We start from the raw sequence: 57,671 nt of genomic DNA, 5'->3' as shown, positions 1-57,671 counted from the left end.
TATGTCACAAACTCTATCTCTAACTCTTTTGCCACCTTAGCCAAATTCTCTACAGCAAAAGCGTTAACAGCGTTAGCAATCTCTGGCTCCTCCTCAGCTTTATCTACAAAGTTATAAGCAGCACAGTTTATAATTAAAGTCACACCATTACTCTTTACAAACTCTCTCACCTTTTCAAAATCCCTTATATCCAACTCAGCTCTTTTAGGAGCTGTAAATTCTATACTATTCTCTTTAAAAAACCTAGAGAACTCTTGAGCCAGTTGCCCTGCTCCACCAGTTATCAATATCATCTCATCACCTCTTTCAAGTTCTCACAGAACTCTTTAAAACTAGGTAGATTTTTATCCTTAGAAGATATTATCAAGTCCTCAGAAGATAACCCATATTTTTCCAACTCCCAATCGATACTTAAATCCGAATCAAATGGAAATATCCCCGATTCATATTGAGGTGCATAGTAATCACTACAAAGATACTCTATTTCTGTGTTTTCCTTTAAACTCAAAAACCCATGAGCAAACCCCTCTGGTATATAAAGCTGTTTTCTATTTTCCTCACTCAAAATAACTTTATAAATTTCACCAAAAGTTTCACTGCCATCCCTCAAATCCACAACAACATCTAAAATCTCACCTTTTAAAACCCTTATAAGTTTTGCTTGAGGTTGAACTTTTTGAAGGTGTAAGCCCCTCAAAACACCAAACTCACTCTTCGAGTGATTTCCCTGCACAAAATTTACATCTATATTATATTTTTCCAAAGTTTTACAATTGAAAAACTCATAGAAAAAACCCCTTTCATCACTATATATCTTAGGCTCTATCAACACCAATCCTTTTATCATGACCTACTCCTTGTTTCATTTACTAAAATTCTCATAAAAAATATCTGCTACTATATACAACTCAGAAGATACTCTCCATAAGCAGTTTTGGAAAGTTCAGCTCCTCTTTTTAGCAGAGTCTCTCTACCTATCCACCCCTTTAGATAAGCTATCTCCTCTAAACATGCTATCATTATCCCTTGCCGACTCTGAATCGTCTTCACGAAGTTACTCGCCTCTAAAAGCCCATCGAAAGTCCCTGTATCAAGCCACGCCATTCCACGCCCCAAATTGATAACGTTCAATCGCCCCTCTTCTAAATACATCCTATTTATAGAGGTAATCTCTAACTCACCACGCTCTGAAGGTAGCACTCTTTTAGCTTTCTCTATCACACTGTTATCATAGAAGTATATCCCTGGAACAGCGTAGTTTGATTTTGGTATCTCCGGCTTCTCCTCTAACGACAGCACCTTCCCATCACTAGAAAACTCCACCACCCCAAACTCCTTTGGATTCTTCACAAAATATCCAAATATATTGGCCTCATTCTCCAAAGAGCTAGCACGTTCTAGCATCCCAGTGAATCCATGCCCATAGAAAAGGTTGTCCCCGAGAATAAGAGCCACAGAGTCATCACCTATGAAATTCTCTCCAATTATAAAAGCCTCGGCTAATCCTTTCGGTGAGTCTTGAATTTCATAGCTTATACTTATCCCAAGACTGCTTCCATCACCTAGTAGCTCACGAAACATCGGCAAATCCCTTGCCGTACTTATAAGCAGTATCTCTTTTATATTAGCCAACATCAGCACAGAGAGAGGGTAATATATCATCGGTTTATCATATATAGGAACTACCTGCTTACTGATAACTGCCGTCACCGGATACAACCTACTTCCTGTGCCACCTGCTAAAATTATACCTTTCATCCCTTCACCTCTTTTTTTATAAAAAATATCACACTCTAAAACAGATTCAATAACTCATCACGATTCATCTTCATTATATCCGATGTTTTCCCATCTAAAACCTCACTTATAACCTTCGATTTCTCACCTTTTATAAGATTGATTTTCTCCTCGATAGTCCCCTTTGTTATAAGACGAAATACGTTCACAACATTTTTCTGTCCCATTCTGTGTGCTCTATCAGTCGCCTGGTTTTCAACTGATGGGTTCCACCACGGATCAAAGTGAATAACAGTATCCGCCTCTGTCAGATTCAATCCACTTCCACCAGCTTTTAGAGATATTATAAACAGATCCCCCTCTCCAGAGTTAAATCTATCCACAAGATTCAACCTCTCTTTCGCCTCTGTCTTCCCATCTAAGTATAGGTAATCAAACTTTCCATCCAAACTTTCCTTTATAAGAGCTAACATCTCTGTAAACTGTGAGAATAGTAAAACTCTATGCCCACCACTTTTCGCTTCCTCTAAAATCTCTAAAAGAGCCTCAACTTTTGCACTACTACCTTTATAATCCTCAACAAAAAGCTTCGGGTGATTACATATTTGACGAAGTCTCGTCAGATATCCCAGGATCTTTATAGCATCCTGCCCATCTGTAGCCAACTCTCTTTTATATCTCTCCAAATACGCCAAATAAACCTTTTTCTGAGCTGAATCTAGCTCAACAACGACATCCTGCTCTATTTTATCAGGCAACTCTTTTAAAACCTCGCCTTTCGTACGTCTCAAAATAAACGGTCCCACAACAGACTTCAAACTTTTCAAGTTATCTAAATATCTTTTCTTGAAAGTCGTATGCTTTCCAAGATACCCCGGGAAAGCGAAGTCAAATATACTCCAAAGCTCTAAGATATTGTTCTCTATAGGAGTTCCCGTTAAAGCAATCTTCGTTTCACCACGAATCTCTTTTATAGCAGCTGCTGTTTTCCCCATCATATTTTTAATATTCTGTGCTTCATCTATAATTATATTAGCAAACCCCTTCTCAAAAGGTAACTCACCATAAAGTTCGATATCATTTTTCAGCACTCCATAAGTCGTTATGATAACCTCACCAGATTTCAGATTTTTTATCATCGATCCTCTTTCTGATTTTGTACCTATACACATCTTCACCTCTAGATGTGATGCAAACTTTTGAAACTCACTTTTCCAGTTATACACAAGTGATTTAGGTGCTACAATCAAAGTTGGTAACTCTCTTTTCTCAATAGCCAAATACGCTATCGTTTGTAAAGTTTTCCCCAGTCCCATATCATCTGCTAAGATTCCACCAAGTCCCAATTTTTTCAAAGTATTTAACCAACAAACTCCATGTAGTTGATACTCTCTCAGCATTGGGAAAAGAGACATTATCTCTTTCTCATCATCAGCTGACGATATCTCTCTCAACTCTCTATCCATAGCCACAAAGTTCTCATCTAAAAAGACATCCTTTATCTTTTTCAATGTCGAAGCTAAGAAATAGCTATAGTTTTTAGTTCGAGATATAACCCCTGCCTCTATCTCTTTTCGACTCGCTTCAGATATATCCAAAACGTCATTCAGTTTATCTAATTCCTCACCATCAGCTATAGAAAGTATTCCTCCATTTTTAAGTAGATAATACTTTTTCTTTTCACGAACAGCGTTTAAAAAGTTGTATATCTCCTCTTTCTCAATGCCATCTATGCTAAACTTTATCTCTAAAAGGTCCTTCACTTTGCTCTCTATTTTATAACTTGCCGATGTAAAACTTTTAGCTTTAAAAGCCTCTGAATAATATATTTGGTACTGTTTTTCAAGCTCAGGAATAGCGTCCATCACAAAAGAGTAGATACTTTCAACATCAGTTATGTGGTAAGACCCGTTTTCAAAGCTATTTTTATACTTTTCTAAAATCTGCTTATAAAGACTACTCACCTCAACAGCAGAGCTCATAATTATCTTATTTTCTAACTTCTCCTCTGGTTCGCCATCAAAAAACCTTTTTGAATAAACTCTTAAACCGTAAGTGTTATATGAATCTATATATATTTTATCCTCTATCTTTTCTGGAGTGTATATATGAGTCTCTAGTTCTTTTGCCACCTCTATCTTAGCCATCTTTTGAACCGAGTTTATCACAAGAGGTAGATTTTTCTGACTGATTACCATCTTTGAGCTACGAGCTGTTTTTTTAGATAGTTTTTTATAGAGTTCTATATCTTCAGAGCTTAACTTATAGAAAATTGGCTCTCCTGATGCAGTAAAATCTAAAAATGTACTTTTTCCTCTTCTGAAAAGTTTATTCAAATTTTTAAACTCTAAAGCTATATCTCTACCCTCATTTTTACTTATCTTTACATTTAAAATCTCATTCAAACTAGTTTTTTTCAAATCTAGCTTTCCACCCTCACTTAAAAACTCCATTACTCTATCAAAACTATACGGATTAGAAAGTACAGTGTCTATCTTCAACTCTGAGTAGTATTGATTTTTAAACATTGTTGAATACTCTTTCAAAAGCTCTATAAACTTTTTATCCCACCCTTGAAAATAGTCCCTTCCTGGCTCGTAAGTATAGGCTTTTCCAAAATTAAAACTCTCCTCTTCATACGCCATTAAAAACTTATTTATTTTGCTGTTTATTTTATATTTTTTAGATTTACTTACAACCTCTATATCCAAAGAAAATTTTATATATCCCGATAAATTTTGAACATTTGGAATTACATTTAAAAATATTAGCTCTTTGCTTTTAGTTTCAGCGGGTTTGAAAAGGTCTAAATGAAAATCAGGAGTTGCTGCTTCGGCATCTCTTCTCTTTTTCTGAATCATATATTTTTCAGCAGCTATAGCTACTGCTATCATATGCTTACAAACTCTTCTATTTGTTATAGCATATTCACAAGAGCATTCAGTATTTATAACTTCATCTTCATTGAAGACAACTTTTGTTCTGTAGGTTTGATAGTAGCTTCCTTCAACTATTGCACCAATAACATGCAGGTTTGGGATATACTTATCTTCAATCTCTACTATCTTCTGCTCTAGGATTTTATGATTTCTAAAGTAAGCTCGCCCTCTTTCAGTAACCTTTTCCCCTGCTGAGTATTCTAAATCTTCTAAAAATTTACTCATAGATATAGTTCTCTCCTTTTCTCTTTTTTATAAATTAAAATATTATCCTAAAATCATATCTAATAAGCACTGCTCAAAATATACTTCGTCAGTAAATATAACCTTATCAAATATTACACCTTCATACCTTTTAAAAATACTCGGTATAAGCTCCCCAATAGAATTCAGATTAGATAGCGTTTCAAGTCTATTCTGTTTTCGTGAATTTCCAATTGTTGTTTCTTTGGGTTTAGTATTTACTATAACATAGTTTAATTTAATTTTCTTTTCACAAATCATTTTGTACTCTTCAACATTTAAAATATTCTTCAAGACAATTAGAAAAGTATCCACTCCTTTTAATGCTAAATTAGCTTTTATTTCTTCATTTTTTAATTTACGTGCATTCTTTTTTACTTTACAACTTGGAGCTTCCAAATGGCAACTAAATTCCTTTTCATCTTCTTTCTCTAAGATACTACCATTCTTAAATTCAACTAGGTAAAGCTTATTTTCTAAAAGATTATAGTGAATAGCATCTGTTGATTTCACATCTATTTTAAGGGCATCGACTACCTTATCTAAATTTATCATCCCTCTTGAATTTACTACTAGCGATCCACTATGACTCGAAAAACTAAGTTGTGTTATATTCTCTAAATAGTGTGTATATTTATTTAAACTTCTTATTTCGATTGGTGCTTTTGGTTTTATCTTTTTTCTATGCATATTCTAATTCCCTAGTTCCATTTTTACTTTATCTAAAATATCATAGCCTTTTCCTAACTCTCTGTATATCTCTCCAAATTCATTTGTTTTATCTTTAAATATTGTAACTCCATTCTCTTCTTCTGCTAAATATGCATTTAAACCGGTTACTTTATTTTTTATTGAGTATACCTGTAAAGCTTCTATAAATTCTGAACTATGAGAGTTTATGAATATTTTTATATTTAAATGAATTGTCAGTTTAATTAAAATCTCAGCTAATTTAACCTGCCACTCGGGGTGTAAATGTACCTCTGGTTCATCTAGAATCAAAATACTATTCTCTTTTATTGATGCATTTGATAGCAGTTGTAATAATATTCCTAAAGACTTTATTCCAGTTGCAGTATTATTTAAACTTACATCTTGAACTTCTTCTCCTTTTTTCATTTTATAGACAATCTCTTGAGGTGTCTTTAAATATAAATTACCACCAATTATATTTTCTATAATCTCCTCTATCTCCCTACGAGTACTTTTTGTTTTCGACAGATTTATAACTCCTCTCGAAAAGAAATTACGTTGAAAATCATTCATTAAATCCTCTTCAATCATAGTTAAAAAGTTAGTTGAGTATTTTATTTTATCTAAAATATATGGTGTTGAAATATAAAGAACATTATAAATCTCATTATTTCTAACTATTCCCATTCTCATAAGAGTTTTATTATCTTCATTATTATTTTTAGGATTATAGTCAATCAGCTCTATATCATCTCTTTTAATTTTTATTCTTTTCTCTCTATTTATATCTTCATTTAAAAGATTTCCAAAATCATCCTCTAAATAATTTTTTAATATATCTGTATCTTTAATTAGAAGGTTTATTTTTAAATTTGAAACTAATAAACTGTCGTTATCATCTCCATCTTCTTCTACAATCACTTCTAACTCTTCAATTCTTCTTTGTAAAAGAGTAAATCTTTTATTTTTCAACTCTGTATAAATTAAATCTATTAAATTCCCTACTTTTTCTTTTGTTTTTTCACTTAAATTCTCTAAACAGTTCACAACTTCATCTGAAAGCTCTACACAAACTCTTTCTCTTCCAATTTCAGAGCTTGGCTTCATTCCTGAATATAAAATTTTACTAATTGTACTTTTTCCAGTGTTATTTACTCCAGCCACAATCGTAATTGTATCTAACTTTATATCTGCTAACTTTACTTTTCCTATATTTTCTATCAATAACTCTATCATAACTTTCCCACTCCTTCAGCTTTATGCCAACAGTTACTTATCTCTTATCTTTTCTGTATATTATATCATACTCTAAAAAAGCTTTTCTATATTAAAGTTATCTCTAAAAATAAAAATCAACATTTTCTATTTCACGTATAGTTTTAGCACCTTACTAGCAAAGACCATCCCTATTTTAATAATCTTTTCTACTCCACGCTCTCTTAGTCCTGTTTCATATATTTTTTTATCTATCTGAGCTAATGCCTCAGCTCCTGCCTGATCAAAGTCATGTTCTGAGCTTGAAACCGCTACTTTAAATTCGAAAATATATCCAATTCCACTTTTACTCTTTGGCTCTAGAGCTAAGTCATAACGCCCTAACCCCTCTTCTCGATTTGAATGTATGTAAAACTTATCATCTAAGCCTATCATCATCCCGAGTATCAAGTTGTGATAAAACTTCTCTTGTTTTGATCCATCTAGGTAACTCATACTCGTCTGAAACATAGAGTTTATCTTCGCTTCCACAGAGTTATTACCAAAAATTTTCCCAACTAAAAGTGCTTCTTCTAACTTTGAAAAACTATTTTCTCCAGCAGAATCAGCTATTTCAACGAATGTTTTTCTGAAATAATCTTTTACCTCTTCGTTTGGTATTCTAAGATAATACTCTCTCCGTCTTTCTCCAACTCTATCTATCGTTAAATACCCAGCAGAAAACATTAAATACAAAATTGTACTATCACTATATTTTTCACCAAATATCATATTATCATCCAAAATAGCTCTTGCAACACCACCTCTCAATAGTTCATAGAAAGTATCATTTATATCCTCATCAGCATCTTTTAAAAGTTGCATAATAAGAGTATTCGCACTTGTATTTACCCAGTAAGATATTAAATCTCCATTCTCACAGTGATTTAATATACTCCAAGGGTTATACACTTTTTCATTTCCAAAAGTATAACCGTTATACCAACTCTTAGCTAAATCGAGCTCTGTTTCTAATCCATAATACTTTAAAATAGTTTCTACTTCACCCTCTGTCATTCCAAAATGATTGTAATTATTTGTTAATAGCGTAGAAACTTTCAAGTTATTTAAACTAGAAAATATAGACTCTTTTGCCACTCTCAAAATCCCAGTTACCACTGCAAAAGAGATCGGTGCATCCTTTAAGGCTTCACCATAAAAATCTCCTATCAGCTCTTTTACCTCTTCATAATAACCTTTTTCATGAGCCACTATCATTGGCGAATCATACTCATCTATTAGTAGCACTGGCTTTATTCCAGAATATTTATATACAATATCACTCAAAAATTTTAAAGCTCTTGTCAAATCTGTATCGGGTTCTCCTAACCAAACTTTGTCAAAATACATCTTCTCTTTCAGATTAAGAGACTCTCTGAGATCTTCATAGTCATTATATAAATCACTCAAAACCGAGCTGAACTTTTGTAAAAATTTAGAATAGTTCTCTCCATTAATTCCCTTCATAGTTAAAAATATAACTGGATATTTTCCTGCCTCAGCCATATATTTACTCTTTTCTATATTTAAACCTCTAAAAAGTTGATTATTCTTCTCTGCATTTTTTCTATCTAAAAAGTATTTCAAAGTACTCATATTCAGAGTCTTACCAAAACGTCTTGGTCTACATATCAGTGTAACTTCTGCTTTTTTTTCTAAAATCTCCTCTATAAATCCTGTTTTATCAATGTAATAGTAGTTTTCTTCTATCAGCTTTTTAAAGTCGCTCACACCGATTGGTAATTTTTTTCTCTCCATACTTTCCACCACCTTTTTTTAATATATTATACCACATTCTAAAACTCTCATCAAAAAAAGACCCCTAAAGGGTCGTGACTAACTTATACACATGAAATAAGCTTCCACCGAAGTGAAAGCCTATATCATCACGTTTTTTATACAACCAAAGTTCCTTTAAGGTCCTTGAATTAATTTTAAACTATTTATTTCAAAAAGTCAAAAACTCTTTTAATTACACTTAGGTTTTCTTAAGATTTTTATAATTTTATTGATTTTTATTTAGAATAAGAGTATAATATTTCTAACAAACAAAAAGATTCAATGACGTAAGTTTCATTGTATGAAAAAGAGCTAGGGGCGAAAACTAGCTCTTTTTTTATTTTATTCATTGGGGTATAATTATTTTTAGTGGTTATCTACCTCTAGAAAGGGGGTGAAACTTACGTATGTTAAGAATCTTTTTTGTTATTGTCCTTTTTTTCCTACTAGTTAAAAAAGGGTACTAGATAATCACTGACTAGGTGTTCGCCCACCTAGTCTTTTTATTTTCAGTTAAATTATACAAGATTCTAAAATTCTCATACTATTTTCTAATTTTTAATCTCTAATATTTTAGTAGCTCTATCTCCTCTACACTCAATCCTGTTATGCCTGAAACAATTTCAGAACTCATCCCATTTTGAAGAGCATTTTTAGCAATCTTTAATTTTGCTAATCTTTCCCCTTCAGCTTTACCTTTTAACTCTGCTGTGGCTAAAGCACTGGCTGCATCTAACCTAGCTTTTTCTCTCATTCTATACTTTTCACGTTCATCTTCATCTGAACTTATTACATATAGCTTTTTCTTTGCTAATTTTATCTCTTTTACAGTCTCTTCTGCTTCTTCTACTATATCACTAGAAGGTTCTTTTAAAAACATCCCCCATCCAGATAATGGATCATCAACTCTAAACTCCACCAACTTTGGAAGCTCTAAAAAGTGAATTTCAAGGTCTTTATTTAAAACTATATTCTCTTTCTCCTCTATAATTTTAAATACACTATGATAATTTTGTGTTTCTTTAAATTGTATGAAATTTAATATATTTATACAGATAGTTCTATTTAGATTTAAATAGTTCTCTCCCTCTTTTAGTTGCTCTGAGTAAAGCTTACTCCAGTAATAAAGTGTTCTCTTTGGCATATTATATTCATTTCTAAGTTGAATCTCTACATTTATAATAGTTCCATCATTGGCTACTGCTTTTACATCTAACCTACTATTTTTATCCTCTATCGCTTCTTTTGTTATCTCTACATTTCTTAACTCTACATCTACTAACGGTGATTCTGATTTTATCGCAGAATTCAAAAATGATAACAACACACTCTTCTCTTTTTCATTTCCAAATATACTTTTAAATATAAAATCCATCTTTGGATCTAATAAGCTTGTACACATACTATCACATCCTTTTTTTAATATATTATACCACATTCTAAAAATCTCATCAAAAAAAGAGCTAGTTTCTCACTCCTAGCTCTTTCTTATACAATGAAATTCCCATACTATTTTCTAATTTTAATCTCTAATATTTTAGTAGCTCTATCTCTTCTATACTTAATCCTGTTTTTTCAGCTATTAATTCATTTGGTATTATCCCTAACAAACTCTTTGCTATTGATAATTTTGCTAACCTTTCCCCTTCAGCTTTGCCTTTCAACTCTGCTGTAGCTAAAGCACTGGCTGCATCTAACCTAGCTTTCTCTCTCATTCTATATTTTTCACGTTCATCCTCATCTGAACTTATTACATACAGCTTTTTCTTTGCTAATTTTATCTCTTTAACAGTTTCTTCTGCTTCTTCTACTATATCACTAGAAGGTTCTTTTAAAAACATCCCCCATCCAGATAATGGATCATCAACTCTAAACTCCACCAACTTTGGAAGCTCTAAAAAGTGAATTTCAAGGTCTTTATTTAAAACTATATTCTCTTTCTCCTCTATAATTTTAAATACACTATGATAATTTTGTGTTTCTTTAAATTGTATGAAATTTAATATATTTATACAGATAGTTCTATTTAGATTTAAATAGTTCTCTCCCTCTTTTAGTTGCTCTGAGTAAAGCTTACTCCAGTAATAAAGTGTTCTCTTTGGCATATTATATTCATTTCTAAGTTGAATCTCTACATTTATAATAGTTCCATCATTGGCTACTGCTTTTACATCTAACCTACTATTTTTATCCTCTATCGCTTCTTTTGTTATCTCTACATTTCTTAACTCTACATCTACTAACGGTGATTCTGATTTTATCGCAGAATTCAAAAATGATAACAACACACTCTTCTCTTTTTCATTTCCAAATATACTTTTAAATATAAAATCCATCTTTGGATCTAATAAGCTTGTACACATACTATCACATCCTTTTTTTAATATATTATACCACATTCTAAAATTCTCATCAAAAAAAGAGCTAGTTTCCTAACTCTTTTCCATACAACCAACTTATTTTAATTACTTTAACACGGCTTCAAATACAGCCTTTAAATACTCCAATATTCCACAAACCACATTCTTTACACTTGTTGGTCTAGAAATTTTAATATAGTCCGTATCTTTCTCATCTTTTATAAGACCTTTTTCAGATTTAAACTCCATCTCTTCTTTATTCAAAAGCCTCAATAGAACCTTTACCAATGTTTTATCAATACCAAATATATTATCCACGATTTTATTTAATGTCACCGATATTATCTTCCAAGATGTGAATAATATTGCCACCAAGCCCAAAGGGTCTAACATTTTTAATTCAGGATTTTTTATATAAGCTTCTAAATAAATTTCACCCAATAGATACAAACCTGTTGGAATTCCTATCAACACTGTAGAGAATACCACTATCAAAATAAGTTTTAAAATAAACTTACGCCAATTTTCAGAATGTTCAATAATCCCTATCAACTTTTTGCAAATATCTTTCGTTAATTCATTCAATGTTTCATTACTTATTTTCTTTTCATTTTCACGATCTACTTTAAACTCATCTTTACCCTCAATCGACCCAAGTATATCCGCTATTTCAAGATTGTTATTTGGCATTATCTTCTCCTAAGTTAATATTCCTCTTAGTCTACGCAAAATATGTTCAATTCAGAAAATCTTTTTCTTGTTGTTGTTTCTGATACTCCAAAGATTTTTGCAAATACTTTCACACTAGGAATCTCAACTTTATTAACTAATTCCTTAAAAATCTTTTCTGGCATCAATAAACAAGCTGCGAAGTAGTCTGCTTCATCCTCTTTCTCTTTATCTCCTGATTGTCCATGTCTACATAAAACATATGGTTTTTCTTCTGTAGTATGCAAAAAGAAATGTCCTATTTCATGAGCTATCGTAAATATCTTATCCTCTTCTAACTTATGGGCCTGTTCATTTATTATTATAATTTTTTCATTACCACTTTTTAGCAATATTGCTGACGCATCTGGAAAATTTTTATCCTTCCACTCTGATTTTGAAAACTTAAATAATTTGATACCTTCTGACTTTAATAACAAATCTAAGTCTATCAAAGGCATTGTTGACATTCCATTTGTCTCTAGGAGTTTATTTACTAGGTCTGAAATCTCCTTCTTTTCAAACATTTTTACCACCTTTTTAATTTAATTTAATTTATTACTATCCTAATTTCAATTATATCATTTTTTATCTTTATATCTTAATACTATTTAAAATATTTTCAATATCTATACTTTCAATTCCTAATCCTTGTTCCATTTTTCTTTCTATCTCTTCACGAATTTTTTTTTCAATTTCTACTTTTAACTCTTCTTGTTTCTTTACTCTTCCTAATTCGATTTCTTGTGTTCTTTCCTTAAATTTTTTATATTGCTCTAAATTTAACTTCAGCTTACAATCAATATAATTTTTCATTACAGGAAATAAATTTGATATTAATTTTTTATCTTTAAATTTTATTTTTTCCATCGACTTTAATCCGTTTAGATACAGGTTATAATTTATGTAACCTGTTAAAGCCTTATCTTTTTCATAGTTATGAATTGCACTATTTATAAATTTATACAAAGCTACAGTTTCCTTTTTTCCTCTTAAATCCTCTTTTACTTTTTTAATTATTGAATCCATTATTTCACGATTCTCTTTTGTGTATTCATCTTTATTTGCTTTAAAATTTAAATTTTGATAAACCTCTTCAAACTTTTCACGTGTTATATCATGCGTTCCAAATAATTTTACAAAAATCTCTTGATAATTTTTATTACCAATTTGATCTCCAGCTTCAAACTGGTTAATATAAGTATTTAAAGTTGGTCTCGATAAATTTAAAACTTCTGCAAATTCATTTAATGTAATTTCATATTTTTTTAATTTTTCTTTTATCTTCATGACACTATTATATCATCACCTTTCATTTTGTAAAGTTTTTTTAACTTTATTTTACATTTTTTACGTTTTTTACGTAAAACTATTTATTTTTTACATATTTTATGATAATATAAATATGTTGATCAATCATAAGTTTTCCTTAATAATTTTTTCATTATAATTACTAAGGCTTGTATAGATGTGAGTCTATTTTTATTACTTTTATATTTTGTGGAGGGAATTAAATGCCAAATATTAATTTTTTAAGTTCAAAACATTACACAAATGCAACAACAACAAATTATGGAGATTGTGTTTTAATTGATATTAATGGAAAGCTTGTTATTTATGATTGTGGTTCAATTGAGCACGCTAATGAAGTTATTAAATATATGAAGACTAATAACTATGAGAAAGCTATTCTCATTCTTTCACACCAAGATGCCGATCATTTTATGGGAGTTCCTCACCTTATAGAAAATAATAAAATTTCTCACCTTTACACACTTTTACTTCTTAAACATAAAGATAAACTTTTAGAATTAATTGGAGATAATCGAAAAACTAGAGAGTCTGTAACTAAAAATATTACCGAAATCTACAATAATATTTATTCTCTTAGCAACAACACAAATGTGATTCTCTGCGACACATTAACTAGTATTAACACCCTAATCACACCACATGTTAAGATACTTGGACCTGATATAAACTATACTTTAGAAGCTGTTGCTAAAGCTTTAGACTCTCGGGAAGGCGATACTATTAATAATGAAACTATTATTAATGCTGTTAGTACACAAGTTTCTGTTACATTTAATAACACAAAAGTCTTACTTTGCGGAGATAGTTGTTTTGATGCTATTGAAGAGGTTATTAAAGATCACAATCATATTCAGCTACCGCATCATGGAAAAGAGCAACAAGCCTTAAAAATCTGGGCAACAAATTATGGAAAAAACGATATCATTTATTATGTATCTGATAATACCGGAAGCACAATTGGGGGTTCTGATAAGATTTATAAAAAACCAGGATATAAAATGAAAAATACACGTGATGGACAAATTTTATGTTCACTACTCCTTAGCTCTTCAGCCTCTATTGCTGGTAACTTAGGAGGAGATGAGTAATTGAGATATGCCATTCATAAAAGTACATCTAAAGATGAGGTAAAAAATAGACTAGAATTCTTAGAAACTATTTTTAAGCTCAAATTTTTCTTCAAAGAGCATAAAAATGAATTTTGTATCTATAGTAGTTTTCCAGCTAATAAATTAGACGTTTTTTTTATTAGTGGTCATTCTAATCTTGTTAAAAACTTTTTAATAAATACAAATATTTTAGAAAAAAGATTAATTATTAATTCATGTCAAATTAATAATTTAAAAACTCTAAAACATCTGAAATATAAAAAAATTTATATTTCAGAACAGAATAAAGATGGTACGAGTGACCTCTTAGTTGGTGAAGAATTCAATTTTTCTTTTAATATAACTCACTCTGAACTGAATCTTTTTAATTCCAATAAAAAATCAGGTATGCCTAAATTTAGACATGCTTTCAATAAAATATAAAAAGGAGATTAACTATGACTACAGATAATTTGGTAAAAATAGATAAATTAGACAAAACTGATATAAGCTTAATAATACTTATAGCTTTCTGCAATCTAGTCTTTATACTCTTCGGAATATCTTCACTATTCACAAATATATTCGATACTTTTAAACAATATATTTTATCTGATAATAAAATATATTCAATTATTTTCCATGTATTTATTGCAGGATTAATTGGAGGAGCATCTTACTCACTAAGAGCTCTTTATCAAAATATAGGTCATTCTGTAACACCTATTAATCAAAAATATTATCGACCACTCAATATCAAAGTATGGTTCTTATGGTATTTTTATAGACCTCTTCAAGGTGCTGTTTTAGCTGCTATTATGATTTGCTTATTTCAACATGGTTTTATAAGCTTAAATACTACTAATATTGAAACAACAGAATCTCTATACTTCCAAGTTGGAATAGGGTTTTTAGTTGGATTTGGGGCACACGAGGTTATGGGGAAAATTGAAGAAATTATCAAAGTTATTTTTGCTAAAAGTAATAAAAAAACGAATGAAAACTCTCAAGATAAAGTAGTGAGTAACTCAACTAATTAAACAAAATATTCAATGACGTAAGTTTCGTTGTATTTAAAAAGAGCTAGTGGCGAAACTAGCTCTTTTCTACTTATAATATTCTTTCCAAAGTTTTCCTAACTCCACCAACCTCTTTCATCATACCTAAGAAATACTCTTCAATTAAATCAGCCATTCCAATTTGAACTAAATCAACTCCAAATATATTTTTATTTGAAAGAATCTTATTCAGCTTTCCTTTTTCATAACTACTAGAATCTAAGTATTTTATACTATTCAAATTAGCTTTCAACTCTTCTAATAGTGGATCACTACTCAAAGTCATCATCGCTCCACTATCATCTACTCCCATTAGATAACGCATCCAACCAGCTATAACTAAAGGAATATACTTTAAATTTCTTACATCTAACTTTTCATCTGCTACATACGCTTTAATAGTTTCACCAAATCTAATCCCAACTTTTTGAGAAGTATCTGTTGCTATCCTTTGTGGTTGATCTGGAATAAATGGATTAGCAAATCTTTCTTCTAACACCTCTTCTAAAAACTTTTTAGGATCTATTATTTTCGGATTCTCAACAACTATAAGCGACTCTTCATATCCTATCTTTCTAACTAAATTACTTAAAACCTGATCCTGCATACACTCTGCGATAGTCTTTTTATTTAGTAAACACCCATATATTGCTAATGCTGTATGTAATGGATTAAGACAAGTAGTTACCTTCATTCTTTCAGCTTTTTCGACAGACTCTCTATCAGTCAATATAACCCCAGCTTCTTCAAATTTTGGTCTTCCATTTGGAAACTTATCTTCAACAACAAAATATTCCGGAACTTCAGCATTTACAAATGGGGCTGTATAAGTATTTTTACTTGTTATAACTATATCCATATTTTCAAAACCAGCTTCTTCTAAAAACTTTTTAACCTCTATGGCTGGTCTTGGAGTTATCTTATCTATCATTGTTATTGGATAACTAACTTTCTTCTCATCTAAAAGATAATCTAAAAATTCTTTTTCTACAACATCATTTTTTACCCACTCTTGTGCAACAGATACAATCGCATTTTTCAGCTTATCTCCATTAGCAGAACAATTATCCATGCTTAACAGTGCTATCGGTGCTGCATTTTTTTTATAACGTGAATAAAGCAATGATGTCACCTTAGACATCAAGTGATCAGAAGTAATGATTCCATCTCTGAAGCTATACCCCTTCTCTGTTATTGTAAAACTTATTATTTGTAACTTCTCATCCTGACAGATCTCTTCAACTATACTCATTCCATCTGATGTTACATCAATACTCTCAACTATACTCCAAATAATTTCTGGTTTAAATTCCCCTTTTTTATCTAAAGTAACCAAGATAGTTTTGTTATCATATGGCTTAAAAGCTTTTTGTATAATCTCTCCATCAAAAGTTTCTGCTACAACAATTCCACTATTTTCTAAACCTTTTTCTATAAGAGTTTGTTGAACCTTTCCCATATATGCTCTAAATATATTTCCAGCACCAAAGTGAAGCCATTTTGGAGATTGAAGTTTAATTTTTTCATTCATAATCTAGTCCCTCTTTTCCTGTCTGTTTAAACTATCCCAAATTCCCCACATATACATTATTCCTAGAGCTCTATCATATAATCCATAACCTGGTCTGCACTTTTCTCCCCATATATGTCTTCCATGATCTGGTCTTGCATATCCTTTAAATCCTGCCTCGTGATACGCTTTAACTACATCATATATATCTATTGATCCATCACAAGTTCTATGAGATGTTTCAATAAAATCTCCATTTTCATATATCTTAACATTTCTTATATGAGTAAATGGAATTCTATCTGCAAACTCTCTAACAATACTTGGAATATCATTTTTAGGACTAGCACCTAAAGATCCCGAACAAAGTGTTAATCCATTTGAAGGACTATCTACTAAATTAAGTAATCTTCTAAGATTATCTCCAGATGTCATAAGTCTTGGTAACCCAAAGATTGACCAAGGTGGATCATCTGGATGAATCGCCATTTTTATTCCATTTATCTCTGCTACAGGGACTATCTGCTCTAAGAAATATTTTAAATTTTCCCATAATTTCTCATCATCTATATCCTTATACGCTGCAAATAAACTTTCAAGTCTAGCAAATTTTTCAGGTTCCCATCCAGGCATTGTATACCCTTCACTACCTTTACTTACAGTTTTTATAAGTTCCATTGGATCTACATCTGCAACTTTTGCATTTTCATAAAAAAGAGCTGTTGATCCGTCTTCTAACTCTTTAAATAAATCAGTTCTTGTCCAATCAAACACAGGCATAAAGTTATAACATATAACTTTAACTCCTACTTTAGCTAAATTCTCAATAGTTTTCTTGTAGTTCTCTATATACATATCTCTTGTTGGTAGGCCTAACTTTATATCCTCATGCACATTTACACTTTCAACAACATCTATATGTAACCCTGCTTTTTCAGCTTGATTTTTAACTTCTAATATTCTTTCCATAGGCCACACATCTCCTACTGGAACATCATGTAAAGCCCAAACAACTCCTTCTACTCCAGGAATCTGTCTAATTTGAGATAGCTCAACGCTATCATTTCCCTCTCCATACCATCTAAAAGTCATCTTCATATTATTTTATCTCTCCCTGATTAGAATGTTAGTACTATTTTACAAATTTCATTTGGTTTATTTTCAATTAAGTCCATAGCCTTATCAACCTCTTCAAAAGGAATTACATTTGATACCAATCTTTTAGCTTGTAATTTTCTATCATTGAAAAGTTGAACAACATTTGCAAACTTATGTGTTTGATGTCTTGATCCTCTTACATCTAACTCTTTTATTGTTATTCCTAGCTGAGCTATCTCTGAGGTATCTTTCGAGAATCCTAAACACATAACTCTTCCAGCTACAGATGTTATCTCAATAGCTTGCTCAAAAGTTTTCGGTAAACAAACTGCATCTATAGTAACGTTTGATCCCATTCCATTTGTTATCTCTTTAACTCTAGCTAAAGGATCCTCTAAATTTGGATTTATTACATAATCAGCTCCAAGTTCTTTTGCAACACCCAATCTCTTTTCGTTAAAATCTGAAATTATACAAATTCCACCCTTTAATTTTGCCATCTCTAGGACACAAAGTCCTATAGGACCTGCTCCAATTATAAATACATAATCACCTTTTCTTATATCAGCTCTCCATGTTATTTGATCTGCTATTGTATAAGGTTCAATCATAGCTGCTTCTTCCCATGATATTGAATCATCAAATTTAAATATATTTTTTCTCGGAGCTATATAATACTCTTGGAATCCTCCATCTACATGACAACCTCTAACTTTTAAACTCGAACACGCATTTGGTCTTCCTGATTTACATGCATAACATTCACAACATGCTATCATAGGTTCAACTACAACTTTATCACCAACTTTTAAATCTCTAACATCCTCTCCTAAACCTACAACCTCTCCTACCATCTCATGTCCTATTACTCTTGGATAAGTTGCTACGGGTGATGTTCCATGATATATATGAACATCAGAACCACAAATTCCTGCTGCTTTTATTTTTACTAGTACATCTGTTGCTTCTGATATTTTTGGTATCTCTCTTTCTACAATCTGTAACTCTTTTGGTTTAGAAACTATTATCGCCTTCATTTGCTCTCCTTTTTATCCTAATATTAGATTTGGTAAATACAAACTTATCTCTGGAATAAATGTTACCATTCCTAGTACAACTAAACTGATTAATAAAAACGGCATAATCGCTTTTATTGCTTCTCCCATAGAAATTTTTCCTATACTTGATGCTACGAATAAGCATACTCCAACCGGTGGTGTAGTCAATCCTATTATTAAATTTAAAACAACTATTACACCAAATTGAATAGGATCTACTCCTAACGGAGTAACTATACCTAATAAAACTGGAAACAGTATAACTAAAGCTGCTATAGTTTCCATAAACGTTCCAACAAATAGTAAAAGTAGATTTATTAATATCAACACAACATATTTGTTTTGTGATATCCCCAGTACACCTTCAGCTATAGCTTGGGGGACTTGTTGACTTGTTAAAATCCAAGCAAAGATATTTGCAAATCCAACCAATAACATTATTGCTGAAGTTCCTACCATAGAGTCCAATAAAATTTTTGGAAGATCTTTCAATTTAAGCTCTTTGTATATAAATTTACCAACTATAATTGCATATAAAACCGCTGCTATAGAAGCTTCAGTTGGAGTAAATACCCCTCCTAAAATTCCAAATAAAATCAATACTGTCAGCATTATTGCCCAAAAAGCATCCTTAAAGCAGATTATTTTCTCTTTTAAACTGACTTTAACCCCTTGAGGATGACCTTTTTTCAATGATATTCTATATGAAACTGCCATCATTCCAAGTCCTAAAAGTAAGCCGGGAATAGCTCCCGCTAAAAACATCTTTGATACAGATATTCCTGTAAGAGTTCCAACAATAATCATAGGTAAACTTGGAGGTATTATTGGTCCTATTGTTGATGAGGCTGCTGTAACTGCAACAGCATAATCAGCATTATACCCCTCTTTTTTCATAGCAGGTATCATTATTCCACCAATACTCGCTGTATCAGCTAAAGCTGTTCCAGATATTCCTGCAAATACCATCGAAGACCCTATATTGGCTAATCCTAACCCACCTTTTATATGTCCCACAAAAGCGTTACAAAACTTTATAATTCTTTCTGTTATTCCACCACCATTCATTAGATTTCCAGCTAATACAAATCCAGGAATACATAGAAGAGTAAATGAATCTATTCCTGCATACATCTTTTGAGGAATTACAACAAGAGGGATATCTGCTAGTAATAGGTATACAAACGATGAAAGCCCCAAACAAAATGCTACTGGTACTCCTATGAATAGAAGTATAAAAAATATTCCAAACAGTACTAGTTCCATTCTACCTCTCCCTCCTCTAAAACTGGGTTTTCAATTTCTTTTTCAGAGTTCTTTAAAATCTTCTCTTTAAGAATTTGAAGACCATATATTAGTAGAAACACACCCGAATAGCAAATTGTTCCATATGATAAATACATTGGTATTCCCATAGCAGGAGATGTTTGTCTCAATCCCAACGCTCCAAATGTATACCCTTCATACGCTATAATTAAGAAAAATATGTTTAGTAATATATATGTTATTACCTCTAATACCTCTTGAACTTTTTTATTCAATTTTATTAAGATAATATCAACTCTAACAAACTCTTTTCTTTTTAAAGCTAAAGGTGCCGCTGTCATAATTGAATATATAAATAAAAATCTTGAAAGCTCCTCTGTCCAAGATGGAGCTTTTGGTAAAAAGAACCTTGCAAATACTTGTAGAAAAACAACTGATATCAACATAAAGAAACTTAGTATTACCATAATCTCTAATGTTTTTTCTATATACCCCTTTTTCATAATTACCGTTCCTTTCTATTTTGTTTCAACTATTTTTAGATATAACTCATATTGCTCTGGTGTTAAAATCTTTTGCATCTCTGGCATTATTTTATTTTGATACTCCTCTTTATTTACAGGAATTATTTTCATTCCTTTATCTATTAGATTCTGCTTAGCTGTAACCACAAAATCTTTAAACTTTCCTTGAGCATATATTTGTGCTTCTTCAGATGCTTCTAAAACAGCTTTTTGCATCTCTGGCGATAATTTATTGAACTGTTTTTCTCCTACAGTGGCATATATCCACTGAATTACATGCTCTGTTTCATAGGCATTCTTTTGAACCTCATAGAATCCTAAACTATAAACTAAATCATATGGATTTTCTTGAGCATGTATTGTATTTTGCTGAAGTGATGTAAACACCTCTTGTAATGACATCGGTGTTGGTTTAGCCCCTAAAACTTCCCAAGTTTTAACGAAAATTGGTACATCTGGAACTCTAATTATTAAACCTTTTAAATCCTCTACTGATTTTATATCTCTATTTGTAGTCAGATTTCTAGGTGCTCTTTCATGATAATACAAAGGAATTAATCCTGCGTTAGCTTGTATATTTGTTTTTATCTCTTCACCTATTGGTCCATTTAAAACTGTATTCATATGATCTAAATCTCTGAAAGCATAAGGTACAGCCATTAGTGCAGCTTTTGGCGCCCAGTTTTGTAATGTTTCTCCTGTTAGAACCATATCTAGCGTTCCTAATCTCACACTATTGATCATATCTGTTTCAGATCCCAATTGTCCATTTGGAAAAATTTTAACTTTTAATTTTCCATCCGTTTTTTCATCAACTATCTCAGAAAATTTCACTGCTGTTTCATGCCAAATATGGTCTGTATTAGCGTTATGACCTAATTTCCATTCCACGGATTTTCCTTTACCACCGAAAAAAGAAAAGCTAATTGTTGCAATAAACAGAAATAAAACTAAATTTAAAATTCTTCTCATAATTTTTAAACCTCCATTTTTTATCTTTCTCTCAACTTGTATATTAATATATATACTCTAAATGTGTTTTTTTGTCAAATTTTTTGTTTTTTTTCTGTATTTAAAATATCAAAATAAGTCATAAATAAAATATATATAGCGATATGTTGCTTTAAATATTTAAAAATGCTAATATACAAGTTGAATAAAGAATTAAATTCTAGGAGGATTTAAGATGATTAAATTTATTTTAAAAAAAGCAAAAGAAAGTAATCGGGAATATGTATATAGAACACTTAAAGAAAACATTATCAATTTTTCATATGTTCCTGGTGATATGATTAGTGAACCAGAGATTTGTGCTGCCTTTGAAATGAGCCGAACGCCTATAAGAGAAGCTTTTATTAAACTATCCGAGGATAACTTAGTTAGTATCTATCCACAAAAAGGAACTTTTATCTCTAAGATAAATGTTGCTAGACTTGATGAAGCTATTTTTATGAGAGATTCTCTTGAAAAGTCTGTTTTTAAAGTTGCTATAAATAAATTGTCAGCAGAAGATATAACTGAATTAAGAAAATTGGTTAAGTTTCAAGAGGGGATTTTAGAGTTTGGAAGTGATATCAAAGAGTTTTTCTATCTAGATAACCAGTTTCATGCTACTATTTTTAATAAATGTGGTTTCTCTACAATTTGGAACTCAATAGAAAATATTAGCCAAGATTATAATAGGTTTAGATTTTTAGATACTATATCTAAAATAAATGCCACAAAAGTTATTGAACAACATACCGCTATAATTGAGGCTATTGAAAAAAAAGATGAGGATTTCTTTAATGAAGTTATCTCAGAACACCTTAGAAATATATGCCCTCAATTAGAAATTTTTAAGGAAAAGTTTCCTAATTATTTTGAGTAGAATACTCATCTAAAAATACCTTTTATAGTAGATAGATTTAGTAAATCTACCTACTATAAAAAATCATTATTAATAATCTTTTATTTTATATTTTTTTGTAATCCATCACTCTATTACATTTTTTCGAATGACGTCCAAAAAAATCTAATTTTCTTCTGACACTAAAGTTTTCATTATAAATATTTTTATATCTAAGCTCAATAGTTATATTTGATAATTTTTTTCTTAGTTTCTGTTTTATTTCATCATCTAATAAATTATTTTTAATTTCAAATAAAACAATTTTACCATTCGGTGAAATTACTCTATTTACAATATCTTCAACAAAATTATTTACATATCTATTCTCTAATGTTTCTTTTAATAATTCTATAAGAATAGATGTTGATTCTTCATCATCAAACTTACAAATCAGCTCTTTTACGATTAATGGACCTACTCCACTATTAACAATTTTTATACTTATTTTATTTTCATAGTCTTCGATTATTATTCCTCCTAAGGGTTTAACACTATTTTTATTGTGCTTCTGCTGAAAATAAATCGTCAAGCCTGAGATAATTATCGCTATTATTGATATCAATATCTCCAAGTTATTTTTAAGTATTTCTATCATTCAGTATCACATCCTTATATTTATTAAATCAATTTTTGAGTATAGTCATATAACCTTTTAATTCCCTAGCTGCTCTTTCACAATCTCAATAAATGCGGCCTTGTTATTATAAACAGATCTCCCGAATCCAACCCCAGCTTAGTTCTCATCTTCTTAACAATATCAACCCTTAAATCCCTTCTATCATTATCCAAAAGCTTCTCTTTAATATATGTCAGCATATTCTCATCCACAATCTCTTTCTCCAAGAAATCACTATACTCATATATCGTCTTCCAAGTTGGCTTCAAGAAATCCCCTGTAAACAATTGAACTATATTCTTTTTAATGAAATCATCCTCTTCTCTCCCATTTACAGAATCCAGATACCTATCCTTTAACAATTAATATCAGAAGTTATATAGTCAGTATAAACAGGAATATGATGATTATACACCCATAGATACAACATATCTCTTGAATCTATTATAGATTGCAACGCCGGTATTCCACTACTAGAGAAACACAACTTCTTATTCTCTATATACATAGCTCTTAAAAGTCTAGGCACATCTATATGCGGAGCTGGATATCCACACATATGATTATCTCTCATCAAATAGTCAAGTTTATCCACGTCAATACTATCTGAGTTCACTATCGATATCATTATATTTTTTGCCCAATAGTCCTTTAAGCCACTCTCTTTCTTATAAAGATTTCCAGTTATTATTCTACATATAAATTCGTAATCTATATTTTTATTTTTATCCAATAAAGGTACCATATTTTCTAGAATACAATAGCATGACATAACTTCATGAGCAGAGCCATTTGATTTCTCTCCAAATACCTCTTCAAAATTTATATTTTTATAACCACACTTAGGCTTTAACTCCTCTTTTATTAACTTTTTTTCATAAAATCCCTCTCCTAAATGTGACAGTGGTGCATGACCTAAATCATGTAGAAGTGAGGCTATTTTCAAATTATCCTCATAATACTTCAATATATCATCATCACATGCTCCAACTATTTTTTCATACTCAATTTTAAAACCATCTTTAATCTCATTGAAAAAATCCATTGCTAACTTCATTACCCCTAATGAATGTTCAAATCTTTAACTACTTTTGTTCCTCTTTTCATTTGTCCTCCCATTTTTGTTTTTAAACTAGTTTCCCACCACTAATTAATAGTTATATTATAACCTTTATTTCATTTATTCTCTATTTGAAACTTTTTTTAATATTTTTAAAATTTCTTCAAGATTAAGTTTATAAACAAAAGTATTGTTTTTCTATAATTCTATTCTTTTATTTTATATTTATAGGACTATTTTAAATTTAGATTTAAACCCTCTAGAGGGATAAGCGCGTTATCAATCTAGAAGGTTTTTTAATTTTTATAGTTTTATCGATTTCAGATACTCTTTTAAATCCTCACTTGTTTCAGAACTACGTAGTCCAAACTCTATATTAGCTTTTAATAATCCTATTTTATTACCTATATCGTACCTTTTTCCCTCGAAGTCATAGGCTAAAACTTTTTTATTATCATTTATCATAGCTAAGATAGCATCTGTAAGCTGAATCTCTCCACCTTTACCAGCTTCTGTTTTTTCTAAGTAGTTAAATATATCCGATGTTAATAGATATCTTCCTAAACATGCTTTCAGTGATGGAGCTTCTTCTAACTTTGGTTTCTCAACAAAATCAGATATAACTACAGTTCTAGAATCAAGATCCTCTACTGGTTTTACTACTCCATATTTAGATACATCCTTTGGGTCAACCTCTTGAACACCTATTATAGAAGAACCATATTGATTATACTTCTCTATAAGTTGTGCTGTTACCTCTTTATTAGGATTATACATTATATCATCCCCAAGAGCTATTACAAAAGGATCATCTCCTATAAAACTCTTAGCTTTTAATACAGCATGTCCTAATCCTAAAGGATGGTTTTGTCTTACATAATATATATTAGCCATACCATGAATAGTTTCAACTTTTTGTAAAAGTTCATCCTTTCCACCTCTAGCTAATGTGTTTTCTAACTCAAACGAGTGATCAAAGTGATCCTCTATTGAGTTTTTATTTCTTCCTGTTACTATTAATATATCTTCTATTCCAGACTCTACTAGCTCCTCTACTATGTATTGTAGTGATGGTTTATCAACTATCACCAACATTTCCTTCGGTTGGGCTTTAGTTGCAGGTAAAACTCTTGTTCCTAATCCCGCTGCTGGAATAACTGCTTTAGTTATTTTTTTCATAATTTTTATCTCCGGTTTCTTTTAACTTTATTATAATCAAAATAAATTAATTCTTTTAACTTTATAGATTTAGCTCCAAATTTTTCTTTTGCTAATCCTATTATATGAGTATCCTCTAAAACCCCTTCTCTTTCTAATAAAATCATAGGAGTCTCAGCACAAACTGCTTCAGCCACAGTTCCCCATCCAGCTTTAGCTATAATAAAATCTGAAGCTGCAATATAATTTTGTGTATCTAATATATCTACTGGAAGTTCTAATACTTTTCCATCAATATTTTTAACTTTTACACCACTAGTTGTAAATACTGTCCCTTTAAAATTACTTATAGTAATCTCATCGATTTGAGCTGATTTTCCACAAGATATAAAAATTGATTTACCATATTGCACTTTTATCTCTTCGACCTTTTTAATACTAATTTTTCTAGAAATAAAATCCATTTTAATTATTTTAGGAGATATATAAGAGAAATCTAAATTTAAAGGATACAAATATAGATTATCTATCATTTCATCTAACTCTAAATATTTTTGAGTTATTTCTGAATCCAAATTTAAATAACTATACTGCTGATACCAAGTAAAATTGCTTATAAGATTTATTTTTTTCTTCAGATTCTTGCTAACCAAAATTCCAATAGGAGATATATCACAAAATATATCTCCTAAATGATAATCTTTTAAAAAATTTATCTCTTCCTCAACAAGTTTATCCCACTTAGAAATAAAATCTTTTAACTTTATTTCTAAAAGTTCTTTATCTACATCTAGGCTATTCTTTTTATTTATAAGACCAACATCTGTTAAAATTTCTCTAAATATAACTCTATCGTAATAATCCTTAAAATATAATTTAGCAAACTCTATCTGCTTCTCTCCAGATACAATAATACATTTGAAATTAGAATTCTCATCTAACTTTTTTTCTAATTGAGCTAGAGACCTTGTTATATGACCAAAGCCATGACAAGATACATACCAAATATCATACATAAATTTACCTACTTTTTCAACTGATTATATTTTGAAACTATTTTCTTTATATCTTGAGCACTGTCTTTATGAGATATTAAAATATTATCACCATTTTTAACTACTATTAGATTTTTAACTCCTAACAGTGAAACAGTACAATCATCACATATAACAATATTATTATTTGCATCATGTATTATAGCTTCTGTATCTCTTATAATATTTCCTGCATTATCTCCTTCAAAAACTTCTGATAATGCTGTAAAACTTCCTATATCGTTCCATCCAATAGAAACAGGTATAACTTTTATATTTTTTGAATATTCCATTATTCCAAAATCAATAGATATCTTTTCAAACTCATCAAAATATGGTTTTACAAGATTACTAAGTCCTAATCCAGTGACATCTTTTTGAATTTCTCTTCTAATCTTATTAAAAACTTCTGTATGTTCAGGCATAAGAACTTGAAAATTTTTAAATATAGTTTCTGTTGTAAATATAAACATTCCAGAGTTCCATAGGTATTTTCCTGAAGCTAAATATTGTTCTGCAGTTTCCTTATTTGGTTTTTCACGGAATCTTCTAACTTTATAAACTTCGTCTAAGATTAAATCTTCACTATTATTAACTTCAATATAACCATAACCTGTTTCTGGTTTATCTGGTTTTATTCCTAAGGTTACAATAGTTGAATTTTGATGAGCTTCCTCTGATGCCTTTAAAATAACCTCTCTAAAGTTAATGTCATTTTGAATAAGATGATCAGAAGCTAATACAGCTACTTCTATCTTTTCACCAGAGCTTTTAAATCTTTCCTCTATTATTATAGATGTATAACCTATTGCTGCTGCAGTATCTTTAAAAGCTGGTTCGATTATAATATTTTCTTCTGGAATATCTGGTAACTCTTTTTTTATTTCATCTACTTGTAAAATATTAGTTGCTATAAAAATCTTATCTGCTGATATTATTGGTAAAATTCTATCAACAGTCTCTCTTATCATAGATTTATCTGAAAAAAGAGATAGCAATTGTTTTGGTTTTGTTGGTGTTGAAAGTGGCCAAAATCTTTCTCCACTTCCCCCTGCCATTATTAGGGCTGTTAACAAAATTATTTTCTCCTTTCTAGTTTAATAAAATTTATTGACTTTAAAAATAAAGTATTTATTAAAATTGTGAACATTAATCATATCTGGTTCTTTCTCTCACGAAATCTTACAATCTATTATATCAGTCACAAAATATTTTTTTACACATATCGTGCAATAAGATGATATATTTCCTATGGAGATAGCATATAAAATTTAAAGTTTATTTTCTGTTTTAAAACTGATATTAAGTCAAGTTTTTAAACATAATTTTATAAATTATGCAACTTGTTTCTGATAATCAGCTGGAGATAAATAACCTAGTTTTTTCTGAATTCTATGGTTGTTATACCAGCCTTCTATATATTTAAATAAAGACTTTTTAGTTTCTTCAAAAGTCTTTGGTTTACTTTGATAAATTAACTCTTTCTTTAAAACTGAATGAAAAGATTCTATAGGAGCGTTATCATAAGGATTACCCTTTCTTGAATAAGAAAGGGTTGCACCTAAATCTTTAACTTTAGCTACATAATCTTTACTCGTATACTGCGATCCTTGGTCTGTATGGATAATACAGCCTGTAAGATCACTGTTTAAATTAAGTTTAGAAAGAGCTTTTAAAACGATATCTGTTGTCATTGTTGTGGAGTACTCCCAACCTTTGATTTCGTTTGTATGTAAATCCATAAATGAAGCTAAATATGTCCAACCAAAATCTTTTGTGTAAATATATGTAATATCTCCTACTATTTTCTCGTTTGTTGAGGTAGTTGAAAAATCCTGTTTTAAAAGATTACTTGCAGGTGCTTCAACTTTTGATTTAATTGTCTGGGGCTTGTACTTTTTTCTAGTAATAGATGAAAGACCTAATGCTCTCATAATTCTTTGAACTAGCTTTATACTCGCGGGATAACCCTCACGATTAAGTATTGCATGTATTTTAGGAGCCCCATAAATTTTAGAATTTTCCTCATAAATTCTTTTGATTTGAGAAGATAATAATTCATATCTCTCTTGAGTCTTAGTAGTAGTTTTATTGAGATTAAAGTAGTAAGTAGCTCTACTAATTTTAAAGATTTTACACATTTTTTCTTGGCTGTATTTAGGTTTTAATTGCTTGATAAGGTCAGTTATCTTAGTATCATCTAGTTTTTCGCGAATATTGTCAAAGCCTTTTTTAGAATAACACACTCTTCTTTAGCAGCAGCTAGTTCTTTTTGAAGCTTTTGAAATCATCAAGAGTAACAACTTCATCGCTTTGGGTATTAATATTACTGTATTTTTTTCTCCCAAGAACAAGATTGAATGAAGACACACCATATTCACGAGATACCTCTTTAAGAGGCTGACCATTTAAAATTAAATTAACAAGAATTTTTTTAAACTCTTCATCATAAGTTTTTCGTTTAAACATAAAATCACTTCCTTCAAGACTTAGTTTACATGATTTGTTATTTTATGTCTACAAACTTATTCAGCACCAAGTCCCTTTATATTTAAGTTCACACTTTCTATTTCTTAAGTTTAAAAATAACCCCTTTAGCTATATATATTATTCCTGCTTGTATTATTCTAGAAACTATTATTCCATTTAACCCAAAATTCTTTGCTAATGAAAATAGCAGAAAAATATAAAATGGGTTTACAATCAATAATAAAAGAGTATTTTCTTTTACATATCCAGAATATATAAATAAAGGATGCTGAGCTATAAAAGTTTGAGTAAATACTACAAATACAACATAAAAATATAATGAAGATGTATACTCTAAATAATTTGGTATAAACCAGTGTAACCAAAACACTTTTGTTAACGCTATAAATATAATTCCTAAACAACCTACTGATAAAATTATTTTACCTAATTTAACTCCTATTCTTTTTGCTCCAGCACAATCGTTTTTTGCTAATCTTTTACTTATTTCTGGCATTATAGATTGCCCCATTATAGATGTAACTCTTTTTATTAATTCTCCAATTTTTTCAAGCAACTTATATACAGCTACATCACTTACACCTAAATATTTATTTATTATAAACGGGGTCAATTGAAATATTGGTAAATCAAGGGTACTTGATAAGTTTGTGTATATTGTAAATTTAATGAACTCTTTTTGGAATTTTATCTTGAAAATATTTAGTTGATGCATTTCATTCTCTTTTAAAGTTTTATAAGTTAAAAACATGGTAATTAAAAGATTTATAAAACTTAAAGCGATTGTTCCATAAACATAGTATATTAACTCTTGATTCAAAAATAATCCAACAGAATAAATAATAGTGTTCGAAATTGCTAAAGATAATTCTATCATAGACATATATTTAAATTTTTCAAATATTCTTAAAATTCCTATAAAACATCCAGGAATAGTAAAGAATATAGAATATACCAAAATTTTAGCAACTTTTACTGTCATCAAATCCCACTTCAAATATTCTGCTGCTATTCGCATAAACATTATAGCTACTATCAAAGCAAAAATTGCAGTTATAAAATCCAGATACAATGCTTGCTTTATTATATTTTTACCTTCTGAATTATTTTTAGTCATACAATTTGGTAAAAACTTTATAACAGCTTCAAATGATTGAAAATTAAAAAGAGCATTGAAAAATCCAGCATAACTTAAACCTAAAAATATTATTCCATTATTTTCTAAACCCAATGCTTTAACTAAAAGAGCAGTATTAAATATACCTATAATACTGCTCAGAGTTGTACCTGAAAAAAGATATAAAAAATTTTTAATAAGTTTATTTTTTATCATCTAATAAATCCTCTATCTCTCTCATTATTTTCTCATCATCAAAGAAACTAGACCTTTCTTTTGCTAACCTTTTATATTCCTGTCTTTTCTGTTTATCGAGAATCAATTTTCTCATAGCATTTGCTAAACTATCTACATCTTCAGTTTCTACCAACTCTCCATATTTACCGTTGTCTAAAATTTCTAGTGGTCCCACACATTTAGTTGAGATTATAGGCTTCTCTAAAACAATAGCCTCTGCTAAAACTAAAGAAAATCCTTCAAATCTAGAAGAAACCACAAATAAATCTGCTGCTTTTATATATGGATATGGATTTCTTTTAAAACCTAAAAGTTCTGTATTTTGGGTTAAATTATTTTCTGAAATATATTTTTCAAACTCAGACCTTAATCCACCCTCTCCTAAAATTTGTAGATTATAATTTAAACCCTCATCTAGAAGTTGCTTATGAGCTTTTAAAAGAATATCATACCCTTTTGCATCTGTTAATCTTCCGGCTGTTACTAATGTTAATTTTTTATTAGTCACAACCTCTTCATTAGCTTTTTCTCTAATATCAGATTTTGGAATCGGATTATAAATAACTTTTGTTTTACTTTCCAGCTCTGGATATAATTTTAATACAGATTTTTTAGAATCCTTAGAAACTGAAATTACTTGATCAATTCTAGAGTAACATTCTCTTTCTAAGCTTTTAGATAGCATTCTATGTTTTTCTAAATCAGTATGAACCCATGCTATTTTTTCTGCTTTATTTTTTCTATTACTAATATATTGGGTACTCTTACCTTCTAAAAATGCTATTTCAATATCGTAGTCATTTTTAATTTTACATAAATATCCATTTATAAAAAACATATCTCTTATTTTTAAATATAATGAGTTTATTTTTCTGAATAAAATATTTTTATCGTACGTTCTATTTCTAGGAGCTAATCCTTTTAAGCTATTAACTCTTTCCGAAACCTCTTTTAAGTAAATCCCCTCTTTATTTAATAAAAAAATATCTACTGAATATTTCTTAGTATCTAATTTCTTTAATATATCTAGTAAAACTTTTTCAGCCCCACCACCATTTAAAGTTTCAATTATGATTAAAATTTTCTTTACCAATCAAATTCACCTTACTTTATACTTTCTACTTTAATTTTTTTTGAAAATGGATAGCTAATAAAAATAACCATTAACTTTAAAATACTTTTTATTTTTGAGATTTTTTTTATTCTTTTAATTAAGTGTATAAAAATTTCTTTTTCTATAAGAGAATTAAATCTAAACTCACTCCATAAAATATTTATTATAAGTAATTCTAAATTATTTAGTCTTTGAATATCTGTATTTTTTAAAAAATTTTTAGCTATATATAACTTATGGTATGAATTTTTTAAAGTCATATTTTTTGTAATACTTCCTTCTCTTTCTCTATAAGTATATATTTCCGAATTAATATATTTTACTCTTTTAGCTTTTTCAAAAACCTCTACTGAAAACAATATATCTTCATGCAATAATCCTTCTTTAAACTTTAGTTTATTTTCGACCAAAAAATCTTTTCTATATATATCATCCCAAACTTCAACATAAAAGTTATTGTATAAAATCATAGTTTCAAAAAAATACTTTCCTTCAACAATATTATCTATTTTAAATCTGTTCTTATTACAAATTGTTTCCACTTCATTTTTTTTTCTTATAAAATTTCCCATTATTATATCTAATTTTTTATCTTTATTTTCTTTAAAAAAACATTCGTAATTTTCAGTATTAATATAATCATCACTATCAATAAATGCTATATATTTTCCTCTTGCTATTTCTAATCCAGAATTTCTAGCACCTGATAAACCTTTATTTTTCTGAGTTATTACAACTGTTATCTGTGGGTACAAACTTTTAAATTTTTCTATAATTAAATATGAATTATCTTGTGATTCATCATTTACTAATATTACTTCCTTCTTTATTGATAATCTATAAATAGATTCCAAACATTCTTCTAAGTACTTCTCAACATTATATATTGGTACAACTATTGTTAAATCAATCTTTTCCATTACACACTCCTACTTTTTTAACCATTCAAGTTATATTATCATCTAATAAAAAATTATAGAAATATATTGATAATATATTGATTGGAAACAACAAAACACCATCTTCAAAAATTCCAACAACTAAATTCAAAAAAATTACTATTATCCACTTGTCTTTTTTCACGTGCAAACTTTTTTTTATTATAAAAAAATATATCAACATAACAATACAATAGAAAACTATACCGTATCTATTTAAAATATATAAAAATAGATTATGAGAACTTAATTCATAGTTAACTATTTCACTATAATTTTTTATTTCTTTTGAAAATAACCCTATATTGTCAAAATTACTAAAATGACTCCACAACTCAATTCTATTTGATGTTATTCTTACTAAAAAATTATTTGTTACTAAATATTTTCCACATAACAAAGTAAATAGTGTCAAATATAAAAAAATATTGCTAAAAAATTTTCTTATAAAAAAATTTTTAATATTAATTAAAAATAAAGTTAATAATATCGCTAAAAATACTGTTCTAGATTTAGTTATAAAATATATCATTCCAGATGAAATGATCATAAGAAACGTGTTTCTTAACTTCCATTTTTCATAAAAGAAAAATATATACACACTATAAATAGGTAAAAAATTTAGATATAATGTATTAGGATTTATAAATCCTAACGAATATCTTTTTAAAAATTCTCCCGAGTCTTCCTGATATCTTAATGTATTTAAATCTATATTTTCAGTTAGCCCTAATAAATGAGAACAAATTATGCCAATAAAAATAATAATATAAACTTTAACTAAATAACGTATACTTTTATTTATATTATTATTTTTTAATAAAATAGATAATATAATCATCATTAAAATATTTCCATCTTTTAGAAAAAAATATAATATAATTCCAAAAAATATTATCAAAAAATCTTTTTTGTTCAGTTTATTTTTTAAAATTAATAATACTATTCCAAGTAAAAAATTTAATTTAAAAATAAACTTCAAATCACCAAAATATAAATTATTTATGACTATAAATCTTTGAAAAAATGAAAAAATATTAACTGTTAAAAACAAATTAAGTAAAATATTATATAACGAATTATTAACTTTATTCATTTAAATCTCTAGACTCTAAAAATAATTTTAAATTTTCCTGCCATCCTTTTCTCTCACTTAATATTTTACTTCTTAATAATATGTTTTCATAATTATCTATTGTTTCAATTACTTTATATGCTAATTTTTCATAATCTCCAGAATTTACAAGATATCCATTCCAAGAATTTACAATGACATCTTTTAACCCTCCTACTTTATATCCTACAATAGGAGTATTTAATCCTATTGAGGTTAATGCAACACCACTTTGCTCTATCTGTTTGTATGGCATTAATGTGACTGCTGATTTTTTTGTCAATTTTATAATTTCTTCAGTTGATAAATATCCTTCTTTTAAAAATATATTTTTTTCCATTTTTTTTTCACATATTATTTTTTTTAATTTATTTATATATTTTATATCTCCTTTACCTGCTATATATAAATAGAATTTATTTTCTTTTAAAATCTCCATAGCTTTTAAAGCATCTTCAATTCCTTTATACTCTGAAATAGTTCCTAACATTGAAAGCATTTTCATATCTTTTTTCTCCTCTATATCAATATCATAATACAGTGGACCGTGATTAATTTCTGAGATTTTTCCATTTACTCCTATTTTTTTTAGTTTTATCTTAGTTTCATTTGTATGAACTAATAAATTTGAAAGATTTTTATATAATTTTTCATATCTTTTTTTTAGTTTTATATTTTGACTATTGTGCGGATAGAAATTATGAACAGTGTAGTACAGTTCTGATTTCTTTATTCTCTTTTGTAAAAATCCTATCAAATATAATTCAATTACTGAATACTTTAAAAAAGGTAACCATTCAATAATCAAAATATCATACTTTTTAGCAAAAATAAATAAATACCCCCAGTAACAAAAATAATTTAATAATTTACTATATAAGTTTATTTCTATATACTTAACTTCTTTTTTTAAATATTTTAATTCAGTTTCATTTTTATATCCTAGTATTTCAACTTCAGTTTTATTTGATTTTAAATTTTTTGCAAAATAATTTGTATATATAGGTGTAGTTCCATTAAAGTCTACTACTAATATTTTTCTCATTAAAAACTTCCTCCAATATTTCTTTCCACTTTTCTAATATCTCACTACTTGAAAAATCTTGGTTAATAGATTTTAAATAGCTATTTCTGCTATGCTGATACAGCAAATTTCTATCAAAATAGTATAACAAAATTTTTTCTTTTATAAATTTTGTTATGTTATAATCTATATATTCACTATAGATTGTTTTTTTTCTATTATTCCATACATTCGGATTTGGAATATTATTTCTATCAAAAAAGAAGAATCTTGGTTCTATCAAAAATCCATTTTCATTATTTTCTATTATTTCTGGAATTGCATAAACATTTGTTCCAATACATGGAAGTCCATTTTTTATTCCTTCTAAAACAACCAATGCAAAACTATCTTGTCTTGTTGGATGAAGTAGTATATTAGCACTCTTATATTCTTGTTGTAGTTCATCAAATGTTAAATTAAATTCTAGCAACTTTATTTTTTTATTCAATTTTATTTGCTCTAACTCTTTAACTTTTAATTTATCTATTTGAGTAATTATTGTTAATTCAATATTTAAACTATCAATTTCATAAAATGCATCTAATATTTCCTTACCACTTTTAAGGTAAAACTCCGAACTTATAAACAACAACTTTATTTTTTTTCTATTTGATTTTTCAATCAACTCTTTTTCTGAAATATTTAAATTTTCTATAAGTGGATATATCTGAATTATTTTTTCTTCAGTTATATTCTCGTTCAATATTTGAAAGGCTGTACTAGCACAAGCTTTTGATATACAAATTATTTTCTTTAATTTTGGACTTTTTAATTCTTTCTTTAAAATTCTCTTTCCTAAAAAAGTTTTATTTCGGTTAAGACTATAGTGAAATAAAGCTGTTGGATTTTCTAAATTTATTAAATATTTTTTTCCTTTTATAAACCTATTATAACTAAATACTAAATCACAATTTTTTGTTACTTTTATGACTTGTATGATTCCTAATAAATCTGCTATTTTACTTCTTACTATCCTTGATAAAATTAATTTCTTTAAAGATATTTTTTCAAAAAATATTTCTTCTTTTAATTCAACTTTAAAATCTTTTTCTATTTCTTTTAATAGATGCTTTTGAAAACCTCTTAATTTAGTTGGACAAAATATTTTTTTACTAATCTCTTCCATATAAATCCCTCGTATATACTTTATTCTTTACATTCATTAGCTCTTCTGATAGTCTATTACTTACAATAACGTCGCTTATTGATTTAAACTCCTCAAAATCTTTTATTACTCTTGAATTAAAGAATGTTTCATCTTTTAAAACTGGCTCATATACTACAACTTCAATTCCTTTAGCTTTAATTCTTTTCATAACACCTTGAATAGATGAAGCACGGAAGTTATCCGAATCCGTTTTCATCGTAAGTCTATATATTCCAACTATCTTAGGATTTCTCTTGATAATACTATCTGCTACATGATCTTTTCTAGTAGAATTTGAATCCACTATAGCTTCAATCAGATTATTAGGAACATCTAAATAGTTTGCTCTTAATTGCTTTGTATCTTTAGGAAGGCAATACCCACCATATCCGAATGAAGGATTATTATAGTGTGACCCTATTCTTGGATCAAGCCCTACTCCTTCAATTATATCTTTAGTATTTAATCCTCTTAGCTCTGCATATGTGTCTAACTCATTAAAATAAGCTACTCTTAAAGCTAAATATGTATTTGAGAATAATTTTACAGCTTCAGCTTCTGTACTATTCATAAGTAGCATTTGAGTATCTTTTTTTACGGCTCCTTCTAATAATAAATTTGCAAATTTTTTAGCTGCTTCTGATTTATCTCCCATTATTATTCTACTTGGGTAAAGATTATCATAGAGAGCTTTTCCCTCTCTTAAAAACTCTGGGGAGAATATAATATTCTCCATTCCAAACTCTTTTCTAATTTTATCAGTATATCCAACCGGTACTGTAGATTTTATTATCATAGTGGCTTTTGGATTAATACTTAAAACATCTTTTATAACCGCTTCTACGCTGTTTGTATTAAAGTAATTTTTTTCTGGATCATAATCTGTAGGTGTTGCTATCACTACAAACTCTGCATCTTTATATGCTAACTCTTTATCTGTTGTTGCCTTTAAATTTAAATCTTTAGTTGCTAAAAATTCACTGATTTCTTTGTCTACTATTGGAGATTTTTTATTGTTAATCATTTCTACTTTTTCAGGGATTATATCTAGTGCTACTACCTCATTATTTTGGGCTAAAAGTATCGCATTAGATAATCCTACATATCCTGTTCCTGCTATAGTTACTCTCATTTATAACTCCCTATTATCTTTGTTATTTAACTAATTTTTTTTCTTTATAAATTTTTTTTATTAAAAAGTGACTAAATATACATAATACAGATTTAAAAACAGATTTTTTTTCAATACTCCTTATTAGATGATAGTGTGGCTTTATAGTTTGAAGTTTATTTCTAGAAATTGAACCTTTTCGTATTCTATATTTTGCCAAAGGTTCTCTTAAGCCATACGCATATTTCTCTTTTTTTAATATATTTAAAAATAATGAATAGTCATTATTTTTTCTTATATCTTCACTATAAACTTTTCCGTGTATTCTTTGATTATAAACTACTGTTAAACAACCTAGATAATCATGCCATAACATCATATTATAACTTACTTTTTTAGGGACTCTAATTTCTAATCCTAATCTCTTCCCTTCTTCATTTATGTGCTCATAGCTTGTAAACGACATTGCATAATTATTTTTCTCCATAAATCTTATTTGATTTTTAAGTTTTTCTTTATGCCATATATCATCTGAATCTAAAAAAGCTATATATTCTCCAGTAGCCAATTCTATTCCTCTATTTCTAGCAATTCCCGCTCCACTATTTTTCTCTAACTTTTCAACTATTATATTTGAATATTTTTTTGAATAATTTAAAGCTATTGAATAGCTGTTATCCGTTGAACAATCATCTATTATTATTATTTCAATATTTTTATATGATTGCTCTAAAATACTTCCTAAAGTTTCTCCTATATACTTTTCACAATTATAATTTGGAACAATCACAGATACTAATTTTTCATTCATCATTTTTCACAACCTTAAAAACAGTTTCTATCATTATTTTTAAATTATCAAAAATATTAAAATGATTTAGGTGATAACTATTTAATCCAACTTTTTTGGGAATTATTTCATTTACATAGAAATCTTTTGGATTTTCCACTTTAGACATTAATTCTTCCTCATTTGATAAATAGATTGAAGCTTTTCCTGTTATTCCAGGTACAAGATCAAAATAACTACTGTTATATTTTTTATAATATTCTGTATATTCAGGTGTATCGGGTCTTGGTCCCACAAATGACATTTCACCTCTAAAAATATTTATTAATTGTGGAAATTCATCTACTTTTGTCTTTCTTAATATTTTTCCTATTTTTGTTATCCTTCTATCATTTCCTATTGTTATACTTCCAGTTTTGTCACTTCCAACAGACATTGTTCTAAATTTATAAATATAAAAGTCATTTTCTTTATATCCTGTTCTCAACTGCTTATAAATAGTAGGTCCTTTTGACGTTAATTTTATCATTAAAGCTACTATACTCATCGGAATCAGTAATATTACAAATAAAATAAATGCTAAAACTAAATCAAAAATTCTAACGCTTAATTTCATTATCTCTTAAACTCCTTTAACTTCTCTATCACATACTTAGCGTCCTCTTCTGTTAAGTTAGATGAACATGGAATATTAAGCACTCTATCGTGATACCAAACTGCTTTTTCCACTCCATAAGCTTGATGATTTTGATATGGTTTTTGCTCATGAATCAATCCCCAGATAGGTCTTGTTTGAATATTAGCTGAAACTAACTTTAATAGTAACTCATCTTTATTCATTCCATATTTTTCTTCATCTACAACCACTGAATAGAACCAATAGTTAGGTCTGATATCTTCATTAAATGGTAATAAAGTCAATCCTTCAATCTTTTCAATAGCTTCTTTATAAAGATTATAGTTTTTAACTTTTGTAGCGATAAACTTTTCTAAGTTATCTATTTGACTAGTTCCTAGTGCAGCTTGAAGATTTAACATTCTATAGTTATATCCTATTTCATCATGGATAAAGTAAAGTTGATCTGTCTTAGCTTGAGTTGTTAAGAATCTTATTTCATTTAAGAACTCAGCATCGTTTGATACAACCATTCCCCCTCCACCAGTAGTAATTATCTTATTGGCATTGAAAGAGTACACACCTGCATGAGCAATTGTTCCTGCATATTTACCAGCATATCTTCCCTCTGTATAATAAGTTCCTAAACCTTCTGTGGCATCTTCTAAAACTTTAAAGTTATACTTTGCAGACAGATCCATTATTCTTTCCATATTTGCCATATTTCCAAATACATGAACTACTGCTAAAGCTGATATTTTAGCAGCAGTTTTTTTATTGTATGTAAATCCATTTTTAAATTCACACTCTTCCTCTAAAAACTTCTCTAAAAGATTTGGGTCCATACAAAGAGTATCGTCACATCCTATAAATACAGGAGTTGCTCCATGATATGTCACAGGATTTACTGCTGCTATAAATGTTAATGTTGGAACTAATACCTCATCTCCAGGCTCTACTCCTAACACTCTTAATGCTGTATGTAATCCAGCAGTTCCTGATTGAACTCCAACTGCTTCTTTCACTCCTACATACTTAGCTATCTTCTCTTCAAATTCACCGATAAACCTTCCTCCAGTTGATACCCAACCAGATTCTATACACTCTCTTAAATTTTCTACAATTGGCTCAACATCTAAGTTTGGTATTGATAATCCTATTGTTTTAGTCATTCTTCGCCTCCTTATATGTAATCACAAACTCCTTCATAAGAGTTTTAAGATTCTCTTTCTCTGGATTTTTAATAGCTTCTGCTAATTTTTCTAGATGATGTTCTAACTTAATATCCATAGGATCTATCTTAGTTATAAATATCTTATTATTCTCTGTTTTTAAAGCAGCACTCACATCATAAAGCAACTCTTCATAAAGTTTCTCTCCAGGACGTAGTCCAACTATCTCTATATCTACATCAGCATTCGATAATTTTATCATAGTACGAGCTAGATCTATTATCTTTACAGGCTCTCCCATGTCTAAAATAAATAGCTCTCCACCTTTTCCAAGCGATCCCGCTTCAATAACCAGTTGAGCTGCTTCTGGAATTGTCATAAAGTATCTTGTGATATCAGGGTGAGTCAGCGTTAAGTTTTTCCCTTCGCTTATCAGCTTTTTAAATATTGGAATAACCGAACCATTACTTCCCAAAACATTTCCAAACCTTACTGCCATAAACTTTGTATCACTCTTTCCATTCATAGATTCAACCACAATCTCACAAGCACGTTTTGTTGCTCCCATTATATTCGTTGGGTTAACAGCTTTATCTGTAGAGATTAATACAAATCTTTCAGCACCATACTTTATAGCCATCTCTGCAACCTTTTTAGTTCCAAAGATGTTATTTTTTATAGCTTCCTCTGGGTTATGCTCCATCAACGGCACATGCTTATGAGCAGCTGCATGGAAAACTATATTTGGTTTGTATCTGTTAAATAGTAACTCAACCTTATCAGCCTCTCTGATATTACAAATCTCACTTTGCAGATCCAGTTCTTTAAAACTTCTTTTTAGCTCTAACTCTAAGAAGTAAAGGTCATTCTCATTTACATCTATTGTCACCAGCTTTTTGGGATTATACCTAGCAATTTGACGTGCAAGCTCACTTCCAATACTTCCCGCTCCACCAGTTACAAATACAACCTTATCCTCGATAATATCTTTTATATTATCTCCATTTACTAAGACCTGCTCTCTTCCAAGCAAATCCTCTATACTTACATCTCTCACCTGATTAGCGATATTCTCATCTTGAAGAATATCATCTAGTCCAGGCAGAATTTTAACCTTTACATCTGTACAACACTTTGTCAAATCAATTATCTCTTTTATACGCTCTCTTTTTATAGTTGGAATAGCTATTATCACCATCTCGATGCTCTGCTCTCTCACAACATCTGCAAGATCATAGAAATCTCCAAACACCTTCACACCATTTATATATGTTCCACGCTTCCGTCTATCATCATCCACTATAGCCGTAATATGGTATGGATAATTTGGATTTGTAAGCCCATCTCTAATTAAAGCAACTCCAGCATCTCCAGCTCCATATATCAAGGTATTCATCTTAGGTTTATTTTTACTTAGCATAACCTTGTATGATCTATTCAATCTGAAGAAGAATCTCCAAAGCAGTTGTAACATCAATATCAGCACAAATCCTACAAGCACAACCGTTCTTGAGTAGCTCTCTCTAAACACAGCATAGTATGATAGAGTTATCATTAGTGCCACCAGATTCGTAAATGTTAGATTCAATACATCTAACGAGTTGGTGTAACTCCAACTTTTCAATCCATTTTTTCTAATCAGATAAACAGCTAAAAATGCTACTCCATATACAATGAAATAGCTTCTATGAATATTCAAAAGTACACTGTCTTCATATCTGATTAAAAGGCCTAGAAAGATTCCGAAAAATACTGATACTAGGTCTATTCCTAACTTCACTATATTTCTTCTATTTGAAAATAGCTCGGTTATTATATTCTCTCTAAACACCTTTATTCCCCCCTAAATTAAAATACCTTTACACTTCCTACATACTCTCTTCTGTAGTCTCTCAGCTCAACGGCTACCATTCTATCCACGATAGAGTTCAGCTCCTCTTGAACCTCTTTAAACTCTCTTTTCAATCTATCCATCTCTACCTCTGTAGGTAGTCTCATCTCTTTTAAGTTACGCTCATTCTCTAATAATCTGATTTTTAAACTATTCTCAGCATTCAGATTGTTTACATATGTTTTCGATATATCTATATACTGCTTTTCACGTAACCCAGAGTCAGCACTCATAGCTAGATCTCCACTCTCTAAAATAGAAGCGCTACGCTCTCCTGTTGTATAGTTTTTCAATATATTTACATATGTCTTCTTTTTGCTAGCCAGAGATTCTAAAGTTAGATTTATATATCTGTTCTCTCCTGTTAAAAATATCTTTTCTAGTGCGATATCTCTAACCAGATGATTCGATCTTATAAAGTTAACTGTATCTCTATATCTCACGTCACTTGTTTTACTCAGCTCTACTCCTAAGTTGTTATACTCATAGAATATCTCTTTTGTTGGTGCATTAGCCTTTCTCTGTTCAATCTCAGCTTTTAGCCCATTCATCAGATTTGTTAAGGCTTTCATTGTATCTCTATAGTTGTCATACTGATCTAAGTAATCAGGGTGCTTTGCTGTACTTATCTCTAAGAAGTAGTTTATATAGAATGTTGGAAACTCTAATACTAACTTCTCCTTCATCTCTTTCTCCATCTTAGAATCCTTTAAATTCAGAGTCACTCTATACTCTGTAGGAATATAAAGATATCCACTCTCTCCATCTTTCAATCTGTTTTCTACCATTTTTAAACTATCTATCGGGAAGATTGGTGAGATACTCACATCCTTCATCTCGCTTATAGGTAATCCAAGTTTATCCACTAGATATCCCTTCAGTAAAACATCATACAAATCGAAAGCTGTTCTATCTGGATTCAATCCCTGCTTCATCTCTTTATGAGTAAACCCTATTACAACCTCCTCTTTCGAGTATGAATTTACACCGATAAAGAAGATCATCCCTATCGCCATTAAGCCTTTACTAGCTTTTTTAAACGATGAATAGAAGTTTTTAAGAAACGCCATCATTATCCCTAAGAACACTCCCATTACAACTCCAACCGCTAAAATAAGCTTTGCTTTTGAATTTGAAGCTATCTCCACTGGAGCTGCAACTTGAATCAATTTTCCATTGTCTATATGGTTCTCTTTTGCTTCCAATCTATTAGCTCTATCCACTATCGCGTTATAATCTGTTATTATCATCTTTAATCTTTCCACTATATACTCTTGCTCAGTAGCATTTGCCACTCTTAAGTTTTTGTTTATATAGATCAACTCTTTTAACTCCTCTTGAAGATTCAGAGATTCACTCTCTGCTTTTAAATAGCTTGACATCAGTTCTGTGTAATATCTCTCTCTAGCGTTATCCCCCAAAGCAATCTTTACACCTTTTGGAACTATCATATCGTTGTTTTCAAACTTATAATTATCCACCAAAGTTTTATAGTTTAAAGCCTCATCTTTTTTCTCTTTGATGCTGTTTTCCAATCTAAACTTTCTATTTATAAACTCACTTCTAAATTTCTCTTTATCTCTAACTATATTAGTCGCTAAAAGGTAGTTTTTTAACTCTTGGATTCTAATTCCCTCTAAATTTTCTAGCGCTACTCTTATCTCTCTATATCCAAATCCGTAAGAAACATAATCTAATCTCGAAGTCTCTCTTCCATCTATCAAATCTTTTAGTGCTGACTTTCTAGATTCTAAAATTCTGATATAATCCTGATAGTTATATCTGCTATCCTCTAAAATACCTGTGTCAAACTCTTTAAATCTATATGTTGATTCACGTTGCTCTCTGTAGTAAGAGTTTAAGTTTTCTACATAGTTTTGAAGAACTCTTTCACTTTCTGATATACTTCCAACTCTTAAACTAATCTTATATGATGTTGGATTATATGTTAACGTCTCTGCATTTTTAGCTAAAAACGCCTGCCTATCTTGAATAGATTTTGGTACAACGCCCTCTATTTTAAATTTACCACGGAATTCATCCAATGTTAGCTTCTGTTTTACTCTTATATCATTTTCAGAATACACCTTTTCTAGTACACCAGCTACTAAAAAGTTACTCTCTCCAAAAGTTGAACTTTTTGGCGTTAATATAACCTCTGCTCTTTTAGAGATATTTCTTTCATAAAGTGCCCCACCCAATGATAAAAACGTAACCACTATCGCTGTAATAAGTATCGTTTTTCTCTCTCTTACAAGTATCATCAACAACTCGATTAAATCAATCTCGTCGTCATCGTGCCTAAATTCTGTAGAAACTTCGTGCTTCATCCTTTCCTCTCCCTTTTAAAATTTTATTTTCCAGAAATATTATAACATTTTTCTAACACTAAAAAAAGTAGAAACTTTTTTATTTTTATTTAAAAAACCTTCAAGAAGTATCTTTTAAAATATTTTTTTGTATTCTATTCGAATTTTAAGAATGATTTTGGTAATCTAATTAAAGACAAAAGGCCTAGGAAATATCCTAGACCCTTTTTATTTAATTTATATGTATCTGCGAGTGTGAAGTTACTTGAGGAACACTGTTTAGTTTACTCACCTTCACTCCGATATCTTTTAACACTAAGGTGTTGCTTCCTGTAACTGCCATTCCAGCTATTGAAAGGATTATATATAATATTTTTAGTATCTTTACCATAGGCCTAGGCCTCTGATGGACTATCCACTAATGGTGCATTCTCTACGAAAAATTCAAATGCTCTAAGCTCTGCTCTCTCTGTCTCTATTCTAACTAAAGATGTCTCTCCTGATTTGATCTCCTTCTCTATCTGAGTTTTCCACTCTGTGTATGAATCATATCCTGAACCTGCTGGTAGTGGCTTTCCTTCGCTTTGCAGAATCTCAATATACATTAAAACTGATCTGTCATCTGTAAGTTCTCTTAAAAAATTACTCTCATTTGCTATCGACTTCTTTTTCTTCTCAATCTCAGCCTCTAAAATCCATTTTGCTTCTTGGTTTGTCATTCTACTACCTCCTAAAATTTTTATTTTTACTTTTTCTCTCGAGATGGTTTAATCATATCACAAGAAAAAAACAAAGTCATAAAATCTGACTAGTTTAGAAAATACTATTTTTATTTTCATACTATTTTTATTTTTGACTAGTTTAGAAAAAAAACGTAATACAAATATTGATTTTTTACTTTTTTCATATTATATTCTTACTAATGGTCCTTTTAATGACCATAAAAAAATTTAGAGGTGATGTATTATGAAAACACTTTATGAACTAGTTCATCTACTTGACGATTTTTTTGGTATAAAGCAACTTATCAATTTTCTTAACAAATCTGATTCTACTATTCGAAGAATAATCAACACTAACAAACTTATAGCCTACAAAACTAGTAATATCTATTATTTTAAAAAAGAGGATTTAATTCAATTCTTAATAGCGGAGGCGATTTAATGAAGAAAAGAGTGATGAAAAAAAGTGATGACTTTCCTAAAGAAAACTTTTGTGATTTTTTAAGAAAAAATTCTAACTGCTTACCTTCTAACCTTACATTTGATAATTTTTCAGTTATTTTTAATCAACTTCTACTTGAAAATTTTGGTGAAATTCAACCTAAAACAATAATTTTAAAAACTCTGCCTATATATGAAGCTACTCTAGATGAAAATATAAAAAATAAAAATATCCGTAAATATGCTATCAATAACTCGGAGATGCTTTTTATCCTAGAGGTCGGAAAACTTTTATGTAACCGATACTATAAAAATTATATAAAGGGGGACTATGAGATATATAATAAAAAATAACAGTATAAACAACTATACTCAACTATATAATGAAATTATTCACAACTGTAAATACAACCTAGAGGTTCTAGGTTTCGCGACTTTGCTGCTTTCAAAGCCACCTGATTGGAATATAAATCCAAATGGGCTTATGAAAGAGTTAAAAATTGGTAAGGATCGAGTGTTGAAACTACTCTCAGCACTCGAAAAAAATGGGTATATCTACAAACTGACGAATGTCCAGTTTGCTAAAAAGGGCGAACAGAAAGTTTTTTACTACATGTTTGATTGTAAAGAACTTCTGAAAGAAACTTTTCCTGAGGGTGCTCTGGAATCTACTTCGCAACTTCCTTTGATTGCACCACTACCCACTTCCCCAGATATGGATATCCCACATGTGGATATTCCAGATATGAGTATTCCAGATGTGGATACTCCACAACTGGAAAATGCCCCCTATACTAATAAAGATATTACTAAGACTATTTCTAACCAAAAAAATCTAAACAAAAAAAATACTAAACTAACTCTTAGAGAGTTTATATGTTCTGTTGTAGATGAAAAGACAGCAGCCAATATCCTAAATGCTAATCCCAATCTAACTCTAGAGGAGTTTCAAAATATCTATAAACGAATACTGCTAGAGTATAAAAAGAACTTTTGTAAGGATATAAACGCTGGTCTTGTGTTAGCGATAAATGGACGTTGGAAATTTAGAACTCAAATTTCAGATGAAAGCAGTAACATCTCTGATGATGAGAAAACTCGTAGAGTTGTTGTAGGAAATTATAACTACTATCTGAGCTATTTCAAAGAGATCGGTAGCTGTAATCCAAAAGAGATTCTTCAGAAGTTCCAAAAGGATTGCACAAAATATGATGCCAATATCGTGGATATCTATTCTGAAAAATTAAAAAAAGAGCTAGGGATTTAATCCTTAGCTCTCATAAAACTTATTATCCACGCTGATAAAACACAATTTCCAATTACAAATAAAGAGATTAAAAATTCAAAAACTTTTGGCTCTCTATACCATGAAAATATATTCATAATTTTCATGGGATTTCCAATATAAAAAGCAGTCAATAAAGAGACTAAAAATCCTACCCATGCTGAATATCTGTCAGCTTTTTTTATAAATATTCCAACTAAGAATATCCCTGCTATTGGTCCTCCTAACAAACCTGTAATCGATTGGAAATATAAAAATATATCACTCTGACCTATTTTTAAAAATCTCAAAGCAAGTAAAGAACTTAAAATTCCAACAGCCCAGCTCATACATTTAGCTATTTTCAATTTTATTTTTTCACATCTGCATTTAGTTACACTCTTCAATAAATCTGAAGTTATGCAAACGCTTATAGAGTTTAAACTCGAAGAAACTGTAGATTGAGTTGCTGCAAAAATAGCTGCTATAACTAAGCCGCTTAATCCTTTTGGAATATAGTTTATAACAAAATATGGCAGTATCGCATTTCCAACTATATCTTGTGGTAAGGTTACTGAATACTTAAAAAACATATATAATCCAGATCCCATACCAACAAATATAAAAATACTGATTAACAACAAAGGAATATTCATATATAAACTTTTTTTAGCTTCATTCGTTGATTCTGTTGTTGCATACCTTTGAACTATATCTTGGCTTCCAACATATGAATATATAGAGTTTAAAAAACCTCCTACAATCATTCCTAATAAAGTTTTTCCACTAAAACTTACTTTAAATATCTCAGGACTTTTTATCATATCCTTCATACTAAAAATTTCAACAATATCTACATTTTTAGGAATTGAAGAGATTCCTAGAAATATTATAACACTCGCTCCTAAAAGTAAAACTATTGTTTGAAATGCATCAGACCAAACCACAGCTTTTATTCCACCCAAAGATGTATAAACTATACAAAAGCTACTAACTAGAACTACTAAAACAGTTGGATTTATACTCGGTAGAACAATACCTAAAGCTAATACTGGTAAATATAAAATTATTGCAATTCTAATTATATGAAAGATTATAAAAGATAAACTTCCTATAACTCTAAACTCTTTTCCAAATCGAATCTCTAAATATTCATATGCAGTTTCAACTTTTAACTCTCTAAAAAATGGAACAAAGGTTTCAGCTGCCCAAATCACCATTAAAATAATTCCAAGTGGTGCCATTCCCATTATCCATCCATTTTTATATACAGAGCCTGGAATTCCAATAAAAGAAAGTGACGATAATGATGTCGCATAGATACTACAAGCTGTAACTAAAGTTGGAATGCTTCCACTGCCTCTAAAATAATCCTCTGTATTTTTATTTTTTCTGTTAAAATAGATTCCAATTCCTAATATTATTGAAAAATAAATAAAAATAACTATCCAGTTCAACCAATCCCAATTCATAGATTCTCTTCTTTCATTCTTTTTAAATAATGTGTTGCTATCTCTAAATCTAAATATTCATCTATATCTACAGAATACTCTCTTTCCATAACATAAGCTAACTTACCACCATTCAAGTTTGTATTCAAATTTAAATGTTCATCATTTTTTTGAATATATATCGCTCCATTAACTATATATATAGGTGGAAAATCCTGTCTTCTCATATCTCCTGTCATAGAGATTAGTGGTAATGTATTTCCTTTTTCATCTAAGGTTCTCATTATGCAAGGATGCTCAGTCACTTCTGAAACTGAAACTAGACTTCTTTCGTCACTTTCCAAAAGCTTTTCTATAGCTTCATCGATATGCCAACTTTGTCTCAAAGGACTCGTATTTTGTAATAAAAGAATATAGTCATATCTTTTACCTAATTTTTCTATCTCTTTAATTGAATGAATAAAAGCGTCTATACTTTTAGAGTTATCCTGTGACAACTCCTTTGGTCTTAAAAAAGGAACATCTATTCCTAAAGATTCTGTTACCTCTGCAATCTCTTTATCATCTGTTGAAACGACTATCTTATCTAGATATTTTGATTCCTTAGCGCCCTTAATAGAGTAATAAAGTAATGGCTTTCCTAATAGATCTATTATATTCTTCTTAGGAATACCCTTACTTCCACCTCTTGCTGGGATTATAGCTAATATTTTTTTATCTTTATACACTTTTATTCCTCTAACTTTCTTCTCTCTATCTTTATATTTTCTAAACTTCCAAAATTTTTATATATATTTTGATGAATCTCTGTTCCATAAAAATCTACCTTTACCTTCTCTCCTAAAGAAAATGCTGCTGTTGAAAATATTGTTATTGCTTTTTCAAATTTAACACCTAGTAATACAAGCAATTCAAATGGTATTTCTCTTTTTAAGATAGTTGCTTTTTCAAAAACTTTTTTATAATCTGTTTTTTCTCTTGGATGAGGCTTAATTAAAACCTCTTTTTCTGAATAATTTCTCATTATTTTTTTGTACAACTCTACTTTTTCCTCTTCTGAAAGAATACTATCTTCTGATAGTGGCTGAGTGAATAAAATATTTTTTGCATTCTTTAACACTTCTATTTCTGAAGGATAAATCGAGAAAATATCTAGGATTTCTTTTTTTTCATCCTCACTCTTCAAATCCCACATCTCCTTTAAATTAACCAATACAACTTTCTCTTTTATCTCTTTTGGTATTTCAGCTAATCCTGTTAAATATATTCTTTTGGTCTCATCTCCAACTCCATAAGATTCATATTCAAAAAGACTTCCACCTAATAAAAAGTTTTTAAAGTTAATCTTTTTTTTATTTCTATGTTTCAATTCATAATTAGCTAATCCATCTTCTAAAATACAATATCTAAACTTACTTTTTAATATATCCCCTAAAAAAGTATTATAAATATATCCGTAAACTATAGAATTTCTAGATATATTTTTTCTTACTTTATTAACTTTTCCTGCTATAGTTAGCTTATTTAAATATTTTCCAAATCTTTTTGAAGAAATTCTTTCATCTATAGAAATTCCTTCGTATCTCTTCAAAATCTCATTTTTTATTTTATTGGAAATAGAATCACTCAATATAAAATATCTACCACGCCTATTTTTATCTAAAAGTAGTAATGCAATCATAAGTGTATAACTAGTCTTTATATAAAAAATATTACAAATTCTCTTTTTACTTTTGAGCATTACTTAACCTCTTATTAGATATATAAACAATTATAGCTACTAGATATACGTGTCTTTTTATAAAATTCCCCCACGAAGCCTCTGTTAATCCAGTTATATAGTATGCTATTATCATCGAGGTTGACATTAAATATAACCAATAAACATCACTATTCTTTTCACTTTTTATCGTTGCTTTTAAAGCGATATAAAGTATATACCCCCAAAAAGCTAATAAACCAAAGAATAAAGCCCCCATATCTACTAAGTTTTCGAAATACATATTATGAGGGTTTCCTGCTGTAGCAACACTTTTCATCATAGGAACTGACCACTTTGCAACCTTATTATAAGAGTTATTTTTTTCAAAGTATTCTAAATAATAGCTTGATGAATTATCTTTTCCAACTCCAAAAACAGGATGCTTTAAATAAATATCAGTAGATGCCTCCCACATAAGTAGTCTTATCTTACTAGAATCATCTTTTTTGGCATTTGATATACTTTGGAGCCTCTTAATATACCTATTATTTTGTAAATTTTTAACATTAAATCCAATTAGTAATGTAATTCCTACTATAACTGTAAATAACATCTTTCTAGTCAATCCCAATAACGCAAATATTCCTAATCCACCAATTAAAGCTAGCCAAGCTCCTCTAGTTTGTCCTAGTAAAATACATGTTAAATTTAAAAAATATACTGGCAGTAAATAAGCTAATCTTTTATATTTTTTATTCTTTATTTCTAGTACAATCAATGTTAAAACTATAAAAGATAACCCTACAAGAGCATGGGCACTATCCATTATATTCGTTATGCTTTGATATCTTAATTTAAAGTTCCATTTTGCTAATCTATAAACATTTAATCCATACACACAATTAACTAGCACCGAACCTGTTATAAGATATAAGAATTTTTCTATTCTCTCTTTAGACGTTAGAAAAATAGGTGCTATAAATAACGGTAATAATCTATACATTTGACTTATACTCTCTTTTGAAGACTTCACTCCACCTGGTGAAAAAATATCAAATATCGGTGTCAGAAAGAGTATAATTAATAAAAATTTATATTCTTTCTCTATTTTATTTAACTTCAAATCTTTTATAAAAAATAATGCCGATAAAGTCATTAATGCTAACCCTATATTAACTCCACCTTTTGCTGCCACAAGAGATATTCCATATATAAATACTCCAGCTAATCCTACTTTTTCTATTTTATCTCTATATCTTATTATTTTTTCCATATTATTCCTCTTTTTATAATTTTTGCAGGATTTCCAACTAAAATAACCCTTTCTTCAAAACAACTTTTAGTTACTAAAGACCCTAATCCAACTACACTTCCTTTTGATATTTGAACACCTTTTAAAATTGTTGAGCTATCTGCTAGCCAAACTTCATCACATATTTTTATACTTTTAGATTCATTAATTTTTTTACCATCCATAAAGATATCATGACCATCATCTGTCATTATTTTATTATTCCTAGAAAACATACAATCTTTTCCAACAACAATACTTTTAGCTTCTCCTTTTACAGAAAAATATGTATTTTTACCTATAACTGTTTCTTCACCAATTTCTAAAGTACAATTATTACCTCTTATCTCTATATTAACCTTGTTTAAATTAGAGTTCTTTTTAAAAATAATCTTATTTCCCTTTCCTCTAACTTTTATAACACAGTCCCTAATTTTAATTCCATTTTCTTGAATTATCTCATTTCCTTTATCAAGAGTAATCTTATTTCTTAACTTTAATATCAAATCCTTCACTTTTATCCCCCTCATACTATTGAAGTATTACCTCAATTTTTCTTATTGTTTCAGACTCGTCAAATATTTTTGCTCTGTCTTTTGACATTTTTGAATAATAAATTCGCTTCTCTTCATCTTCTATTAATTCTCTTATAGCTAAAGCTAGATTTTCTACATCTTCAACTTCAACTATTTTTCCTATCTCTCCATTTTTTAAAAGCTCTTTTGGTCCAACACAGTTCGTAGAAATGATAGGTAATCCTAATACTAGAGCTTCACATAACACTAAAGGCAACCCTTCGTATCTAGATGATAGCACAAATATATCCGCATTTTTCATAAATGGATATGGATTTTCTTTAAACTCTAAAATTTCAGTATTATTTTCTATTTTACTTTGTTTTATATATTGCAGTAACTCATCTTTCAACGATCCCTCTCCTAAAATTCTTAAATTATAATCCAAATCTAAATTTAAATTTATTTTATGAGCTTTTAGTAAAATATCATATCCTTTTACACTTATTAATCTTCCGACAGAAATAATAGTAATTTTGGTTGGTTGATTTGCTTTTTCATTTAATTCTGATGACTTTTCTAAAATTTCATCTTTTGCTATTAAATTATAAATCACCTCAACTTTTTCTTTAAATTCTGGATAAATCTCTATAAAATTATTTTTAGAATCATTTGATACACAGATTATTTTATCTATTCCTTTATAAACTTCCTTTTCTACTTCCTTACTTAAAACTCTATGCTTTGCTAAATCAGTATGAATCCAAGCTATTTTTTTTGCTTTGTTTTTTCTTTCAGATATAAACTTAGTACTTTCACCCTCTAAAAAAGCTATCTCAACATCATAGTTATTTGGCAATAGCGGAATCATTTTTTTCAATACAAGAAATCTATATATTTTTCTCCAACGATTCTTTATTAAACTTATTAATTTAGTTTTATCTTTTATTTTCGGATCAAAACCATAAACTTTATTTATCTCTTTTTTTACTCTTTCTAAATATACTCCACTTTTTGAAAATAAAAATACATCAATTATAAATTTATCTTTGTCCAATCTTTTTAAAATATCATACAATACCTTTTCAGCACCACCACCAGTCAATGAATCTATAACTATTAGAACTTTTCTCTTCATGATATTACCTCTAAACCCTTTGAGAATTTTACTTCAAAATAAATCTTTACTTTTTTCAATAAATTCATTCCACAATTGATTTTACCCAACCTTTTATATGTTGCTTGCGAATAGTATCCCCCATCCCTCAAATTAGAATAATATAGCCAAAAAATTCTATCGCACCATTTTCTATCTATTATATTCTCTTTCAGCGTAAAATCAATCAAAAGATCTACCATATGATTCAAATCTACATGATATTTTTTTCCTTTCGAACTAACTATACTTCCTTCTCTCTGACGATAGTAATAAAATTCATCTAAATCTACATATATACTCTTTGCATAATATAGTGCTCGTGGAGTAAAAATTTCATCCTCATGTAAATAACCTTTTTCAAAGCTAAGATTATTTTTTTCTAACAAATCCTTTTTATAAATATTGAGCCAAACAACTGTTTCATAATTTTTCTTAGATAGAAGATATAGCAATATATTTCCAATCTCTGCACCATAGGCTCCCCATAATCTTTGTCCCCGTTTTATACTTTCAATCTTCCCAGAATCATAATAATAGACTCCACTCCCTACTATTATGTCAACTTTATTTTTTATACCTTCAGTATACATTTTTTCAAATTTAACTGGATTCAAAAAGTCGTCACTATCAATAAAATAGATATAATCTCCATTAGCTAAGCTCATCCCTACATTTCTAGCTTCAGATAAGCCCTCATTCTCTTTTTTTATCACTAAAAAATTATTTAAATTCATATTCTCATATTTTTTTAAAATTTCTGAACTTTTATCTTTTGATCCATCATTTACTACTATAATCTCTTTTTCTAAATCCAATTTCAATAATGAATCTAAACATTGTTCTAAATATTTCTCTACATTATAAACTGGAACAATTATACTTAACATATTACCTTCTCTCTTTTTTTTGTGAATATTTTCTTCCTTTATAAATAGAATATTTATAAGATATTTTTCTTAAAAAATCAAAAATAGTTGTTTTATCGATTCCACTTCGTCTTATATCAAATAAATTATCTGTAAAAACTCCAGTTCCTGTGTCTGTTGAAACTGCAAATTTATAACCAGCTTCTTTTACAACTTGTACACTCTCTTCATCTAAATGTCCATAAGGATATGCAAAGCTAACTAGCTTTATTCCATACTTCTCCTCTGTCGCTTTTTTAGATTCAACAATCTCTTTTCTTTTATCTTCCAAGGTTAACTTTGGTAAGCTTGGATGAGTATAAGTATGCCCTCCAATCTCAATAAGACCACTTCTTATCAAATCTTTTACCATCTCTGTTTCCATTATAGGTAGTTTTTCACTTTCACCAAACTTCTCTACATCCCATCTGTTATATTTAATCCCTTCAACCAAATAAACAACAGCTTTCATATTATGCTTTTTCAATATTGGCAACATAAATTCATAATTATTAACATAACCATCATCTACAGTTAAAACTATATACTTTTTTTTAAATCTATTTTCCAATCCTATTTTATTCAAATCCTTGAAGGTTATAGTTTCATATCCTAAAAGTTTTAACATTCTAAGCTGTAAATCAAATTGTTTTGCTGTTACATAGGTATGCACTTTACTATTTTTTAATGCTTTATCTACAAATTGATGATACATTAAAACTGGTATCTCTTTTTTCATACTTTACTCTCCTATCAAGTTATATATCTCTTCCTCTATGTTCTCTTTTGAAAATTCTAAAGCTCTATCTATATTATCTTCATTAAATCTAGATTTTTTTTCTAAAGATATAACTAATGATTCTCCTAACTTCTTCCAATCTCCAACAGATACTAACTCTCCATATCTTCCCTCTCCTAAAATTTCACTTGGTCCTATCGGGCAATCCGTTGCAACTACATTTTTTCCAAAACTCATAGCTTCAACTAAAACCATCCCAAATCCTTCTCTTTTAGAGCTGTGGACAAAAAGTTCACAATTTTTCATCCATTTATATGGATTAGATTGTTGCCCAATCATTTTAACTTTATCTTCACATCTATTTTCTTTTATAAAATTATTAATATTTTTATATTCTGGTCCATCCCCAACTATATATAGACTCTCTTCAACCTTACTTTCTATACTTTTAAAAGCTTTAATTAATGTTATTAAATCCTTGTTTTTATCTAACCTTGAACATGCTAAAATATATTTTTTCTCATACTCAATCTTTTCTTTTGATAACTCTTTTAACTTTTTAAAATCAAAGAAATTATATATTCTTTTCAATTTACTATTATATTCCTTAAAGTTCTTTTGAACCTCATTTTTTAAAGAATCACTCACCACAATAATTTTACCTACAGCATCAAATCTTTTCTGAAGCTCTTTTCTTTTTTTATCTTTAAGTTCTCCCAAACTTGAATGTAAAAAAGTAATTGCTCTTTGATCTAAACTTTCTATAGGAATTTTGCAATAGAAATCAAAAAGATAATCGTACTCCATATCCTTTAATATTTGAACTATATTTTTTTTATACTCAGCTCTTCTTTTCTTTAAAAAATAACTGTATAAAATTTTATATAAAATATTTTTCTTTTTATCTCTATATCTATTTATTTTTTCAATTGTCTCTTTAGATACGACATATCTATATTTTACATTTTTTGGAATAGATTCAATTAACTTATTCCCAGCTCCATTATCTTCATTTATTAATAACTCAACTTCATATTTTTTAGATAATATTGCAACATAATCTAAAGCTATTTTTTCAGCTCCACCTAATATAAGAGAGTCTGTATTAAAAACTATTTTTTTCATAACTCCCCCCTAAATAACCATTTCTACTTTTTTCATAACTTCTTCTGAACTAAATCTCTTTGATTTTTCTTTTGCTAAGATACTATATTTAGCTTTTAACTCTTCACTCTGACTCATTTTTTCTATTGCTTTTCCTAAATCTTCTGAATCTCCAATTTTAGTCAAGATTCCAGTTTCACCATCAAGTAAAATCTCTCTCGGACCTGTTGGACAATCTGTAGATATTATCGCTTTACCCAAAATTGATGCCTCTATTAAAACTGTAGGTAATCCTTCAAATTTAGAACTATGAACAAAGAAACTTGCATTTTTTATCCAAGGATAAGGATTTTTCCTAAACCCTAAAAGAACCACTCTATCTTTTAAATCAAGTTCTTCAATCAGTTTTTCTAAATTTTCTCTATGTCTACCATCACCTATTATATATAATTTTTCCTCTATTTTTTTACTAGCATTTTTATAAGCCTTAATCAGTGTAGTAAAATCTTTTTGAGTTTCTTCTAGTCTTCCAATTGAAAGTATATACTTTTTAGCCATTAATTTTTTATCATTTTCATCTATACTCTCATTAGATTTTCTTAAAAGTTCATCAATATTAAAAGAGTTATAAATTGTTACTAGCTTATTACTTAAAAAAGGATACATCTCTTCTGCTTCTTTTTTCATATCCTCAGATATAACTACAACTTTATCGTACATAGCTAGTTTTTTCCCATGTCTTTCCTGTCTTCTCTTTATTCCTCTATTATAATTTTTTGGACTAAAATGGCAGAAAGTTACTATGTTCTTATCTACATCTTTTGCATAAGACGCTAATGTCATATCAAAATCAATAACTGTATCTGCACCTTTTACATACTCCAGCAGTCTTTTTTTAAAAGCTATTTTTCTAATAAATGATGTCGCTTCAAAAAATATTTTTCCTAATTTATCTAAAGTTCCCATAGCTTTTCTTTTTTTTCCATCGGTATAAATATTCTCTTCTAATATATATTTTATTTCAACCTCTTTAGGAATTTCATTTTTTAATTTCTCGAGTTCATCCATTTTATAGCCTATTAAAAGTGTTACTTCATATCTCTCTTTTGAGATATTTTTTAATAATTCAATTAAAACTTTCTCTATTCCACCTACAAGTAGTGTATCAATAGAAAAAACTATCTTCTTTTTCATAACTCATCTCCTAATCGTTATATCTTCTATCTCTCATCCTATTTTTAAAAGCTTTTATAGCACTTACAATTTTATTTCTTTTAAACTTCTTCATTCCCAAAGCTACATAATAAAATATATTTTTTTTATATGGATAAATCATCTCAGGATAATTGTCCATCTGCATTGTTATTAAATCATAATGTGCTCTATAGTTTCCAAACCCCATCTTTTTCCCTTGAGTATCAATGACTCTTATCTTTCCACTTGAATTAAGAATAAAGTTTGAAGGGTTGAAATCTCCATGATAATAGCCTTTTTTATGAATCTTTTGAATAGTTTTCATCATATTTTGAAAATTATCTGGAAATATCTCTTCACCTACATATTCCATTAGCAAAAGATTATAAGATATCATTCCGTTTTTTCTCTCTAAAACTGCTCCGAAAGGTTCTGCATACTCTAACATGCCCTCTTCATATATCATTTTGTGGATATTTTCTAAAGTTACTACAAACTCCCCCTTTTTAAATAAACTCATTAATTTTCTTTGAAATATTCTATATTCATTTCTACTTTCTTTTATTATATACTTTTCCCCATTCACATCAACCACAGCTATATAACTTCTACGATTTTCTTTTAAAATTTTTAGAACTTTCATATTTCTATCTAAAATAGCTTTTAAAATATCTCTATATCTTTCATCATAATAAAATAGCGTTTTATCCTTGTATAAATATTTTTCCATTCTATACCCTACCTTATATTCATTTTTTATTTTTATATTTTATTGTAGCACACTTTAAGTTTTTTTTTAACATGCTAGGCATTTTATGCTATAATAATGTTATTTAATAACATGAAGGAGATAACATATGAAAATTATAGTAAGTCATGCCAGAAGCTCTGTTTTCTACAATTCAAAAACTGACACATTTATCAAAACATTTTCACCAAAACTTATAAATCGTTTTAAATTTTTTATAAATTTACGATTATATCCTGGCAACAATTTCTATTACATATGTAATTTATTAAATTCCTTGAACATCAAAACACCCATAGTTATAAACTACTCAAAATATCATATTGAAACTGCAAATCTACATGGAGAATCTCTAGAAAATTTTTTAGAAAGAAATCCTAATGATCTTAAAATTATTAACAAATATGTTCATATTATACTAATCCTTTTAAAAAATAAAATCTATTGCGGTGATCTAAGCTTAGATAATTTCATTTTAAAAAACAATGAAATCTACGCTCTTGATTTAGAAGACTACAAACATATTAAATTTTCCAAATATAATAGAAAAGAATTTCTTAGAAGATTAGAAGGAAAAATTCCGTTGAATATTTATAACCTTATATTACAAGAAATTAAAAATAGCAAGGTATAAGTTAACCTTGCTATTTTTAATTTAAACCCCAGATTTTACTATTCTTTACAAAAGAATAGTAAATATGCTGCATAAATTATACGTAATACTCCCCACTTCTCCATTTTTAATTTAATAGTCATCAAAATTCCCCTTCCTATCTTAGACTTGTAAATATTATAGCATAAGATTATTTATAAAAAACACCTCTAAATCTCTCTTTTTTCATATCATTCCATCTTTCCTATTTCTATAAAATATGATATACTGTTAATGGTAGAATAAATTGTAGGTTTTTTGGCAGAATGCAATGATGTAATTTT

At 29.0% G+C, this 57,671-nt stretch carries 56 protein-coding genes and 2 pseudogenes (1 of these 58 running past the window's edge); 8 read left to right on the top strand and 50 right to left on the bottom strand.

The window, feature by feature from the left end; genetic code table 11:
* The 12 genes and pseudogenes from rfbD to Q0O83_RS05965 form a co-directional block, all read right to left on the bottom strand.
* Positions 1 to 293 (bottom strand): annotated as a pseudogene (rfbD, locus tag Q0O83_RS06020) (dTDP-4-dehydrorhamnose reductase) (its annotated part extends 478 nt beyond the left edge of the window); the annotation flags it as partial.
* A complete protein-coding gene (gene rfbC, locus Q0O83_RS06015; protein WP_294095141.1) occupies positions 290 to 847 on the bottom strand; it encodes a dTDP-4-dehydrorhamnose 3,5-epimerase in 558 nt (185 codons plus the stop codon). The gene rfbC and the pseudogene rfbD, both read right to left, overlap by 4 nt.
* Positions 848 to 897: 50 nt before the next feature.
* Complete coding sequence (gene rfbA / locus Q0O83_RS06010; protein WP_294095139.1) at positions 898 to 1,758, bottom strand: glucose-1-phosphate thymidylyltransferase RfbA; 861 nt, start codon at positions 1,756 to 1,758, stop codon at positions 898 to 900.
* 35 nt (positions 1,759 to 1,793) lie between these two features.
* Positions 1,794 to 4,901, bottom strand: coding sequence for a DEAD/DEAH box helicase (locus Q0O83_RS06005; protein ID WP_294095137.1), 3,108 nt, complete (start codon positions 4,899 to 4,901; stop codon positions 1,794 to 1,796).
* 42 nt (positions 4,902 to 4,943) lie between these two features.
* Positions 4,944 to 5,609, bottom strand: a complete 666-nt coding sequence (locus Q0O83_RS06000) for a hypothetical protein (protein ID WP_294095135.1) — start codon at positions 5,607 to 5,609, stop codon at positions 4,944 to 4,946.
* 3 nt (positions 5,610 to 5,612) lie between these two features.
* A complete protein-coding gene (locus tag Q0O83_RS05995) occupies positions 5,613 to 6,848 on the bottom strand; it encodes an AAA family ATPase (RefSeq protein WP_294095133.1) in 1,236 nt (411 codons plus the stop codon).
* Between the two features lie 126 nt (positions 6,849 to 6,974).
* Complete coding sequence (locus Q0O83_RS05990) at positions 6,975 to 8,624, bottom strand: AAA family ATPase (protein ID WP_294095131.1); 1,650 nt, start codon at positions 8,622 to 8,624, stop codon at positions 6,975 to 6,977.
* A 586-nt stretch (positions 8,625 to 9,210) separates the two neighbouring features.
* Positions 9,211 to 10,047 (bottom strand): Rpn family recombination-promoting nuclease/putative transposase, encoded by an 837-nt coding sequence (locus Q0O83_RS05985; protein WP_294095128.1) that lies wholly within the window; start codon positions 10,045 to 10,047, stop codon positions 9,211 to 9,213.
* Positions 10,048 to 10,174: 127 nt separating this feature from the next.
* Positions 10,175 to 11,008, bottom strand: coding sequence for an Rpn family recombination-promoting nuclease/putative transposase (locus Q0O83_RS05980; RefSeq protein WP_294095125.1), 834 nt, complete (start codon positions 11,006 to 11,008; stop codon positions 10,175 to 10,177).
* A 102-nt stretch (positions 11,009 to 11,110) separates the two neighbouring features.
* The gene (locus tag Q0O83_RS05975; protein ID WP_294095122.1) at positions 11,111 to 11,695 is read right to left on the bottom strand and encodes a hypothetical protein; all 585 of its coding nucleotides are present in this window, start codon (positions 11,693 to 11,695) and stop codon (positions 11,111 to 11,113) included.
* Between the two features lie 26 nt (positions 11,696 to 11,721).
* Positions 11,722 to 12,240, bottom strand: coding sequence for an ImmA/IrrE family metallo-endopeptidase (locus tag Q0O83_RS05970; RefSeq protein ID WP_294095119.1), 519 nt, complete (start codon positions 12,238 to 12,240; stop codon positions 11,722 to 11,724).
* Positions 12,241 to 12,307: 67 nt separating this feature from the next.
* Complete coding sequence (locus tag Q0O83_RS05965) at positions 12,308 to 13,003, bottom strand: hypothetical protein (protein WP_294095116.1); 696 nt, start codon at positions 13,001 to 13,003, stop codon at positions 12,308 to 12,310.
* Between the two features lie 224 nt (positions 13,004 to 13,227).
* Here Q0O83_RS05965 and Q0O83_RS05960 point away from each other — a divergent pair, with 224 nt between their 5' ends.
* From Q0O83_RS05960 to Q0O83_RS05950, 3 genes are read left to right on the top strand one after another with little or no spacing between them, the layout of a single operon-like run.
* Entirely contained in the window at positions 13,228 to 14,115 is an 888-nt protein-coding gene (locus Q0O83_RS05960; RefSeq protein WP_294095113.1) for an MBL fold metallo-hydrolase, read from the top strand.
* Positions 14,116 to 14,559 carry a hypothetical protein gene (locus tag Q0O83_RS05955; RefSeq protein ID WP_294095111.1) on the top strand — a complete coding sequence of 148 codons (444 nt, stop codon included), beginning with the start codon at positions 14,116 to 14,118 and terminating at the stop codon, positions 14,557 to 14,559.
* 14 nt (positions 14,560 to 14,573) lie between these two features.
* Positions 14,574 to 15,155: a hypothetical protein gene (locus Q0O83_RS05950; RefSeq protein ID WP_294095108.1), complete on the top strand. Its 582-nt coding sequence runs from the start codon at positions 14,574 to 14,576 to the stop codon at positions 15,153 to 15,155.
* A gap of 70 nt (positions 15,156 to 15,225) precedes the next feature.
* On the opposite strand, the gene Q0O83_RS05945 is transcribed toward Q0O83_RS05950, so the two are convergent.
* From Q0O83_RS05945 to Q0O83_RS05920, 6 genes are read right to left on the bottom strand one after another with little or no spacing between them, the layout of a single operon-like run.
* Complete coding sequence (locus Q0O83_RS05945; RefSeq protein WP_294095106.1) at positions 15,226 to 16,704, bottom strand: mannitol dehydrogenase family protein; 1,479 nt, start codon at positions 16,702 to 16,704, stop codon at positions 15,226 to 15,228.
* Positions 16,705 to 16,707: 3 nt separating this feature from the next.
* Positions 16,708 to 17,781: a mannonate dehydratase gene (uxuA, locus tag Q0O83_RS05940; protein ID WP_294095104.1), complete on the bottom strand. Its 1,074-nt coding sequence runs from the start codon at positions 17,779 to 17,781 to the stop codon at positions 16,708 to 16,710.
* Between the two features lie 20 nt (positions 17,782 to 17,801).
* A complete protein-coding gene (locus tag Q0O83_RS05935; RefSeq protein WP_294095102.1) occupies positions 17,802 to 18,818 on the bottom strand; it encodes a zinc-binding alcohol dehydrogenase family protein in 1,017 nt (338 codons plus the stop codon).
* Positions 18,819 to 18,830: 12 nt separating this feature from the next.
* Positions 18,831 to 20,105, bottom strand: a complete 1,275-nt coding sequence (locus tag Q0O83_RS05930) for a TRAP transporter large permease (protein ID WP_294095101.1) — start codon at positions 20,103 to 20,105, stop codon at positions 18,831 to 18,833.
* Positions 20,096 to 20,608: a TRAP transporter small permease gene (locus Q0O83_RS05925; protein ID WP_294095099.1), complete on the bottom strand. Its 513-nt coding sequence runs from the start codon at positions 20,606 to 20,608 to the stop codon at positions 20,096 to 20,098. The genes Q0O83_RS05930 and Q0O83_RS05925 overlap by 10 nt, the downstream gene beginning before the upstream one ends.
* 15 nt (positions 20,609 to 20,623) lie before the next feature.
* Positions 20,624 to 21,601, bottom strand: a complete 978-nt coding sequence (locus Q0O83_RS05920; RefSeq protein WP_294095097.1) for a TRAP transporter substrate-binding protein — start codon at positions 21,599 to 21,601, stop codon at positions 20,624 to 20,626.
* Positions 21,602 to 21,815: 214 nt separating this feature from the next.
* On the opposite strand from Q0O83_RS05920, the gene Q0O83_RS05915 reads away from it, so the two are divergent.
* Positions 21,816 to 22,499, top strand: a complete 684-nt coding sequence (locus Q0O83_RS05915) for a GntR family transcriptional regulator (RefSeq protein WP_294095094.1) — start codon at positions 21,816 to 21,818, stop codon at positions 22,497 to 22,499.
* Positions 22,500 to 22,584: 85 nt separating this feature from the next.
* Here the strand turns inward: Q0O83_RS05915 and Q0O83_RS05910 are convergent, their stop codons facing one another.
* From Q0O83_RS05910 to Q0O83_RS05810, 21 genes and pseudogenes are all read right to left on the bottom strand, one after another.
* Positions 22,585 to 23,115 (bottom strand): hypothetical protein, encoded by a 531-nt coding sequence (locus Q0O83_RS05910; RefSeq protein WP_294095091.1) that lies wholly within the window; start codon positions 23,113 to 23,115, stop codon positions 22,585 to 22,587.
* A 77-nt stretch (positions 23,116 to 23,192) separates the two neighbouring features.
* Entirely contained in the window at positions 23,193 to 23,405 is a 213-nt protein-coding gene (locus Q0O83_RS05905; RefSeq protein ID WP_294095088.1) for a hypothetical protein, read from the bottom strand.
* Positions 23,406 to 23,491: 86 nt separating this feature from the next.
* Positions 23,492 to 24,205 (bottom strand): annotated as a pseudogene (locus Q0O83_RS05900) (dGTP triphosphohydrolase); the annotation flags it as partial.
* Positions 24,206 to 24,499: 294 nt separating this feature from the next.
* Positions 24,500 to 25,375: a UTP--glucose-1-phosphate uridylyltransferase GalU gene (galU, locus tag Q0O83_RS05895; protein ID WP_294095085.1), complete on the bottom strand. Its 876-nt coding sequence runs from the start codon at positions 25,373 to 25,375 to the stop codon at positions 24,500 to 24,502.
* A 5-nt stretch (positions 25,376 to 25,380) separates the two neighbouring features.
* Positions 25,381 to 26,370 (bottom strand): hypothetical protein, encoded by a 990-nt coding sequence (locus Q0O83_RS05890; RefSeq protein WP_294095083.1) that lies wholly within the window; start codon positions 26,368 to 26,370, stop codon positions 25,381 to 25,383.
* An 8-nt stretch (positions 26,371 to 26,378) separates the two neighbouring features.
* Positions 26,379 to 27,464, bottom strand: a complete 1,086-nt coding sequence (locus Q0O83_RS05885; protein ID WP_294095078.1) for a sugar phosphate nucleotidyltransferase — start codon at positions 27,462 to 27,464, stop codon at positions 26,379 to 26,381.
* Positions 27,465 to 27,722: 258 nt separating this feature from the next.
* On the bottom strand, positions 27,723 to 28,634 hold the full coding sequence (locus Q0O83_RS05880) for an IS3 family transposase (RefSeq protein WP_294095075.1): 912 nt from the start codon (positions 28,632 to 28,634) through the stop codon (positions 27,723 to 27,725).
* A gap of 16 nt (positions 28,635 to 28,650) precedes the next feature.
* Positions 28,651 to 28,857, bottom strand: a complete 207-nt coding sequence (locus Q0O83_RS05875) for a transposase (RefSeq protein WP_294095072.1) — start codon at positions 28,855 to 28,857, stop codon at positions 28,651 to 28,653.
* A 97-nt stretch (positions 28,858 to 28,954) separates the two neighbouring features.
* Positions 28,955 to 30,211, bottom strand: coding sequence for an oligosaccharide flippase family protein (locus Q0O83_RS05870; RefSeq protein ID WP_294095068.1), 1,257 nt, complete (start codon positions 30,209 to 30,211; stop codon positions 28,955 to 28,957).
* A complete protein-coding gene (locus Q0O83_RS05865; protein WP_294095066.1) occupies positions 30,198 to 31,325 on the bottom strand; it encodes a glycosyltransferase in 1,128 nt (375 codons plus the stop codon). Before Q0O83_RS05865 ends, Q0O83_RS05870 begins: the two co-directional genes overlap by 14 nt.
* An 11-nt stretch (positions 31,326 to 31,336) precedes the next feature.
* The gene (locus Q0O83_RS05860; RefSeq protein ID WP_294095063.1) at positions 31,337 to 32,266 is read right to left on the bottom strand and encodes a glycosyltransferase; all 930 of its coding nucleotides are present in this window, start codon (positions 32,264 to 32,266) and stop codon (positions 31,337 to 31,339) included.
* Positions 32,267 to 33,372: 1,106 nt separating this feature from the next.
* Positions 33,373 to 34,443, bottom strand: a complete 1,071-nt coding sequence (locus tag Q0O83_RS05855; RefSeq protein WP_294095060.1) for a glycosyltransferase — start codon at positions 34,441 to 34,443, stop codon at positions 33,373 to 33,375.
* Entirely contained in the window at positions 34,415 to 35,590 is a 1,176-nt protein-coding gene (locus tag Q0O83_RS05850) for a glycosyltransferase family 4 protein (RefSeq protein ID WP_294095057.1), read from the bottom strand. The genes Q0O83_RS05855 and Q0O83_RS05850 overlap by 29 nt, the downstream gene beginning before the upstream one ends.
* Positions 35,577 to 36,743 carry a nucleotide sugar dehydrogenase gene (locus Q0O83_RS05845; RefSeq protein ID WP_294095055.1) on the bottom strand — a complete coding sequence of 389 codons (1,167 nt, stop codon included), beginning with the start codon at positions 36,741 to 36,743 and terminating at the stop codon, positions 35,577 to 35,579. Before Q0O83_RS05845 ends, Q0O83_RS05850 begins: the two co-directional genes overlap by 14 nt.
* Before the next feature lie 22 nt (positions 36,744 to 36,765).
* Complete coding sequence (locus tag Q0O83_RS05840) at positions 36,766 to 37,536, bottom strand: glycosyltransferase family 2 protein (RefSeq protein WP_294095053.1); 771 nt, start codon at positions 37,534 to 37,536, stop codon at positions 36,766 to 36,768.
* Positions 37,526 to 38,128 carry a sugar transferase gene (locus Q0O83_RS05835; RefSeq protein WP_294095050.1) on the bottom strand — a complete coding sequence of 201 codons (603 nt, stop codon included), beginning with the start codon at positions 38,126 to 38,128 and terminating at the stop codon, positions 37,526 to 37,528. Before Q0O83_RS05835 ends, Q0O83_RS05840 begins: the two co-directional genes overlap by 11 nt.
* On the bottom strand, positions 38,128 to 39,300 hold the full coding sequence (locus tag Q0O83_RS05830) for a LegC family aminotransferase (protein WP_294095047.1): 1,173 nt from the start codon (positions 39,298 to 39,300) through the stop codon (positions 38,128 to 38,130). The genes Q0O83_RS05835 and Q0O83_RS05830 overlap by 1 nt, the downstream gene beginning before the upstream one ends.
* Complete coding sequence (locus Q0O83_RS05825; RefSeq protein WP_294095044.1) at positions 39,293 to 41,131, bottom strand: nucleoside-diphosphate sugar epimerase/dehydratase; 1,839 nt, start codon at positions 41,129 to 41,131, stop codon at positions 39,293 to 39,295. The genes Q0O83_RS05830 and Q0O83_RS05825 overlap by 8 nt, the downstream gene beginning before the upstream one ends.
* A 17-nt stretch (positions 41,132 to 41,148) precedes the next feature.
* Positions 41,149 to 43,521, bottom strand: a complete 2,373-nt coding sequence (locus Q0O83_RS05820) for a Wzz/FepE/Etk N-terminal domain-containing protein (RefSeq protein ID WP_294095041.1) — start codon at positions 43,519 to 43,521, stop codon at positions 41,149 to 41,151.
* Between the two features lie 211 nt (positions 43,522 to 43,732).
* Positions 43,733 to 43,891, bottom strand: a complete 159-nt coding sequence (locus Q0O83_RS05815; protein WP_294095038.1) for a hypothetical protein — start codon at positions 43,889 to 43,891, stop codon at positions 43,733 to 43,735.
* 4 nt (positions 43,892 to 43,895) lie between these two features.
* Positions 43,896 to 44,219, bottom strand: a complete 324-nt coding sequence (locus Q0O83_RS05810; protein WP_294095035.1) for a hypothetical protein — start codon at positions 44,217 to 44,219, stop codon at positions 43,896 to 43,898.
* Positions 44,220 to 44,466: 247 nt separating this feature from the next.
* Between Q0O83_RS05810 and Q0O83_RS05805 the strand changes: the two genes are divergently transcribed.
* From Q0O83_RS05805 to Q0O83_RS05795, 3 genes are read left to right on the top strand one after another with little or no spacing between them, the layout of a single operon-like run.
* The gene (locus Q0O83_RS05805; protein ID WP_294095032.1) at positions 44,467 to 44,664 is read left to right on the top strand and encodes a helix-turn-helix domain-containing protein; all 198 of its coding nucleotides are present in this window, start codon (positions 44,467 to 44,469) and stop codon (positions 44,662 to 44,664) included.
* Positions 44,664 to 45,017, top strand: coding sequence for a hypothetical protein (locus Q0O83_RS05800; RefSeq protein WP_294095030.1), 354 nt, complete (start codon positions 44,664 to 44,666; stop codon positions 45,015 to 45,017). The genes Q0O83_RS05805 and Q0O83_RS05800 overlap by 1 nt, the downstream gene beginning before the upstream one ends.
* Positions 44,995 to 45,930, top strand: coding sequence for a hypothetical protein (locus tag Q0O83_RS05795; protein ID WP_294095027.1), 936 nt, complete (start codon positions 44,995 to 44,997; stop codon positions 45,928 to 45,930). The genes Q0O83_RS05800 and Q0O83_RS05795 overlap by 23 nt, the downstream gene beginning before the upstream one ends.
* Here Q0O83_RS05795 and Q0O83_RS05790 read toward each other — a convergent pair.
* The 11 genes from Q0O83_RS05790 to Q0O83_RS05740 are packed head-to-tail and all read right to left on the bottom strand — an operon-like array spanning position 45,927 to position 56,717.
* Positions 45,927 to 47,399 (bottom strand): sodium:solute symporter, encoded by a 1,473-nt coding sequence (locus Q0O83_RS05790; protein WP_294095024.1) that lies wholly within the window; start codon positions 47,397 to 47,399, stop codon positions 45,927 to 45,929. The two genes, Q0O83_RS05795 and Q0O83_RS05790, sit on opposite strands and share 4 nt — an antisense overlap.
* Positions 47,396 to 48,106 (bottom strand): acylneuraminate cytidylyltransferase family protein, encoded by a 711-nt coding sequence (locus Q0O83_RS05785; protein ID WP_294095022.1) that lies wholly within the window; start codon positions 48,104 to 48,106, stop codon positions 47,396 to 47,398. Before Q0O83_RS05785 ends, Q0O83_RS05790 begins: the two co-directional genes overlap by 4 nt.
* Before the next feature lie 2 nt (positions 48,107 to 48,108).
* The gene (locus Q0O83_RS05780) at positions 48,109 to 49,119 is read right to left on the bottom strand and encodes a glycosyltransferase family 52 (protein ID WP_294095020.1); all 1,011 of its coding nucleotides are present in this window, start codon (positions 49,117 to 49,119) and stop codon (positions 48,109 to 48,111) included.
* Entirely contained in the window at positions 49,106 to 50,353 is a 1,248-nt protein-coding gene (locus Q0O83_RS05775) for an O-antigen ligase family protein (protein WP_294095019.1), read from the bottom strand. Before Q0O83_RS05775 ends, Q0O83_RS05780 begins: the two co-directional genes overlap by 14 nt.
* On the bottom strand, positions 50,341 to 50,886 hold the full coding sequence (locus Q0O83_RS05770; protein ID WP_294095018.1) for an acyltransferase: 546 nt from the start codon (positions 50,884 to 50,886) through the stop codon (positions 50,341 to 50,343). The genes Q0O83_RS05775 and Q0O83_RS05770 overlap by 13 nt, the downstream gene beginning before the upstream one ends.
* Before the next feature lie 16 nt (positions 50,887 to 50,902).
* On the bottom strand, positions 50,903 to 52,024 hold the full coding sequence (locus Q0O83_RS05765; protein ID WP_294095016.1) for a glycosyltransferase: 1,122 nt from the start codon (positions 52,022 to 52,024) through the stop codon (positions 50,903 to 50,905).
* Positions 52,021 to 52,932 carry a glycosyltransferase gene (locus tag Q0O83_RS05760; protein WP_294095013.1) on the bottom strand — a complete coding sequence of 304 codons (912 nt, stop codon included), beginning with the start codon at positions 52,930 to 52,932 and terminating at the stop codon, positions 52,021 to 52,023. Before Q0O83_RS05760 ends, Q0O83_RS05765 begins: the two co-directional genes overlap by 4 nt.
* A 1-nt stretch (position 52,933) precedes the next feature.
* Complete coding sequence (locus tag Q0O83_RS05755; RefSeq protein WP_294095011.1) at positions 52,934 to 53,689, bottom strand: polysaccharide deacetylase family protein; 756 nt, start codon at positions 53,687 to 53,689, stop codon at positions 52,934 to 52,936.
* Positions 53,690 to 53,692: 3 nt separating this feature from the next.
* Positions 53,693 to 54,814, bottom strand: coding sequence for a glycosyltransferase (locus Q0O83_RS05750; RefSeq protein WP_294095009.1), 1,122 nt, complete (start codon positions 54,812 to 54,814; stop codon positions 53,693 to 53,695).
* Between the two features lie 9 nt (positions 54,815 to 54,823).
* Entirely contained in the window at positions 54,824 to 55,987 is a 1,164-nt protein-coding gene (locus Q0O83_RS05745) for a glycosyltransferase (protein ID WP_294095008.1), read from the bottom strand.
* 10 nt (positions 55,988 to 55,997) lie between these two features.
* Entirely contained in the window at positions 55,998 to 56,717 is a 720-nt protein-coding gene (locus Q0O83_RS05740) for a lipopolysaccharide core heptose(II) kinase RfaY (protein ID WP_294095007.1), read from the bottom strand.
* Between the two features lie 127 nt (positions 56,718 to 56,844).
* Between Q0O83_RS05740 and Q0O83_RS05735 the strand changes: the two genes are divergently transcribed.
* Complete coding sequence (locus tag Q0O83_RS05735; protein ID WP_294095006.1) at positions 56,845 to 57,369, top strand: hypothetical protein; 525 nt, start codon at positions 56,845 to 56,847, stop codon at positions 57,367 to 57,369.
* The last annotated feature ends 302 nt before the right edge of the window (positions 57,370 to 57,671 follow it).

The organism is uncultured Cetobacterium sp. (assembly GCF_945952365.1).
Classification (GTDB): domain Bacteria; phylum Fusobacteriota; class Fusobacteriia; order Fusobacteriales; family Fusobacteriaceae; genus Cetobacterium_A.
The sequence above is the reverse complement of the archived record's forward strand: the minus strand, read 5'-3'. Positions and strand labels throughout refer to the sequence as shown.

Bases quoted from the DNA above. Each gene is read 5' to 3' on its own strand.
- Q0O83_RS05735 (WP_294095006.1), top strand. From the start codon at position 56,845: ATGAAAATTATAGTAAGTCATGCCAGAAGCTCTGTTTTCTACAATTCA.
- Q0O83_RS05890 (WP_294095083.1), bottom strand. From the start codon at position 26,370: ATGTATGATATTTGGTATGTATCTTGTCATGGCTTTGGTCATATAACA.
- Q0O83_RS05840 (WP_294095053.1), bottom strand. From the start codon at position 37,536: ATGATGAATGAAAAATTAGTATCTGTGATTGTTCCAAATTATAATTGT.
- Q0O83_RS05805 (WP_294095032.1), top strand. From the start codon at position 44,467: ATGAAAACACTTTATGAACTAGTTCATCTACTTGACGATTTTTTTGGT.
- Q0O83_RS05950 (WP_294095108.1), top strand. From the start codon at position 14,574: ATGACTACAGATAATTTGGTAAAAATAGATAAATTAGACAAAACTGAT.
- Q0O83_RS05755 (WP_294095011.1), bottom strand. From the start codon at position 53,689: ATGAAAAAAGAGATACCAGTTTTAATGTATCATCAATTTGTAGATAAA.
- Q0O83_RS06005 (WP_294095137.1), bottom strand. From the start codon at position 4,901: ATGAGTAAATTTTTAGAAGATTTAGAATACTCAGCAGGGGAAAAGGTT.
- Q0O83_RS05990 (WP_294095131.1), bottom strand. From the start codon at position 8,624: ATGGAGAGAAAAAAATTACCAATCGGTGTGAGCGACTTTAAAAAGCTG.
- uxuA (WP_294095104.1), bottom strand. From the start codon at position 17,781: ATGAAGATGACTTTTAGATGGTATGGAGAGGGAAATGATAGCGTTGAG.
- rfbA (WP_294095139.1), bottom strand. From the start codon at position 1,758: ATGAAAGGTATAATTTTAGCAGGTGGCACAGGAAGTAGGTTGTATCCG.
- Q0O83_RS05795 (WP_294095027.1), top strand. From the start codon at position 44,995: ATGAGATATATAATAAAAAATAACAGTATAAACAACTATACTCAACTA.
- Q0O83_RS05965 (WP_294095116.1), bottom strand. From the start codon at position 13,003: ATGAAGATAAAAGAAAAATTAAAAAAATATGAAATTACATTAAATGAA.
- Q0O83_RS05745 (WP_294095008.1), bottom strand. From the start codon at position 55,987: ATGAAAAAGAAGATAGTTTTTTCTATTGATACACTACTTGTAGGTGGA.
- Q0O83_RS05980 (WP_294095125.1), bottom strand. From the start codon at position 11,008: ATGTGTACAAGCTTATTAGATCCAAAGATGGATTTTATATTTAAAAGT.
- Q0O83_RS05820 (WP_294095041.1), bottom strand. From the start codon at position 43,521: ATGAAGCACGAAGTTTCTACAGAATTTAGGCACGATGACGACGAGATT.
- Q0O83_RS05775 (WP_294095019.1), bottom strand. From the start codon at position 50,353: ATGGAAAAAATAATAAGATATAGAGATAAAATAGAAAAAGTAGGATTA.
- Q0O83_RS05810 (WP_294095035.1), bottom strand. From the start codon at position 44,219: ATGACAAACCAAGAAGCAAAATGGATTTTAGAGGCTGAGATTGAGAAG.
- Q0O83_RS05935 (WP_294095102.1), bottom strand. From the start codon at position 18,818: ATGAAGGCGATAATAGTTTCTAAACCAAAAGAGTTACAGATTGTAGAA.
- Q0O83_RS05830 (WP_294095047.1), bottom strand. From the start codon at position 39,300: ATGACTAAAACAATAGGATTATCAATACCAAACTTAGATGTTGAGCCA.
- Q0O83_RS05760 (WP_294095013.1), bottom strand. From the start codon at position 52,932: ATGTTAAGTATAATTGTTCCAGTTTATAATGTAGAGAAATATTTAGAA.
- Q0O83_RS05995 (WP_294095133.1), bottom strand. From the start codon at position 6,848: ATGATAGAGTTATTGATAGAAAATATAGGAAAAGTAAAGTTAGCAGAT.
- Q0O83_RS05835 (WP_294095050.1), bottom strand. From the start codon at position 38,128: ATGAAATTAAGCGTTAGAATTTTTGATTTAGTTTTAGCATTTATTTTA.
- Q0O83_RS05860 (WP_294095063.1), bottom strand. From the start codon at position 32,266: ATGGAAAAGATTGATTTAACAATAGTTGTACCAATATATAATGTTGAG.
- Q0O83_RS05915 (WP_294095094.1), top strand. From the start codon at position 21,816: ATGATTAAATTTATTTTAAAAAAAGCAAAAGAAAGTAATCGGGAATAT.
- Q0O83_RS05800 (WP_294095030.1), top strand. From the start codon at position 44,664: ATGAAGAAAAGAGTGATGAAAAAAAGTGATGACTTTCCTAAAGAAAAC.
- rfbC (WP_294095141.1), bottom strand. From the start codon at position 847: ATGATAAAAGGATTGGTGTTGATAGAGCCTAAGATATATAGTGATGAA.
- Q0O83_RS05920 (WP_294095097.1), bottom strand. From the start codon at position 21,601: ATGAGAAGAATTTTAAATTTAGTTTTATTTCTGTTTATTGCAACAATT.
- Q0O83_RS05970 (WP_294095119.1), bottom strand. From the start codon at position 12,240: ATGTTTGAAAAGAAGGAGATTTCAGACCTAGTAAATAAACTCCTAGAG.
- Q0O83_RS05985 (WP_294095128.1), bottom strand. From the start codon at position 10,047: ATGTGTACAAGCTTATTAGATCCAAAGATGGATTTTATATTTAAAAGT.
- Q0O83_RS05845 (WP_294095055.1), bottom strand. From the start codon at position 36,743: ATGAGAGTAACTATAGCAGGAACAGGATATGTAGGATTATCTAATGCG.
- Q0O83_RS05875 (WP_294095072.1), bottom strand. From the start codon at position 28,857: ATGTTTAAACGAAAAACTTATGATGAAGAGTTTAAAAAAATTCTTGTT.
- Q0O83_RS06000 (WP_294095135.1), bottom strand. From the start codon at position 5,609: ATGCATAGAAAAAAGATAAAACCAAAAGCACCAATCGAAATAAGAAGT.
- Q0O83_RS05750 (WP_294095009.1), bottom strand. From the start codon at position 54,814: ATGAAAAAAATAGTTTTTAATACAGACTCTCTTATATTAGGTGGAGCT.
- Q0O83_RS05815 (WP_294095038.1), bottom strand. From the start codon at position 43,891: ATGGTAAAGATACTAAAAATATTATATATAATCCTTTCAATAGCTGGA.
- Q0O83_RS05975 (WP_294095122.1), bottom strand. From the start codon at position 11,695: ATGCCAAATAACAATCTTGAAATAGCGGATATACTTGGGTCGATTGAG.
- Q0O83_RS05960 (WP_294095113.1), top strand. From the start codon at position 13,228: ATGCCAAATATTAATTTTTTAAGTTCAAAACATTACACAAATGCAACA.
- Q0O83_RS05740 (WP_294095007.1), bottom strand. From the start codon at position 56,717: ATGGAAAAATATTTATACAAGGATAAAACGCTATTTTATTATGATGAA.
- Q0O83_RS05870 (WP_294095068.1), bottom strand. From the start codon at position 30,211: ATGATAAAAAATAAACTTATTAAAAATTTTTTATATCTTTTTTCAGGT.
- Q0O83_RS05780 (WP_294095020.1), bottom strand. From the start codon at position 49,119: ATGCTCAAAAGTAAAAAGAGAATTTGTAATATTTTTTATATAAAGACT.
- Q0O83_RS05855 (WP_294095060.1), bottom strand. From the start codon at position 34,443: ATGAGAAAAATATTAGTAGTAGACTTTAATGGAACTACACCTATATAT.
- Q0O83_RS05850 (WP_294095057.1), bottom strand. From the start codon at position 35,590: ATGGAAGAGATTAGTAAAAAAATATTTTGTCCAACTAAATTAAGAGGT.
- Q0O83_RS05790 (WP_294095024.1), bottom strand. From the start codon at position 47,399: ATGAATTGGGATTGGTTGAACTGGATAGTTATTTTTATTTATTTTTCA.
- galU (WP_294095085.1), bottom strand. From the start codon at position 25,375: ATGAAAAAAATAACTAAAGCAGTTATTCCAGCAGCGGGATTAGGAACA.
- Q0O83_RS05945 (WP_294095106.1), bottom strand. From the start codon at position 16,704: ATGAATGAAAAAATTAAACTTCAATCTCCAAAATGGCTTCACTTTGGT.
- Q0O83_RS05925 (WP_294095099.1), bottom strand. From the start codon at position 20,608: ATGAAAAAGGGGTATATAGAAAAAACATTAGAGATTATGGTAATACTA.
- Q0O83_RS05910 (WP_294095091.1), bottom strand. From the start codon at position 23,115: ATGATAGAAATACTTAAAAATAACTTGGAGATATTGATATCAATAATA.
- Q0O83_RS05765 (WP_294095016.1), bottom strand. From the start codon at position 52,024: ATGAAGAGAAAAGTTCTAATAGTTATAGATTCATTGACTGGTGGTGGT.
- Q0O83_RS05930 (WP_294095101.1), bottom strand. From the start codon at position 20,105: ATGGAACTAGTACTGTTTGGAATATTTTTTATACTTCTATTCATAGGA.